General features: G+C 72.3%; 50 protein-coding genes and 5 pseudogenes (2 of these 55 cut by a window edge). 21 read left to right on the top strand and 34 right to left on the bottom strand.

The annotated features are described in order from the left end of the window. The 5 genes from ACYVMZ_RS10055 to ACYVMZ_RS10035 form a co-directional block, all read left to right on the top strand. Positions 1 to 85, top strand: the 3' end of a protein-coding gene (locus ACYVMZ_RS10055; protein WP_461077782.1) for a sodium/solute symporter. The gene continues 1,511 nt to the left of window position 1, outside the view; only the last 85 of its 1,596 coding nucleotides appear in the window; the start codon falls outside the window, past its left edge; the stop codon is at positions 83 to 85. Positions 86 to 155: 70 nt separating this feature from the next. Further along, complete coding sequence (locus ACYVMZ_RS10050; protein ID WP_461077780.1) at positions 156 to 563, top strand: (2Fe-2S) ferredoxin domain-containing protein; 408 nt, start codon at positions 156 to 158, stop codon at positions 561 to 563. A 79-nt stretch (positions 564 to 642) separates the two neighbouring features. Continuing rightward, a complete protein-coding gene (gene rpmF, locus ACYVMZ_RS10045) occupies positions 643 to 813 on the top strand; it encodes a 50S ribosomal protein L32 (RefSeq protein ID WP_095750490.1) in 171 nt (56 codons plus the stop codon). A 5-nt stretch (positions 814 to 818) separates the two neighbouring features. Then, a complete protein-coding gene (locus ACYVMZ_RS10040; protein ID WP_461077778.1) occupies positions 819 to 1,997 on the top strand; it encodes a GTP-binding protein in 1,179 nt (392 codons plus the stop codon). Positions 1,998 to 2,042: 45 nt separating this feature from the next. Continuing rightward, positions 2,043 to 3,053, top strand: coding sequence for an LLM class flavin-dependent oxidoreductase (locus tag ACYVMZ_RS10035; RefSeq protein WP_461077776.1), 1,011 nt, complete (start codon positions 2,043 to 2,045; stop codon positions 3,051 to 3,053). Between the two features lie 148 nt (positions 3,054 to 3,201). Here ACYVMZ_RS10035 and ACYVMZ_RS10030 read toward each other — a convergent pair whose 3' ends face one another. From ACYVMZ_RS10030 to ACYVMZ_RS10010, 5 genes are all read right to left on the bottom strand, one after another. After that, entirely contained in the window at positions 3,202 to 4,185 is a 984-nt protein-coding gene (locus ACYVMZ_RS10030) for a lysophospholipid acyltransferase family protein (RefSeq protein ID WP_461077774.1), read from the bottom strand. Next, the gene (locus tag ACYVMZ_RS10025; RefSeq protein WP_461077772.1) at positions 4,185 to 4,955 is read right to left on the bottom strand and encodes a GNAT family N-acetyltransferase; all 771 of its coding nucleotides are present in this window, start codon (positions 4,953 to 4,955) and stop codon (positions 4,185 to 4,187) included. Before ACYVMZ_RS10025 ends, ACYVMZ_RS10030 begins: the two co-directional genes overlap by 1 nt. A 283-nt stretch (positions 4,956 to 5,238) precedes the next feature. Then, positions 5,239 to 5,988 carry a succinate dehydrogenase/fumarate reductase iron-sulfur subunit gene (locus ACYVMZ_RS10020; protein ID WP_461077770.1) on the bottom strand — a complete coding sequence of 250 codons (750 nt, stop codon included), beginning with the start codon at positions 5,986 to 5,988 and terminating at the stop codon, positions 5,239 to 5,241. Further along, positions 5,985 to 7,937: a fumarate reductase/succinate dehydrogenase flavoprotein subunit gene (locus ACYVMZ_RS10015; protein WP_461077768.1), complete on the bottom strand. Its 1,953-nt coding sequence runs from the start codon at positions 7,935 to 7,937 to the stop codon at positions 5,985 to 5,987. Before ACYVMZ_RS10015 ends, ACYVMZ_RS10020 begins: the two co-directional genes overlap by 4 nt. A gap of 2 nt (positions 7,938 to 7,939) precedes the next feature. Beyond that, the gene (locus tag ACYVMZ_RS10010) at positions 7,940 to 8,608 is read right to left on the bottom strand and encodes a succinate dehydrogenase (RefSeq protein WP_461077855.1); all 669 of its coding nucleotides are present in this window, start codon (positions 8,606 to 8,608) and stop codon (positions 7,940 to 7,942) included. 120 nt (positions 8,609 to 8,728) lie between these two features. Here ACYVMZ_RS10010 and ACYVMZ_RS10005 point away from each other — a divergent pair, with 120 nt between their 5' ends. Continuing rightward, positions 8,729 to 9,613 (top strand): LysR family transcriptional regulator, encoded by an 885-nt coding sequence (locus ACYVMZ_RS10005; protein ID WP_461077766.1) that lies wholly within the window; start codon positions 8,729 to 8,731, stop codon positions 9,611 to 9,613. Between the two features lie 537 nt (positions 9,614 to 10,150). Here the strand turns inward: ACYVMZ_RS10005 and ACYVMZ_RS10000 are convergent. From ACYVMZ_RS10000 to ACYVMZ_RS09985, 4 genes are all read right to left on the bottom strand, one after another. After that, positions 10,151 to 10,639 carry an ester cyclase gene (locus ACYVMZ_RS10000; RefSeq protein WP_461077764.1) on the bottom strand — a complete coding sequence of 163 codons (489 nt, stop codon included), beginning with the start codon at positions 10,637 to 10,639 and terminating at the stop codon, positions 10,151 to 10,153. A gap of 126 nt (positions 10,640 to 10,765) precedes the next feature. Continuing rightward, positions 10,766 to 12,910: a putative bifunctional diguanylate cyclase/phosphodiesterase gene (locus ACYVMZ_RS09995; protein WP_461077762.1), complete on the bottom strand. Its 2,145-nt coding sequence runs from the start codon at positions 12,908 to 12,910 to the stop codon at positions 10,766 to 10,768. Further along, a complete protein-coding gene (locus ACYVMZ_RS09990) occupies positions 12,907 to 13,719 on the bottom strand; it encodes an SAM-dependent methyltransferase (RefSeq protein WP_461077760.1) in 813 nt (270 codons plus the stop codon). The genes ACYVMZ_RS09995 and ACYVMZ_RS09990 overlap by 4 nt, the downstream gene beginning before the upstream one ends. A 314-nt stretch (positions 13,720 to 14,033) precedes the next feature. Further along, positions 14,034 to 15,017 (bottom strand): SCO0930 family lipoprotein, encoded by a 984-nt coding sequence (locus ACYVMZ_RS09985; RefSeq protein ID WP_461077758.1) that lies wholly within the window; start codon positions 15,015 to 15,017, stop codon positions 14,034 to 14,036. 922 nt (positions 15,018 to 15,939) lie between these two features. Between ACYVMZ_RS09985 and ACYVMZ_RS09980 the strand changes: the two genes are divergently transcribed. Further along, entirely contained in the window at positions 15,940 to 16,704 is a 765-nt protein-coding gene (locus ACYVMZ_RS09980) for a bestrophin-like domain (RefSeq protein WP_461077756.1), read from the top strand. 184 nt (positions 16,705 to 16,888) lie between these two features. Here ACYVMZ_RS09980 and ACYVMZ_RS09975 read toward each other — a convergent pair. Beyond that, a pseudogene (locus ACYVMZ_RS09975) lies at positions 16,889 to 17,391 on the bottom strand (hypothetical protein). Positions 17,392 to 18,208: 817 nt separating this feature from the next. Between ACYVMZ_RS09975 and ACYVMZ_RS09970 the strand changes: the two are divergent. Next, the gene (locus tag ACYVMZ_RS09970; RefSeq protein WP_461077754.1) at positions 18,209 to 18,889 is read left to right on the top strand and encodes a class F sortase; all 681 of its coding nucleotides are present in this window, start codon (positions 18,209 to 18,211) and stop codon (positions 18,887 to 18,889) included. Positions 18,890 to 18,919: 30 nt separating this feature from the next. On the opposite strand, the gene ACYVMZ_RS09965 is transcribed toward ACYVMZ_RS09970, so the two are convergent. Together ACYVMZ_RS09965 and ACYVMZ_RS09960 are read right to left on the bottom strand one after the other, a co-directional pair. Further along, entirely contained in the window at positions 18,920 to 19,756 is an 837-nt protein-coding gene (locus tag ACYVMZ_RS09965) for a polysaccharide deacetylase family protein (protein WP_461077752.1), read from the bottom strand. 333 nt (positions 19,757 to 20,089) lie between these two features. Then, a pseudogene (locus ACYVMZ_RS09960) lies at positions 20,090 to 20,328 on the bottom strand (phosphatidylglycerol lysyltransferase domain-containing protein); the annotation flags it as partial. 51 nt (positions 20,329 to 20,379) lie between these two features. On the opposite strand from ACYVMZ_RS09960, the pseudogene ACYVMZ_RS09955 reads away from it, so the two are divergent. Then, positions 20,380 to 20,514 (top strand): annotated as a pseudogene (locus ACYVMZ_RS09955) (universal stress protein); the annotation flags it as partial. 6 nt (positions 20,515 to 20,520) lie between these two features. After that, positions 20,521 to 21,201: pseudogene (locus tag ACYVMZ_RS09950) on the top strand (APC family permease); the annotation flags it as partial. Here ACYVMZ_RS09950 and ACYVMZ_RS09945 read toward each other — a convergent pair. Further along, positions 21,198 to 22,013: an alpha/beta fold hydrolase gene (locus tag ACYVMZ_RS09945; protein WP_461077750.1), complete on the bottom strand. Its 816-nt coding sequence runs from the start codon at positions 22,011 to 22,013 to the stop codon at positions 21,198 to 21,200. The pseudogene ACYVMZ_RS09950 and the gene ACYVMZ_RS09945 sit on opposite strands and share 4 nt — an antisense overlap. A 57-nt stretch (positions 22,014 to 22,070) precedes the next feature. On the opposite strand from ACYVMZ_RS09945, the gene ACYVMZ_RS09940 reads away from it, so the two are divergent. Further along, a complete protein-coding gene (locus tag ACYVMZ_RS09940; RefSeq protein ID WP_461077748.1) occupies positions 22,071 to 22,544 on the top strand; it encodes a MarR family winged helix-turn-helix transcriptional regulator in 474 nt (157 codons plus the stop codon). Between the two features lie 48 nt (positions 22,545 to 22,592). Here the strand turns inward: ACYVMZ_RS09940 and ACYVMZ_RS09935 are convergent, their stop codons facing one another. Then, complete coding sequence (locus ACYVMZ_RS09935; RefSeq protein WP_461077746.1) at positions 22,593 to 23,747, bottom strand: CapA family protein; 1,155 nt, start codon at positions 23,745 to 23,747, stop codon at positions 22,593 to 22,595. A 230-nt stretch (positions 23,748 to 23,977) separates the two neighbouring features. Between ACYVMZ_RS09935 and ACYVMZ_RS09930 the strand changes: the two genes are divergently transcribed. The 3 genes from ACYVMZ_RS09930 (at position 23,978) to ACYVMZ_RS09920 (ending at position 26,013) form a co-directional block, all read left to right on the top strand. Then, a complete protein-coding gene (locus ACYVMZ_RS09930) occupies positions 23,978 to 24,523 on the top strand; it encodes a sigma-70 family RNA polymerase sigma factor (protein ID WP_461077744.1) in 546 nt (181 codons plus the stop codon). 144 nt (positions 24,524 to 24,667) lie between these two features. Further along, positions 24,668 to 25,183: a hypothetical protein gene (locus ACYVMZ_RS09925; RefSeq protein ID WP_461077742.1), complete on the top strand. Its 516-nt coding sequence runs from the start codon at positions 24,668 to 24,670 to the stop codon at positions 25,181 to 25,183. A 167-nt stretch (positions 25,184 to 25,350) separates the two neighbouring features. Next, a complete protein-coding gene (locus tag ACYVMZ_RS09920) occupies positions 25,351 to 26,013 on the top strand; it encodes a zf-HC2 domain-containing protein (protein ID WP_461077740.1) in 663 nt (220 codons plus the stop codon). A 38-nt stretch (positions 26,014 to 26,051) separates the two neighbouring features. Here the strand turns inward: ACYVMZ_RS09920 and ACYVMZ_RS09915 are convergent, their stop codons facing one another. The 3 genes from ACYVMZ_RS09915 to ACYVMZ_RS09905 all read right to left on the bottom strand — a co-directional run bounded on the left by ACYVMZ_RS09915 (position 26,052) and on the right by ACYVMZ_RS09905 (position 29,627). Beyond that, entirely contained in the window at positions 26,052 to 26,522 is a 471-nt protein-coding gene (locus ACYVMZ_RS09915) for a hypothetical protein (protein ID WP_461077738.1), read from the bottom strand. A 91-nt stretch (positions 26,523 to 26,613) separates the two neighbouring features. After that, positions 26,614 to 27,477 carry an Fpg/Nei family DNA glycosylase gene (locus tag ACYVMZ_RS09910; protein ID WP_461077736.1) on the bottom strand — a complete coding sequence of 288 codons (864 nt, stop codon included), beginning with the start codon at positions 27,475 to 27,477 and terminating at the stop codon, positions 26,614 to 26,616. Positions 27,478 to 27,539: 62 nt separating this feature from the next. Further along, on the bottom strand, positions 27,540 to 29,627 hold the full coding sequence (locus ACYVMZ_RS09905; RefSeq protein ID WP_461077734.1) for a SpoIIE family protein phosphatase: 2,088 nt from the start codon (positions 29,625 to 29,627) through the stop codon (positions 27,540 to 27,542). A 383-nt stretch (positions 29,628 to 30,010) separates the two neighbouring features. On the opposite strand from ACYVMZ_RS09905, the gene ACYVMZ_RS09900 reads away from it, so the two are divergent. After that, positions 30,011 to 31,432, top strand: a complete 1,422-nt coding sequence (locus ACYVMZ_RS09900) for a lipase maturation factor family protein (RefSeq protein WP_461077732.1) — start codon at positions 30,011 to 30,013, stop codon at positions 31,430 to 31,432. Here the strand turns inward: ACYVMZ_RS09900 and ACYVMZ_RS09895 are convergent. From ACYVMZ_RS09895 to ACYVMZ_RS09860, 8 genes are read right to left on the bottom strand one after another with little or no spacing between them, the layout of a single operon-like run. Further along, positions 31,420 to 32,277, bottom strand: coding sequence for an amidohydrolase family protein (locus ACYVMZ_RS09895; protein WP_461077730.1), 858 nt, complete (start codon positions 32,275 to 32,277; stop codon positions 31,420 to 31,422). The two genes, ACYVMZ_RS09900 and ACYVMZ_RS09895, sit on opposite strands and share 13 nt — an antisense overlap. Next, the gene (locus ACYVMZ_RS09890; protein ID WP_461077728.1) at positions 32,259 to 32,576 is read right to left on the bottom strand and encodes an L-rhamnose mutarotase; all 318 of its coding nucleotides are present in this window, start codon (positions 32,574 to 32,576) and stop codon (positions 32,259 to 32,261) included. The genes ACYVMZ_RS09895 and ACYVMZ_RS09890 overlap by 19 nt, the downstream gene beginning before the upstream one ends. 10 nt (positions 32,577 to 32,586) lie before the next feature. Then, positions 32,587 to 33,573, bottom strand: a complete 987-nt coding sequence (locus ACYVMZ_RS09885; protein ID WP_461077726.1) for an aldo/keto reductase — start codon at positions 33,571 to 33,573, stop codon at positions 32,587 to 32,589. Further along, entirely contained in the window at positions 33,570 to 34,328 is a 759-nt protein-coding gene (locus ACYVMZ_RS09880; protein WP_461077724.1) for an SDR family NAD(P)-dependent oxidoreductase, read from the bottom strand. Before ACYVMZ_RS09880 ends, ACYVMZ_RS09885 begins: the two co-directional genes overlap by 4 nt. After that, positions 34,325 to 35,665: an L-fuconate dehydratase gene (locus tag ACYVMZ_RS09875; RefSeq protein ID WP_461077722.1), complete on the bottom strand. Its 1,341-nt coding sequence runs from the start codon at positions 35,663 to 35,665 to the stop codon at positions 34,325 to 34,327. The genes ACYVMZ_RS09880 and ACYVMZ_RS09875 overlap by 4 nt, the downstream gene beginning before the upstream one ends. Before the next feature lie 37 nt (positions 35,666 to 35,702). Further along, a complete protein-coding gene (locus ACYVMZ_RS09870) occupies positions 35,703 to 36,731 on the bottom strand; it encodes an ABC transporter permease (protein WP_461077720.1) in 1,029 nt (342 codons plus the stop codon). Then, complete coding sequence (locus ACYVMZ_RS09865; RefSeq protein ID WP_461077718.1) at positions 36,724 to 38,214, bottom strand: sugar ABC transporter ATP-binding protein; 1,491 nt, start codon at positions 38,212 to 38,214, stop codon at positions 36,724 to 36,726. The genes ACYVMZ_RS09870 and ACYVMZ_RS09865 overlap by 8 nt, the downstream gene beginning before the upstream one ends. Positions 38,215 to 38,222: 8 nt before the next feature. Next, positions 38,223 to 39,293 carry a sugar ABC transporter substrate-binding protein gene (locus ACYVMZ_RS09860; RefSeq protein ID WP_461077716.1) on the bottom strand — a complete coding sequence of 357 codons (1,071 nt, stop codon included), beginning with the start codon at positions 39,291 to 39,293 and terminating at the stop codon, positions 38,223 to 38,225. A gap of 165 nt (positions 39,294 to 39,458) precedes the next feature. Between ACYVMZ_RS09860 and ACYVMZ_RS09855 the strand changes: the two genes are divergently transcribed. Next, the gene (locus ACYVMZ_RS09855) at positions 39,459 to 40,160 is read left to right on the top strand and encodes a FadR/GntR family transcriptional regulator (protein WP_461077714.1); all 702 of its coding nucleotides are present in this window, start codon (positions 39,459 to 39,461) and stop codon (positions 40,158 to 40,160) included. A 73-nt stretch (positions 40,161 to 40,233) separates the two neighbouring features. Here the strand turns inward: ACYVMZ_RS09855 and ACYVMZ_RS09850 are convergent. After that, positions 40,234 to 40,389: pseudogene (locus ACYVMZ_RS09850) on the bottom strand (flavin reductase family protein); the annotation flags it as partial. A gap of 202 nt (positions 40,390 to 40,591) precedes the next feature. Here ACYVMZ_RS09850 and ACYVMZ_RS09845 point away from each other — a divergent pair. Next, positions 40,592 to 41,623, top strand: a complete 1,032-nt coding sequence (locus tag ACYVMZ_RS09845) for an alpha/beta hydrolase family protein (RefSeq protein ID WP_461077712.1) — start codon at positions 40,592 to 40,594, stop codon at positions 41,621 to 41,623. A gap of 165 nt (positions 41,624 to 41,788) precedes the next feature. After that, positions 41,789 to 43,132, top strand: a complete 1,344-nt coding sequence (locus ACYVMZ_RS09840; RefSeq protein WP_461077710.1) for an amidase — start codon at positions 41,789 to 41,791, stop codon at positions 43,130 to 43,132. 53 nt (positions 43,133 to 43,185) lie between these two features. Here the strand turns inward: ACYVMZ_RS09840 and ACYVMZ_RS09835 are convergent, their stop codons facing one another. Both ACYVMZ_RS09835 and ACYVMZ_RS09830 read right to left on the bottom strand, forming a co-directional pair. Continuing rightward, on the bottom strand, positions 43,186 to 43,668 hold the full coding sequence (locus ACYVMZ_RS09835; protein WP_461077708.1) for a GNAT family N-acetyltransferase: 483 nt from the start codon (positions 43,666 to 43,668) through the stop codon (positions 43,186 to 43,188). Positions 43,669 to 43,722: 54 nt separating this feature from the next. Then, on the bottom strand, positions 43,723 to 43,896 hold the full coding sequence (locus tag ACYVMZ_RS09830; protein WP_184826938.1) for a hypothetical protein: 174 nt from the start codon (positions 43,894 to 43,896) through the stop codon (positions 43,723 to 43,725). 460 nt (positions 43,897 to 44,356) lie between these two features. Between ACYVMZ_RS09830 and ACYVMZ_RS09825 the strand changes: the two genes are divergently transcribed. Next, positions 44,357 to 44,803 (top strand): hypothetical protein, encoded by a 447-nt coding sequence (locus tag ACYVMZ_RS09825; protein ID WP_461077705.1) that lies wholly within the window; start codon positions 44,357 to 44,359, stop codon positions 44,801 to 44,803. 107 nt (positions 44,804 to 44,910) lie between these two features. Here ACYVMZ_RS09825 and ACYVMZ_RS09820 read toward each other — a convergent pair whose 3' ends face one another. The 5 genes from ACYVMZ_RS09820 to ACYVMZ_RS09800 all read right to left on the bottom strand — a co-directional run bounded on the left by ACYVMZ_RS09820 (position 44,911) and on the right by ACYVMZ_RS09800 (position 51,389). Then, the gene (locus ACYVMZ_RS09820; protein WP_461077703.1) at positions 44,911 to 46,395 is read right to left on the bottom strand and encodes an SDR family NAD(P)-dependent oxidoreductase; all 1,485 of its coding nucleotides are present in this window, start codon (positions 46,393 to 46,395) and stop codon (positions 44,911 to 44,913) included. A 105-nt stretch (positions 46,396 to 46,500) separates the two neighbouring features. Further along, positions 46,501 to 47,904: a wax ester/triacylglycerol synthase family O-acyltransferase gene (locus tag ACYVMZ_RS09815; protein ID WP_461077701.1), complete on the bottom strand. Its 1,404-nt coding sequence runs from the start codon at positions 47,902 to 47,904 to the stop codon at positions 46,501 to 46,503. Positions 47,905 to 48,152: 248 nt separating this feature from the next. Then, positions 48,153 to 49,373 carry a glucose-1-phosphate adenylyltransferase gene (gene glgC, locus ACYVMZ_RS09810; RefSeq protein ID WP_461077699.1) on the bottom strand — a complete coding sequence of 407 codons (1,221 nt, stop codon included), beginning with the start codon at positions 49,371 to 49,373 and terminating at the stop codon, positions 48,153 to 48,155. A gap of 51 nt (positions 49,374 to 49,424) precedes the next feature. Continuing rightward, positions 49,425 to 50,576, bottom strand: a complete 1,152-nt coding sequence (gene glgA, locus ACYVMZ_RS09805; RefSeq protein ID WP_461077697.1) for a glycogen synthase — start codon at positions 50,574 to 50,576, stop codon at positions 49,425 to 49,427. A gap of 39 nt (positions 50,577 to 50,615) precedes the next feature. After that, positions 50,616 to 51,389: a (2Fe-2S)-binding protein gene (locus tag ACYVMZ_RS09800; protein ID WP_461077695.1), complete on the bottom strand. Its 774-nt coding sequence runs from the start codon at positions 51,387 to 51,389 to the stop codon at positions 50,616 to 50,618. Positions 51,390 to 51,598: 209 nt separating this feature from the next. Between ACYVMZ_RS09800 and ACYVMZ_RS09795 the strand changes: the two genes are divergently transcribed. Next, positions 51,599 to 52,921 (top strand): DMT family transporter, encoded by a 1,323-nt coding sequence (locus tag ACYVMZ_RS09795; protein WP_461077693.1) that lies wholly within the window; start codon positions 51,599 to 51,601, stop codon positions 52,919 to 52,921. Here ACYVMZ_RS09795 and ACYVMZ_RS09790 read toward each other — a convergent pair. Then, complete coding sequence (locus tag ACYVMZ_RS09790; protein ID WP_461077691.1) at positions 52,911 to 54,176, bottom strand: transglycosylase family protein; 1,266 nt, start codon at positions 54,174 to 54,176, stop codon at positions 52,911 to 52,913. The genes ACYVMZ_RS09795 and ACYVMZ_RS09790 overlap by 11 nt on opposite strands. Before the next feature lie 348 nt (positions 54,177 to 54,524). On the opposite strand from ACYVMZ_RS09790, the gene gndA reads away from it, so the two are divergent. Continuing rightward, on the top strand, positions 54,525 to 54,700 hold the 5' end (the start) of the coding sequence (gndA, locus tag ACYVMZ_RS09785) for an NADP-dependent phosphogluconate dehydrogenase (protein ID WP_461077689.1). Its footprint extends 1,264 nt past the window's final position; only the first 176 of its 1,440 coding nucleotides appear in the window; it begins with the start codon at positions 54,525 to 54,527; the stop codon falls past the right edge of the window.

The raw sequence follows: 54,700 nt of genomic DNA, 5'->3' as shown, positions 1-54,700 counted from the left end.
GCTCGGCACGGTGCTGAGCGATCGTCAGGAGGAGCCGGGCCTCGAGGAGTTCGAGGTGCGGATGCTGGTGGGCGCCGAGGAGTAGACGAGGGGGCGAGCTCCGTACGCCGCACCCCGCCGCCCGGCCGTGATCCCGTACGCCTCATGCTTCTGTCATGTCTCCTCGTACGATCACGGTCGGCTCCGCCCGAGAACACCCCTGCACGCTCGTCGTCTGCCGGGGCTGCTGCTGCGGCGACTCCCGCAAGCACCCCGGCACGGACCACGCCGGCCAGGTGGCGAGGCTGCACGCCGCAGCGGCCGAGCACGGCTTCCGGGTCCGTACGACGGACTGTCTCGGCCCCTGCGACCAGGCCAACGTCATCGTCGTCACGCCCTCGACCGCGGGGCGCCGGGCCGGTGGGCGGGCCACCTGGATCGGCTTCGCCATGGACGAGGACTGCACGGAGGAGCTCGTGCGCTGGGCGGCCGCGGGCGGTCCGGGCCTCGCCGCACCGCCTCTCACGCTGGAACTTCAGTTCATCCGCCCGCCGCGCGGGACACGCGCCCGCTCCCGGCGCTGACGCCCCGAGCCGATCGAATTGCTCATGGGAACCATTTTCATATAGCGTCCTCGGTGCCGTCCGACCGAGGAGGAAGACCATGGCTGTCCCGAAGCGGAAGATGTCCCGCAGCAACACCCGTCACCGTCGCGCCCAGTGGAAGGCCGCCACGCCGACGCTGGTGCCGGTCACCATCGACGGCGTGCGTCACCTCGTACCGCAGAACCTGGTCAAGGCGTACGAGCGCGGGCTGCTGCGCCCCGAGGGCTGAGCCCGATGCCGTACGAGCGACTGCCCGTCACCGTGCTCTCCGGGTTCCTCGGGGCGGGCAAGACCACGCTGCTCAACCACGTGCTGTCGAACCGCGAGGGGCTGCGGGTCGCGGTCATCGTCAACGACATGAGCGAGGTCAACATCGACGCGACGCTGGTGCGCGGCGGCGAGGCCGCCCTGTCGCGGACCGAGGAACGCCTGGTCGAGATGACCAACGGCTGCATCTGCTGCACACTGCGCGACGACCTGCTGGAGGAGGTGGACCGGCTGGCCCGCGAGGGCCGCTTCGACCACCTGCTCATCGAGAGCTCGGGCATCTCCGAGCCCATGCCCGTCGCGGCCACCTTCGCCTTCGCCCGCGACGACGGCGCCACCCTCGGGGACGTCGCCCTCCTGGACACCATGGTCACGGTCGTCGACGCCGCCAACGTCCTGACCGAGCTGGACAGCGGCGACGACCTCGCCGAGCGGGGCCTCGCCCCGTACGAGGACGACGAACGCACCGTCAGCGATCTGCTGATCGACCAGATCGAGTTCGCCGACGTCCTCGTCCTGAACAAACTCGACCTCGTCGACGAGGAGTCGGCGGCCCGGCTGCGGGCGACGCTGACCCGTCTCAACCCCGTCGCCCGGATCGTGCCGGCCGTGCACGGCCGGGTGGATCTGCACCAGGTGCTCGGCACCCGCCTGTTCGACCTCGAGCGCGCGCAGCAGGCCCCGGGCTGGGTGCGGGAGCTCAACGGCGACCACGTCCCGGAGACCGAGGAGTACGGCATCTCCTCCACCGTCTTCCGTTCCGAACTCCCCTTCCATCCCGGCCGGTTGTGGACCTTCGTGACGGAGGGACTCGACGCCGGGGCGTACGGGCGGGTCCTTCGCTCGAAGGGGTTCTTCACCCTGGCGAGCCGCCCGCACGTGACCGGGCTGTGGTCACAGGCCGGGTCCGTCGCCCGGTTCGAGCCGTCCGCCGCGCGTGACCATGAGGCGTCCTACGCACAGGAGCTGGTGTTCATCGGAACGCAGCTGGACACCGAGGCCCTGCACGCGGCGCTCGGCGCCTGCCTCGTACGGCCCGGCGAGAGTCTGCCGCCCGAGGACCCGTTCCCCGCCTGGGACACCTACGGCATCGACGACGCCTGCGAACACGAGCACGCCACTCCGCTGCCGGTGTCCGCTCACTGACCGGGGGGCAAGGAATCCTTCGGGCTCCCAGGTGTTGAACCCTGTATGAGCTCCGTGATCGCGACGACCAGGTTCTCCGTCCTCGACCGCTCCCGCACCCGCGAGGGCCACACCCACGCCGAGGCACTGCGCGACACCGTACGGCTGGCACAGGAGCTGGAGGAGCTCGGCTACCACCGGTTCTGGGTCTCGGAGCACCACGGGGTGCCCGGGGTGGCGGGCTCGGCGCCGACCGTGCTGGCCGCCGCCGTGGCCGCCGCGACCCGCACGATCCGGGTCGGCACCGGCGGGGTGATGCTGCCCAACCACCGGCCGCTGGTGGTGGCCGAGCAGTTCGGCGTGCTGGAGTCCCTCTTCCCCGGGCGGATCGACATGGGGCTGGGCCGGTCGGTCGGCTTCACCGACGGGGTGCGCAAGGCGCTCGGGCGGGACAAGGACGACGCGGAGGACTTCGCGGCACAGCTTCAGGAGCTGCTCGGCTGGTTCCGGGGCACCTCGCCCACCGGGGTCCACGCGCGCCCCGCCGAGGGCCTGACCGTTCCGCCGTTCGTCCTGGCCATGGGCGAGGGCGCCGCGATCGCGGCCCGGGCGGGCCTGCCGATGGTCATCGGCGACCTGCGCGATCGGGAGCGGATGCTGCGCGGCATCGACCGGTACCGGGCGGAGTTCCGGCCCTCGGACTGGGCGAGCGAGCCGTACGTCGTGATCTCCGGGACGGTCGCGGTGGCCGCCACCCCCGAGGAGGCCCGGCGGCTGCTGGTCCCGGAGGCCTGGTCGATGGCGTACTCCCGCACGCACGGCACCTTCCCGCCCCTGCCGCCGGCCGAGCGGGTCGAGGCCCGCACGATGACCGCGAAGGAACGCGGCTTCTACCAGTCCGGACTCACCGGACACCTCGCCGGCACCGAGGAGCAGGTCGCGCACGAGCTGGAGACGGTGCTGAAGGAGACGGGCGCGCACGAGGTCCTGATCACCACCAGCACGTACGACCGTGGGGCGCTGCTGGACTCCTACCGGCGGCTGGCCCGGATCGTCTCGGCCCGGGGCGGCGCGTAGCCGGGCGGCGGCGACACGGGCCGCGGTGGAGGCGGCGCGGGCGGGGAGGACAGCGCGACGGCGCCGTACCCGGCCCGGGCCCTGGCCCCATAGGCGCAGCGGCGTTCCGGGCGGCGGCCGGATGGCTCGACGCGTACGCCGACTCCCTCTACCGCTCGGTGAAGAACGACCGCGACGGCGAGCCGCTCGCCGCCCGGCTCGACGCCGCCGACAGCGTGGGCCACCTCCTGGGCACGGGGCGGTGCTGGACGCCTGGGGTACGGACCTGGAGCTGGTGCGGGTGCGGTAGGACGGCGGCTCGTTCGGCGGCCCGGGCCAGGGAGCGGCGGTCCCGGTGGCGGCCCGCCGGGATCGGGCCGCGCACCTCGACCTCGGCCACCAGCCCGCGTGCCGACGCCACCCGCCACAGGGAGGCGAGCAGGGTGTCGTCGCCGACGAACGCGGGGGCGGTGCTGGGCGTTCCGTCGGCGCGGCGGTAGCGGATGCGGACGGGCTGGACGGGCACGCCCGCGTCGAGCGCGGCCTGGAAGACGGCCCGGCGGAAGGGGCCCTGGGCGCGGCCGCACCAGGTGCTGCCCTCGGGGAAGACCGAGACCGCCTGCCCGTCGCGCAGCGCCCGGGCGATGCGGGCGACCGTGTCGGGGAGGGCGCGCAGCCGGTCGCGGTCGATGAACAGGGCGCCGCGGGCGGCCAGCGGGCCGGCGACCGGCCACCGGCGGATCTCGGTCTTGGCGAGCGTCCGGGCCGGCCGTACGGCGGCCAGCAGCGGGATGTCCAGCCAGGAGATGTGGTTGGCGACCAGCAGGAGCCCGCCGGTGGGAGCGGCGGCGCCGGTGACGCGGACCCGGACCCCTGCGGCCCGCACGATCCACCGGCACCACCGCCGTATCAGGGCCGCGGGGATGCGGCCGCCGAGCGGTGACAGCGCGATCCCGGCGAGGAGGAGCACGACGACCGCCGCGAGCCGCAGCACGGCGCGCGGTACGGCGGTGAGCGCCGCGCCCGTCGCCGCCACGCACGCCTGCGGGGTGCAGGGCGCGGTGGGCAGCCAGGCACTGGCGGGCGCCGTCGGGCGGGCCTGCGGCACGGTCCGCGCGGCGCGGTGGACCGCGCCGATGCCGACGGTGCTCATCAGGCCGGGACGAGGGAGAGGAAGTGCCGCAGGTAGCGCGGGTTGACCCGGCGCATCGACAGCAGCACGTACAGGTCGGCGACCCCGAAGTCCGCGTCGTGCGCGGGCTCCCCGCACACCCAGGCGCCCAGGCGGAGGTAGCCGCGCAGGAGGGCGGGCAGTTCGGCGGGGGTGGCGGGGGCCGCGCCGCCCGGGACCCAGGGCAGCAGGGGCCGTACGCGGTACTCCTCGGGCGCCAGGTGTCCCTCCCGTACCCGGTTCCAGGTGGCGGAGGCGAGGGTGCCGCCGTCGGCGAGCGGAAGGGAGCAGCAGCCGGCGAGCCACTCGTGGCCGCGGTCGGCCATGTAGCGGGCGATGCCGGCCCAGATGAGGCCGATGACGGCGCCGTCGCGGTGGTCGGGGTGCACGCAGGACCGGCCGACCTCGACGAGGCCCGGCCGGATGGCGTCGAGGGGGCTCAGGTCGAACTCGCCCTCCGAGTACAGGCGTCCGGCGACCGCGGCGCGGTCCGGCGGCAGCAGCCGGTAGGTGCCGACGACCTGGCCGGTCATCTCCTCGCGCACCAGCAGATGGTCGCAGTACGCGTCGAAGGCGTCGACGTCGTGTCCCGGCTGCGGGGTGGACAGCAGGGCGCCCATCTCCCCGGCGAAGACGTCGTGCCGCAGCCGCTGCGCGGCACGTACGTCCTCCTCGTCACGGGCGAGACCGACGGTGTAGCGGGTGGGTGCCGAGGGCTGCGGGGGACGGTCGACGGTCAGTACGCCGGTCATGGCTTCTCCTGGTCACGGGCCGGGTCGGCGGGGCGACGGCAGAGCTGAGCGGTGCGATCTGCCGCCCCTGTTCTTCCGATGCCGGCTGACCTTCGCGTGACCGGAGGAGAGAGGCCGGGTGTGGGGTTGTTGAATGGAAGGGTCCTGGCGGGACCGGAGCTGAGCACCACGTCCGGTCCCGCCCGTCCGCACCCTGTCGGCGAACGTTCCTCGAGCTGCGGCTTCTAGGCCCTGTCATCAAACTCCCGCCGTCCGCCCGGAGGGGGGAGTTTGACGCCAGGGCCTAGCGCCTGGCCACCTTCCGCGTGGCCCGCAGCCACTCCTTGTTCATGCTCGTGATGGACGTCAGCGGAATGCCCTTGGGGCAGGCGGTCGCGCACTCCCCGGTCAGGGTGCAGCCGCCGAAGCCCTCCTCGTCCATCTGCGCCACCATGTCCAGCACGCGGGTCTCCCGCTCGGGCGCGCCCTGCGGCAGGACGTTGAGGTGGTTGACCTTGGCCGAGGTGAACAGCATCGCGGCGCCGTTGGGGCAGGCCGCCACGCACGCGCCGCAGCCGATGCACTCGGCGTGCTCGAAGGCGAAGTCCGCGTCCGGCTTCGGCACCGGCGTGGCATGGGCCTCCGGCGCGGAACCGGTCGGCGCGGTGATGTAGCCGCCGGCCTGGATGATCCGGTCGAAGGCCGACCGGTCCACCACCAGGTCCTTGATCACCGGGAAGGCGGACGCCCGCCACGGCTCGATGTCGATCGTGTCGCCGTCCTTGAAGGACCGCATGTGCAGTTGGCAGGTCGTGGTGCGCTCCGGGCCGTGCGCGTCACCGTTGATGACGAGCGAACACGCACCGCAGATGCCCTCGCGGCAGTCGTGGTCGAAGGCGACCGGGTCCTCGCCCTTGAGGATGAGCTCCTCGTTGAGGGTGTCGAGCATCTCCAGGAACGACATGTCGGGCGAGATGCCGTCCACCTCGTACGTGGACATGGTGCCTTCGGCGTCGGCGTTCTTCTGCCGCCAGACGCGCAGGGTGAGCTTCATGCGTAGCTCCGCTGGGTGGGGTGGACGTACTCGAAGACCAGGTCTTCCTTGTGCAGGACGGGCGCCTCGCCGGTGCCGGTGAACTCCCAGGCGGCGGCGTAGGAGAACTCGTCGTCCTTACGGGCCGCTTCACCGTCCGGTGTCTGGGACTCCTCGCGGAAGTGGCCGCCGCAGGACTCGGTGCGGTGCAGTGCGTCGAGGCACATCAGCTCGGCGAGCTCCAGGTAGTCGACGATGCGGTTGGCCTTCTCCAGCGACTGGTTGAACTCCTCGCCGTTGCCCGGGACCTTGATGCGCCGCCAGAACTCCTCGCGGATCTGCGGGATGCGCTCCAGGGCCTTGTGCAGCCCGCTGTCGGTGCGGGCCATGCCGCAGAACTCCCACATCAGCTCGCCGAGTTCGCGGTGGAAGGAGTCCGGGGTGCGGTCGCCGTCGACGGCCAGCAGGAGGTTGATGCGGTCCTCGGTCTCGGCCAGCACCGCCTCGACGACCGGATGGTCGGGGGTGACCTGGTCCTTGTGCGGGTTGCGGGCGAGGTAGTCGTTGATGGTGGCCGGGAGGACGAAGTAGCCGTCGGCCAGGCCCTGCATCAGCGCGGAGGCGCCGAGGCGGTTGGCGCCGTGGTCGGAGAAGTTGGCCTCGCCGATCGCGAACAGGCCGGGGATGGTGGTCTGGAGGTCGTAGTCGACCCACAGGCCGCCCATCGTGTAGTGCACGGCGGGGTAGATCCGCATCGGCACCCGGTACGGATCCTCGTCGGTGATCCGCTGGTACATGTCGAAGAGGTTGCCGTACTTGGCCTCGACGGCCCCCCTGCCCATCCGCTTGATGGCGTCGGCGAAGTCGAGGTACACGCCCTGCCCGCCGGGCCCGACGCCCCTGCCTTCGTCGCACACGTTCTTCGCGGCACGGGAGGCGATGTCACGGGGCACCAGGTTGCCGAAGGAGGGATAGATGCGCTCCAGGTAGTAGTCGCGCTCGTCCTCGGGGATCTCGTTCGGCGGCCGGGTCTCGCCCTTGGCCTTCGGCACCCAGATCCGGCCGTCGTTGCGCAGCGACTCACTCATCAGCGTCAGCTTCGACTGGTGGTCGCCGGTGCGCGGGATGCACGTCGGGTGGATCTGCGTGAAGCAGGGGTTGGCGAAGTAGGCGCCGCGCCGGTGTGCCCGCCAGATGGCGGTGGCGTTGGAGTTCATGGCGTTCGTCGACAGGTAGAAGACGTTGCCGTAGCCGCCGGAGGCCAGGACGACGGCGTCCGCGAAGTGCGTGGAGATCTTCCCGGTGATCAGGTCCCGGGCCACGATGCCACGTGCCCGCCCGTCCACGACGATCAGGTCGAGCATCTCGGTGCGCGGATGCATCTCGACGTTCCCGGCCGCGATCTGCCTCGACAGCGCCTGGTAGGCGCCGAGGAGGAGCTGCTGGCCCGTCTGGCCGCGGGCGTAGAACGTCCGCGACACCTGGACGCCGCCGAAGGAGCGCGTGTCGAGCAGGCCGCCGTACTCACGCGCGAACGGCACGCCCTGCGCCACGCACTGGTCGATGATCTCCACGGAGATCTGCGCGAGCCGGTGGACGTTCGACTCCCGCGCCCGGAAGTCGCCGCCCTTGACGGTGTCGTAGAACAGCCGGTGGATGGAGTCGCCGTCGTTGCGGTAGTTCTTCGCCGCGTTGATGCCGCCCTGCGCGGCGATCGAGTGGGCGCGGCGCGGGGAGTCCTGGTAGCAGAACTGGATGACCTTGTAGCCCTGTTCGGCGAGGGTGGCGCCCGCGGAGCCGCCGGCCAGGCCCGTGCCGACGACGATGACGGTGTGCTTGCGCCGGTTGGCGGGGTTGACCAGCTTCGCCTCGAAGCGGCGCTTGTCCCAGCGCTCGTGGATCGGCCCGGACGGTGCCTTCGTGTCGACAACCGGTTCGCCGACCGTGTAGTTGACGTATTCAGCGGTCATGTTCAGCTCACCACTCCGGTCATGACGCCCACGGGCACGGCGATGAAACCGGCCGTGAGCAGCAGCGCGAGGACGTTGGCGACGGTCTTCAGGGCACGGTCGCGGGTGCGGCTGCCGACGCCGAGGGTCTGGGCGGCGCTCCAGAAGCCGTGCCGGATGTGCAGGCCGAGCGCGAGCATCGCGACGATGTAGATGGCGTTGCCGTACCAGGTGGAGAAGGTGTCCACGACGTTCTGGTACGGGTGGCCGGGCTGGAAGCCGGGGTGCACGGTGCCGGTGGTCAGGTCCAGGATGTGCCAGACGATGAACAGGCCGAGGATGATCCCGCCCCAGCGCATGGTGCGCGTCGCGTAGCTGGCGCGCGGCTTCTTGTGCACGTACTTGCTGGGCCGCGCCCTGATGTCGCGGCGGCTGAGCTGGTACGCGGAGACGCCGTGGGCGACGACGGAGACGACGAGGACGATCCGGATCAGCCAGAGCGTCCACTCGTAGTGCATGAACGGCTCGCCGACGGTGCGCAGCCAGTGGCCGTACGCGTTGAACTCGCCCGCCCCGAAGTAGATCTTCAGGTTTCCGATCATGTGGGCGACCAGGTACAGCAGCATGATCAGACCGCTGACCGCCATCACTGTCTTCTTGCCGACGGTCGAGTCCCACACGGTGCGTGCCATGGACGGCCGCCGGTCCGTCCGCGTTGCCAGAGCCATGTAACAGCACGCTAGGCGTGAGACACCGCATCGGTCCAAGACATGGTCCGGTTTGATTCCATAGGCGGCGACTATCGTAGGGGTGTGCAGTTCCAGCAGCTCCAGTACTTCGTGGCGGTCGCCGAGACCCGGCACTTCACCCGGGCAGCCGACCTGGTGCATGTCGCCCAGCCGTCGCTGTCCCAGCAGATCAAGGCGCTGGAGCGGGAGCTCGGCGCGGACCTGTTCCTGCGGGCGCGCGGCAACATCACGCTGACGGACGCCGGAGAGGCCCTGCTCCCCCTGGCCCGGCGCATCCTGGCCGACGCGGACACGGCCCGGCACGAGGTGCAGGAGCTGGTGCAACTGCGCAGGGGCCGGGTACGGCTGGGCGCGACGCCGAGTCTGTGCACGGGCCTGCTGCCGGACGTGCTGCGCGCCTTCCACGACCGCTATCCCGGCATCCAGCTGCTCATCGAGGAGGGCGGCTCCCACGACCTGGTGCGGGAGCTGGCGCGCGGCGCCCTCGACCTGGCGCTCGTCGTGCTCCCACTGCCGTCCCCCTCCCCCGCGCTGACCACGGTGGAGCTGCTGCGCGAGGACCTGGTCGTGGTCTCCTCCCCGGACGCCCCGCGGCCCGGCCGGGGCCGGCGGACCGTGCGGATCGCCGACCTGGAGGGCGAGCGTCTTGTGATGTTCCGGCACGGCTACGACCTGCGGGAACTGACCGTGGCCGCGTGCCGCGCCGAGGGGTTCGAGCCGGACTTCGCGGTGGAGGGCGGCGAGATGGACGCGGTGCTGGGATTCGTCCGGGCCGGGCTGGGCGTCGCCGTCGTGCCCCGGATGGTGGCCGCGCGCTCCGGACGCGGCCTGCGGGTCACCCCACTGGCCCGGCCCGGGCTGCACCGGACCATCGCCCTCGCCCACCGCAGCGATGTGGCGCCGCCGCGGGCCGCCAGGGAGTTGCAGCGGATGCTGCTGGAGCGGTGAGCCCGCCCACTCCACGGAAGCGGGTGGCGTATGGCGCCAGGCGCGGCCGGATATTCGCTGCGTCCCCGGCATGCGCCGTGCGTACCCTCAAGCTGTGAGTGACGAGCGGGATGAGCAGTACGTCCGGTACCGGGACGACACGCGGGTGCTGGCGGCGATCGGGGACTGCGTCGCGGCGCAGACCGGCCGGATCACGGTGCGGCTGGCCAGAGCTCTGGCCGAGGCCGCCGTGGCCGCGTGGGACCGCGACGAGCACGACGCGCCGGGCGAGGAGACGCCCGGGCAGGCCGCGCTGCGCGACGGTGCCGCCGAGCTGGCACTGATCGGTCTCGCGATCAGGGAACGCGGCCGCTGGACCGGCGAGGAGGTCGCCGTGGACCTGGAGATCGCCTCGCGGGGGCGGCCGTACGGGCCTTGGAGGATGGGGCCGGCGCAGAGGACGGTGGGGTGGGGCGGGGTGCGCGGTAGCGTGCCGGGCACCGCGGAAGCCCATCGCCCCACGCAGTGGCAGGCAGTCGCACAGCACGCCGGCCACGCTCACGGGCCGACCGCGTCACCCCCTGGCGCCGCCGTGCCCGCGCGGCGCGCGGCCGCGGCGGCCCGTATCCGGTCCAGGGGGATGCCGGCCTGCTCGCACAGGGTGGCCAGGTCGAAGTAGATCGCCTCGCCCGCCATCAGACCGTCCTCGAAGGGGACGACGTTGGCGAAGGGCACCTCGAAGGCGCCCCCTCCGGGCGGGACCCCGAGCCACTCCCCTCGGCTGGTGCCGCGGAGCGTTCCCCATACGGCGATGACGTCGTCCCCGAAGGCGATGCCCTCGTCGACGGGGGCGAGGTCCGGGAACGCGGTGAAGTACTGCTGCTGGTAGGCGGCGCGCACCGCGTCCCTGCCCCGGCTGCGCAGCCCGAGCGCCTTCGTCTCCAGGAGGCAGTCGGGGACGAACGTCCTGAGGATGCCGTCGATGTCCCGCGCCGCCTCCGCCTCGCGGTGGGCCTCGAAGAGGCGGCGCATCTCGGTGGTGTCCATACCCGTGCTCCCTCTTCCGGGGCCCGGCAGGGTCGGCAGGGTCGGTCGGATCGGTCGCGGATTCTCTCTCGATCGTAGGAAGCGGGCGACGCGCCGACCACCGGGGCACGCGCCGCCGCCCGGGGCTCAGCGCGTCGCGTCCACCAGCGCCAGTTCGTGCAGCCGCTCCGGCGGGCCCGGGCGGGCGTAGTACCAGCCCTGGGCGGTGTCGCAGCCGAGTATGCGGAGCTGCGCGGCCTGCGCGCCCGTCTCCACGCCCTCCACCGTGACCGCGAGGTCGAGGCTGTGGGCCAGGGAAACGATCCCCTCGACGATCTTCAGGTCCACGGGGTCGGCCGGGAACTGCTGCATGCTCTGGGTGAAGGAACGGTCCAGCTTGAGGATGCTCACCGGGAGGCGGCGGAGGTTCGCCAGGTTCGAGTAGCCGGTGCCGAAGTCGTCCAGGGCGATGTCGACACCCATCTCGGCGAGCCGGCGCAGCGGCTTGAGCAGGTCGTCGTCCGCGCCGATCAGGGCCGACTCCGTCACCTCCAGGCACAGCGCGTCGGGTTCGACGCCCGCGCGTTCCAGGATGTCGACGGTGTCCTGGACCAGGCCGGGGTGGGTGAGCTGGCAGGGCGAGAGGTTGACGTTGATGCGCAGCGGGCCCACGGTCTGCGCACCGCCGTGCAGTTCGCGCCACTCGCGGGCCTGCCGCACGGACTGTTCGAGGACCCAGCGGCCCAGCGGAACGATCAGCCCCGTGTGCTCGGCGAGCGGGATGAAGCGGTCGGGGCTGAGTACGCCGTGCTGTGGGTGCAGCCAGCGGACCAGCGCCTCCGCGCCGCGCACACTGCCGTCGCCGAGGTGGACCAGCGGCTGGTACTCGATGAAGAACTCGCCGCGTTCCAGGGCCGTCGGCAGCGCGGTGGTCAGCCCGTGGCGGGTGATGGCGCGGGCGTCGGCCTCCGGGTCGGCGAGCTCGAAGCGGTTGCCGCCCGCCGACTTGGCCCGGTACATGGTGATGTCGGCGCTGCGCAGCACCTCCGCCGGGCTGCGTTCCCCGGCCGGGCCCTCGACGATGCCGATGCTGCCGCGCACGGTCAGCTCCCGGCCGTCGATGCTGATCGGGGCGAGCAGCGCGTTCATGATGCGGGTGGCCAGCTCGTCGACCGTGCGCTGGGTGTCGGGGCCGGTGGTCAGCGCCACGAACTCGTCGCCGCCGAGCCGCGCGACCATCTCGCCGGGCGCGGTGGCGCAGGACTGCAGGCGGTCGGCGACCTCGACGAGCAGCCGGTCGCCGGCCGCGTGACCGAGGCTGTCGTTGACGGTCTTGAAACCGTCCAGGTCGAGGTAGCACAGGCCGAAGCGCTGTCCCTCGCCGGCGCTGAGGGCCTTCTCCAGGCGCTCGAAGAAGAAGGTACGGTTCGGCAGACCGGTGAGCGCGTCGTGCGTGGCCTCGTAGCGCAGCCGCAGGTTGAGCAGCCGCCGCTCGGTGGTGTCCTCCATGAGGGCGAGCTGGTACTGCGGCACGCCGTCGGCGTCGCGCAGCAGGGAGACCGTCAGATTGGTCCACAGGACCGTTCCGTCGGGGCGGTAGAACGCCTTCTCCAGGTGGTAGTGCTCGCGCTCGCCGCGCACGAGTTCGTCGTAGAGCCGCCAGGTCTGGGGCGCGTCGTCGGGGTGGGTCCAGTCCCGCACGTTGCGGCCCAGCAGGTGCTGCTCGGACAGGCCGAACATGCGCCGCAGCGCGCCGTTGACCTGCAGGACGTTGCCGTCCAGGTCGGCGATGCCGATGCCTATGGCCGCGCCTTCGAAGACCGCGCGGAACCGGGCCTCGCTGGCGTGCAGCGCCTGGGCCACCACGCCCTGCGCCAGCAGCGCGGCCTGGGCGATGGACTCCTGCTCGGCCAGCGTCCTCTCCCGCAGCGCCTGGGCGAACCCGGCGGCCATGGCGTGCTGCAGCCGGGCGCAGCGCGCCCGCAGGTCCTCGTGGTCGCCGTCGCCGCCGCAGTAGAGCACGAGGTAGGCGTCGACGCAGTCCAGCGTGCGGCTGAGTGCCTCCGGGGCGGTGCAGTGCGCGGCCACGAGCCCGGCGCCCACCGCGTTCCCCTCGGCGGCGTCGAAGCTCCTGGCCCGCAGCGCCCGTCTCAACCGCCGGGCCAGCGGCAGCAGTTGCTCTTCGAACTCCGGCCGGGTCGACGACGTCGAGGTGACGGGATACACGTTCCGGCTCCAGATCGTCGCGAACCGGCGCAGTCTGTCCTCCGGCCCGTCCGGCACCGCGATCACGCCGTACGCCCCACGCCCGCGAAACCGGAGAACGCATACGGATCCTCGTCCTCCGGTGTGGTGTCGGGCCGCCAGTGCGGCATCGGCACCAGTCCGGGTTCCACCATGTCGTACCCCTCGAAGAACCGCGCGATCTCCTCGCGCGAGCGCATGATCAGCGGGTTGCGAATGTCCTTGTACACGTCCACCACACCCTCGGCCCGCTCCGGCGGCAGCGGGATTCCCTCGTACGAGGCATGCGTGAGGACGAGCAGGCTGCCGGGCGCGAGCGCGTCGCGCAGCTCGGCCACCGCCCCGTACGGGTCGTCCGCGTCTTCCACGAAGTGCAGTATGGCAACGAGAAGCAGCGCCACTGGCCGATTCAGGTCGATCAGCCGCTCCACCTGAGGGCTCTTCAGGATCTCGTGGGGCTTGCGGAGGTCGGCTGCGGCGATGTCCGCGGTGTCGTTGCCGGCCAGGACCGCCTGGCTGTGCGCCACGGCCACCGGGTCGTGGTCGACGTAGACGACGTGCGCGCCGGGGCTGGCGGCCTGGGCGACCTCGTGGACGTTGCCGAACGTCGGGATGCCGGAGCCGATGTCCAGGAACTGGGTGATGCCCTGGTCGACCGCGAAGCGCACCGCGCGGCGCATGAACGCCCGGTTCGCCTGCATGATCTTGGGGAGTCCCGGCATGAACTCCATGGCCTTGCAAGCCGCTTCCCGGTCGACCTCGAAGTTGTGCGAACCGCCCAGGTAGTAGTCGTACATCCGGGAAACGCTCGGCACCGAGATGTCGATGCTTCGTGGGGCCCAGGCGGGACGCTCCATCTATCTCTCCAAGGCGTAGGCGATCCGGTGTTCGAGCAGAGGCTACTGATCGCCCGCCAATGGAGCGACCCGAAACGGAAATTGACCATCCGTTCCCGGTCACTGCCTGCGGCACGTGCCGAATTGATACCCCTTCGCACCCCCCTCGAACGCACTACGAAACGTGTCCGCCGCACTGCGCGGAGTTCCCGCGACATGCCGGCCCCGTCCGCCCCCGCACGCGACAGCGGTCCGCCCCTCCGCGGGGGAGCGGAGGGGCGGACCGTGGCCGACGGCGCCGGGTGGACGAGATGATCAACCCTGGGGAGGTTTCTCTACTTCTCCGACGCGCCGACCGGCTTTCCGTCGGGGCGGATGGCGAACCAGGTGCCGCCGACGCCCTGACCGTTGGTGTCACCGGGCTGCTTGTCCCCGGCGAAGGTGTAGATCGGGATGCAGTCGATGGTCTGCTGCTTGATGCCGTCGGGGCGGTCGAAGACGACGTAGCCCCGGTTGGGGGTGGACCCCTGCAGATCGATGCCCTTGGTGTCCTTCGCGTCGACCGGCGCCACGACGGGCCACTTGTCCCGGCAGGCGCCGGTGCACGCGGTCTTCATCGGCCACTGCGAGTCCTTCATGAACCGGTAGACGGTGTGGCCGTTCTTGTCGATGACGATCTCGCCGAGCTTGGGATCGTTGCGGGTGGACAGGCCGGGCAGCTCTCCGGCCGCCTCCGCTCCGCCCTGCGCCTTCTTGCCGTCGGGTGCCAGCGCGTACCACTTGCCGCCCACGCCCTGGCCCTTGATGTCACCGGCGTTGACGTCCTTGGCATAGCGGTACGCCGGCCAGCCGCCGACGGTCAGCTGCTTGGTGCCGTCGGCCCGGGTGATCGAGCCGAGCAGCGCCTTGTCGATGCCCTCGCCGGCCGTGGCGTCGTCCGCGGGCACCGGCGGCCAGGTCTTGGCACAGTCGCCGTCGCAGTTCGACTTGGGCGGTTCCGCGGTGTCCTGGTCGAAGCGGTACAGGGTGAGACCGAGGCTGTCGGTCACCACCTTGCCGACCTCCGCGTTGGTGGACACGGCCAGCTTGCCCGCGGGAGCGGCCGGGCTGGAGGGGCTCGCGGAGCTCTGCTGGCCGCCCGCGCTGCCCGCCACACCGTTGGCTCCCGACCCGATACTTCCGTAGTCCCCGGGCGCGGCCGTGGCGCCCACGTTCTGGCTGCTCGCCGGGGGCGTGTTTTCCTGACCGCACGCCGTCGTCAGCGCCAGCAACGCCGCAGCGCTCGCCACGAGTGAGGCGCTCCGCCAGGAGGTCTTCATCGTAAACTCCCCATAATCGCAAGGGTGTTGCAGCGCCCTGCTGCGCCGCCGCACGACACTGGGTACGCACGCGGACCCGGGTTGTGTTCAACCACCGCGCACATTTCTTTCCGGATCCCTGTGCCGCGGAGCCAGCTCTGCCCGCACAGGCGTGCCCACGCGGCGGCCCGCGGGCGGGCCCTGGCCAAACCCCCGGCCTGCGGCTGTCCCTCCTTCGGGGCATTCACCCGCCACTCCCGCGTGCCCGGGTCGGCCAGAGCACATGATCGTCGTCGTGCATGGACCCCTACCGACCCAATCCGGCCGTGCCGTACGGGCGTTGGCCGTGATGACGCTGGCGTGGGCGCTCCTGGGTGCACCGGCCGACACGGCGTTGGCCGACGCCTGCGCGTACACCTCGACCGGGCCGGGCGGCACGGAGGCGGTGGCGGTCGCCGGCCGCCTCACCTGGCCGGCCCCTCCGGCGTGCCAGAAGCCCACGCCGACCCCCACGCCGACGCCGAGCCCTACGCCACCGCCACCACCCCCGCCGAAGCCGACGCCGGCACCGACGCCCAAACCGACCCCGCCGCCTCCGCCGCCTCCGCCGAAGCCGGAACCCACGGCGCAGCCCGAACCACCGCCTCCTGCGCCGCCACCGGCTCCGCGACCGGCGGCGCCCCCTCCCCGGCCGAGACTCGCACCGCCCCCGCCACCGCTACCGAAGCCGACGCCGACGCCGACACCGACGCCGTCGGCCAAGCCGAAGCCGCGTCCGTCCGTGACACCCGTGCACTATCCGCCCTACCGGCCCGCACCACGCCCACGGCCTGCGAACAGTGCTCCGTCACCGCTCGTCTTCGTCCTGCTCATCACGATGCCCGCGGTGGTCGCCGCCGCCGCGCTGCGCCCGCGCTGACCCCCGACGTTCTGGAGGCACCTCTTGCCGGAATGGCTTGTTCTCACCCTCGCGATGCTGGCCGCCTGTGCCGTGGTGGTCGTCATCACCCTCGTACGGCACCGCACGGCGGCCGACGACGAGGACCCCAGCGAGACCCCGGACGTCATCGAGTACATCACGATGTGGATCGGTGTCCTGTACGCCATCGTCCTGGGCCTGGCCATCGCCGGTGTCTGGGAGGCGCGCGGCGCGGCCCAGGAGCACGTACGCGCGGAGGCCGCCGCGCTGCACGAGATCTCGGAGCGGGTACGGGTCTACCCGGCCGATGTCCGTGACCGCATTCGTGAGGGTGTCAATGCCTATGTCGGACACGTCGTCACCACCGAGTGGCAGACCATGGCCGACGAGGGCCATGTCACCCGGCGCGGCACCGAACTGCTCGACCGCGTCCGCCAGGACGTCACCGACTACCGGCCCAGGACGGACTTCGAGGCCCAGGCCTACCAGCCGCTTGTCGACCAGGTGACCGCCGCGGACCAGGCGCGCACCGCCCGGGCGGAGTCGACCGCGCCGACCATGCCGGGCGTGGTGTGGTTCGGGCTGATCACCGGAGCCGTCGTCACCATCGGCATGCTCTTCGCGCTGCAGATCCGGCGCACGGCGCGCGAGCTGGTCCTCGCGGGGATCTTCTCCGCGCTGATCGCCTTCCTGCTCTTCCTGATCTGGGACTTCGACGCGCCCTACAGCCGTGGCATCACGGCGACGGCGGACCCGTTCCTGCGTCTCTTCCCGCACGTCAAGGGCTGACGCTCGGGCAACTCACGCAGTTCGGGCGGTGGGAACAAGAAGCGCGCAGGTCCTGGTCCCGGATCCGCAGGGATTCCGGGACCAGGACCTGGCCACGTGCGAGAGGGCCCGTGCACCTCCGATAGATACGGCTGTCCCAAGGGGCGATGGGCCCGACCCCCGCACCTGAGGGGGCCGGGACTCGTCAGATCCGCTTCTCGGCCCGGCGTCGCATCCAGAACACGCCACCGCCGATCACCGCCACGGCCACCAGGCTGCCACCGATGGCCATGTCGGTCGGGGTCGCCCCGCTGGAGCTGCTGCCGCCGAGGCCGCCGCGAACGCCACCGATGACGGTGAACGCGGCCGGGCGGGTCAGGGTCCGGCCCGAGCAGTTGACCGTGATGTCGTACGTCCCGGGGCGGGCGTCGGCGTGGATGGTGGCGGTGCCCTTCGCGGTGTCGTTGGCGCCGCGGATCGGCGTCAGAGTCGTCCTCGGGAAGGCGTTGGAGGTAGCGGTGCCTCCCTGCCGGCAGCCGTCGACCGTGATGGTCAGCTGGCCGCCGCGGGCGATGACGCTGGGCAGAGCGACGATGTTGCTCGGACCGACGGCGTGGTTCCCGTTCCCGCCGGCATTGCCGTTGGGGCCGCCGTTCCCGTTGCCGCCGAAGCCGCCGTTGTCGCCGCGGTTGCCGTTGCCGCCGTTATCACGCCCGTTGCCGTTGCCGCCGACACCGCCGTTATCACGCCCGTCGCCGTTACCGCCGACACCGCCGTTATCACGCCCGTCGCCGTTGCCGCCGAAGCCGCCTTCCCTGCCCCCGTTGCCGCCGCCGTTGCCGCCGACACCGCCGTTATCACGCCCGTTGCCGTTGCCGCCGAAGCCGCCTTCCTTGCCCCCGTTTCCATTGCCGCCGAAGCCGCCGTCGTTGCCCCCGTTTCCGTTACCGCCGAAGCCACCGTCGTTGCCGCCGTTGCCGTTGCCTCCGTTTCCATTGCCGCCGAAGCCGCCGTCGTCGCCGCCGTTTCCGTTTCCGCCGAAGCCGCCGTCGTTGTTCTGGCCGTTCCCGGGGCCGCCGTCGTTGGTGGTGCTGGTACCGGGAACGCCGTCCCACGCGACGGCCGTGGGGGCGGCGAGCCCGAGGACGGCGATCGCGGCGCCGGCGGCCGCCAGGGCACGAGAGTTGCGCATGTGATCCTCCGCGGAAGACGCCCCGGGACCCGTCCCCGGTCGATCGGCGAGAAAGCGCCTCCCAGAAAGACCCTCAGTTCCCCTGCGTCGGCCCGCATTTCGGGAATGGTCCGTCCTGGTGAGAGAACACGCCGCAGGAAAACCGCACAATCACATATCGCCGCAGGTCACGGACGGTCGGAAATTTCCTGCCGACGGCAACTCGGATGGCGCACCAAAAGCCGCCCCAGCCACCCGTTCGCCCCTGCCCCGTCGCCGCTTTCGCGCGCGGCACTTAGCGTTCTGGTATGCGCGTAACGACGTGGCGACGGCCGCGTCGAGAGGGGATGGCGAATGTCTGTGTCCGAGCTGGCCGGACTGCCCGCAGCCGAAGAGGAGGCGCGGCCGAAGAAGCGCGCCCCGTGGGGCGTGATAGCGCTTGTTCTGCTGACCGGTCTCGCGCTCATCCGGAATGGTTCGGGGGAGTTCGACGTGGGGCCTCCGCAGCCGGCGACCGCCGCCGCCGCGGACAGCCGGGTGCCGGGCGGCACCTTCGCTGCGGCCGGCCTGCAGCCGCTGCCGTACGCCGTCCCGGACCGAGTGAGGATCCCCGCGATCCAGGTCGACGCGCCGATCATCCCCGTGGGTCTGGACGCGGAGGGCTGGATCGGCGCGCCGCCCCCGGAGGACCCGAACCTGGCCGGGTGGTTCACGGGCGCCGTCTCCCCCGGCGAGAAGGGCACCGCGGTCGTCGTCGGCCATGTCGACAACCAGCAGGGCCCCGCCGTGTTCTACGGTCTCGGGGCCCTGAAGAAGGGAAACCGCGTCGAGGTCGCCCGCAAGGACGGACAGACCGCCGTGTTCGAGATCTACGGCATCGAGGTCTTCGAGAAGAACAACTTCCCCGGGGACCGGGTCTACGGCTCCAAGGGGGCGCCGGAACTCCGCGTCATCACGTGCGGAGGCGGCTACTCCGAACAGGGTGGCTACGCCGGAAACGTCGTCACCTTCGCCCGCCTGGTCGAGGTCCGCTGAGCGGTCCCCGGCCGGGCGGGCGGCCGACGCTCACACGTAGTGCCGCCTGGGGACGGTGATGTGGTAGCCGGAGTCCAGCAGCCGCGGGAGATAGCGGCGCAGGGCCCGGACGCTCTGGGAGCGGTCGCCCCCGGCGTCGTGCGAGAGCACCACGACGCCGGGGGCGGCGCCGTTCTCCACCCGGTGGACGATGGTGCTGGTGCCGGGTGTGGTCCAGTCGAGGGTGTCGACCGTCCAGGCGAGCGGTTCCATGCCGAGTTCGGCGCCGAGCTGGAACGCGGCCCGGTTCCAGGCCCCGTAGGGCGCGCGGAACCACTCGGGGCGTTCGCCGTACGCCTCCTCGATGACGTCGCAGGTGCGTTCCATCTCCGTGCGGATCCGGCTGCGCCCGAGGCGGGTGAGCAGGGGGTGGGACCAGGTGTGGTTGCCGACGACGTGGCCCTCGTCGGCCATCCGGGCCAGCAGGTCCCGGTTCTCGGCGGCCATCCCCCCGCACACGAAGAACATCGCGCGGACGTCGTACTCCGCCAGGGTATCGAGGATGTCCGGGGTGTAGCGGGGGTCGGGGCCGTCGTCGAAGGTCAGCACCATGGTGCGGCCGCGTCCGGACACCCGCAGCAGCGGTGCGCGCCGCACCGGGGTCCGGACGGGCGCGGCACGCGGCGGGCCGAATCCGGTCAGCGGCTGGAGGCGGTACGCGGAGGCACCGAGCGGGCGGCGCGCCGCCGCACCCGCGGCGGGGCCGGTCGGTCGCGCCGGTTCGTTCCCGGCGCCCACCGTGAACAGCCCGGCCGCGCCGGCCGCCCCGGTGACGGCGGCACCGGCGAGCAACACCCGGCGACGCGTGAGCATCTGATCCTTCTGCATGACTCATCAGTCGCCCGGCGAAAGGCCGACGCACCTGAGCAACACCGGAGCGGCGGCACGGATTCACGCGAACGGCCCACTCGTTCGGGTCAGCGGCGGCGCACCAGGGGGAACGGCAGGGTCTCGCGGATCGTCAGGCCGGTGAGGAACATGACCAGCCGGTCGACGCCGATTGCGGACCTGTTCGGGCAGGCCGGCGAGTGGATCGGCGGCCTCGGCCTCGTCCCCTCCGGCGAGGCCGAGCGCCGCCAGTCAGGGCAGGCCCTCGGTGGTCGCGGGGCACTGCCCGCCGTTCGGGTGCCCTTTTCGCCAGAGTTTGCGCATGGACGGTACGGCGGCCGTGAACTCCATGACCCCGTTGTGGGCGCCGCGGGTCACGGCGCGTCAGGTCCAGGGAGATGCCGTCCCTGCCCCAGGGCACGAAGGACAGCAGCGCGAGGAGCCGGCCGTCGTCGCTGTGCGCCTCCACGAGGAGGCAGTCGCGGTCGGCGGGGTCGCCGAGGCGGTCCAGGGCCATGGAGAAGCCGCGTTCGGTGTTCGGTGGCGCGCCAGGCGTCGGCCCTGCCGACGATCGAGCGGCCCGTGCGGCGGGCGCCGCGCCGCCCTCCGATAGCCTCACGAGCGTGACGGAACAGCACTCCCAGCAGTTCGAGCGGGGCACGGACGGGCCGAAGGTCATCGTCGTCGGAGTGGACGGCTCCGACTCCTCCCTCCGGGCGGCGGCCTACGCCAGTGGTCTGGCCCGGCGGCAGCGGGCGCTGCTCGCCGTGGTGACGGCCGCCGAGGAGTCGAAGGACGCGCAGCGGCACATGCCGAAGGCGATCCTCTACTCCCTGGCGATCTCGATGGTGCTGTACGTGGCGGCCTGCCTGGTGCTGACGGGCATGCAGGACTACAAGGACATCGACAAGGAGAGCGGGTTCTCCACGGCGTTCAAGTCGGTGGGGCTGAGCGGGCTCGCGGACGTGATCGCGGTCGGTGCCATCATCGGCATCCTCACGGTCATGTTCACGTTCATGCTGGGCGTCACTCGCGTGTGGTTCGCCATGTCGCGGGACGGGCTGCTGCCCGCCTGGTTCGCCAAGACGCACCCGACCCGGCACGTCCCGACCCGCGTCACCTGGATCGTCGGGGTCGCGTCGGCCGCCATCGCCGGATTCCTGCCGATCGGCGAGGCGGCCGAACTGACCAACATCGGCATCCTGCTGGCGTTCGTCGTGGTGTGCACGGCGGTGATCGTGCTGCGCTACCGGCAGCCGGAGCTGCCGCGGACGTTCCGGACGCCGTGGATGCCGTTCGTGTCGGCCGTGGGTGTCGTCTTCTCGATCTGGCTGACCACGTTCCTGCAGTGGCAGACCTGGGCGCGGTTCGCCGTGTGGTTCGCGCTCGGGCTGGTGATCTACTTCGGGTACTCCTACCGGCGGTCGGTGCTGGCGCGCCGCTAGAGGGTGCGGAGGAAGTCGAGCAGGGTCTCGTTGAAGACCTGCGGCTTCTCCAGGGCCGTGTAGTGCCCGGCTCCCTCGATGGTCATGGAGCGGCCGTCGCGGACGGTCCGGGCGAGCCGCTCCGCCTCGCCGAGCAGGTCGGCGGGTTCGAGGGTGCCGTTGACGGTGAGCACCGGTACGTCGATCTTCGGCACGCGGGCCCAGGTGCCGGTCAGGGGCACGTGCCAGTTCGTCTCGCCGGGCGTGTGCTTCGACATCGTGTGCAGGGCCATCTCGCGCAGCCGGCGCAGGATGTCCTGGTCGATGTCGTCGGCGCTCCGGTGCGGACCGGGTACGACGCTCAGGAAGGCCTTGAGCCAGCCTTCGAGGTCACCGGCGCCCAGGGTCCGGGCGTACTCGGCCTGGACCTCCCGGTACCAGGGGTCCGTGTACTGGAACTCGCTGGTCGCGGCGCCGCAGGCGACCACGGCACGGACGAGCTCCGGGTACTCCAGCACCGTGTCGGTGGCGATGGCCCCGCCCATCGACAGGCCGACGAGGACCGCGGGCCCCGCGTCGAGGTGGCGCAGCAGCTCGGCCAGGTCGTCGGCCCAGCGGAACGGTCTGGTGGCGGTGGCGGAGGATCCGTGGCCGCGTACGTCCGGGGCGATGACGCGGTACCGGGCGGCGAGGGCCGGGATCTGGGCGTCCCAGAGTCGGTGGTCGACGAACCCGGAGTGGAGCAGGACCACAAGATCCCCGGAGCCGGTGTCGAGGTAGGCGAGGTCGCCGTCGGCAGACGGGAAGAAGCGAACGTCCGAAGCGGGATTCATGACAACCAAGGTGTCATCTTCTGGAGCCTTTGACAACCAGAGTGTCATGATGGTCCGGTGAACGACATCGACAAGCCACTCCCCCCTGACGAACTCGGCCGCCGCCTCACCGAGGTCTTCGACCTGGTGGGCCCGCTCTACCGGCGCGTCCAGCGCGCGGTCGAGCAGGGGGAGGCCATCGAGGGACTGTCCGTCGGCGTGCGCGCCGTACTCGATCTGCTGCACAAGCACGGGCCCATGACCGTCCCGCAGATGGGGCGCGCGCAGGCGATCAGCCGGCAGTTCGTGCAGCGCATGGTCAACGACGCGGCGGCCCGCGCCCTGGTGGAGAGCATCCCCAACCCCGCCCATCAGCGGTCCTCGCTGATCCGGCTGACGGCCGACGGCCGCGAGGCGATCGCCGCCGTCCTCGCCCGCGAGCACTCGGTGCTGCGGCAGACCGGCGGCGATCTGACGGAGGCCGACGTGACGGCGTGCCTACGCGTGCTCGGCGAGATGCTCAAGCTCTTCGACCACGTCGACGTGAACTGACCTCCCTCCCCCTCCGCCCCCGCCCCGCTCCTCACCCCTCCCCCCGGCCTACTCCCCCATCACCAGCCCGTCCTTGCCCGCGCCCCGGCTCAGCACCACGTCCCGGATGCGGTCGCGTACGGCACGCACGTCGGCGCCCTGGGCGAGCGCCCGGTTGAGGTTCACCACCCGGCCGGCGTCGATGTCGAACCACTGCGGGACGAACTCGGCCTTCGTCACCTCCCAGCGGCCGCCCGGCCGCGCGGGCGGGGCGAAGGTGAAGCGGCCGAGCGTGGACTGGTTGCCGCGCGGGTCCTGGACGCCCTGGTGGTTGACCATCGCGCCGGCGACCTGGTCGCCCATCCCGTAGACCACCCAGGTGCCGTTGACCTTCTCGTAGGCCTGCGGGACATGGGCGTGGGTGCCGAGGATCAGGTCGATGTCGGGGCGGCCGCCGGTGCGGGCTGCGGTGAGCCGTCGCGCCAGGGTCAGCTGCTGCTGGTCGGGGGCGTCCTGCCATTCCGTGCCCCAGTGCAGGGACACGACGACCACGTCGGCACCCGCCCGCCGCGCGACCTGGGCGTCCGTGAGGATCCGGGCCTCCTCGACGAGGTTGACGGCCCACGGCTGGTCGGGCGGCAGCGGGATGCCGTTGGTGCCGTAGGTGTAGGCGAGGTGGGCGACCTTCGCGGGGCCGGCGTGCAGGAGCGTGACGGTGCGCGCCTCCTCCTCGGTGCGCGCCGAGCCGGCGTGCCGTACGCCCGCGCGGTCGAGGGCGTTCAGGGTGCGGTGGACGCCGTCGGCGCCGTCGTCCAGGGTGTGGTTGGAGGCGGTGGAGCAGCCGTCGTAGCCGGTGGCGGCGAGGGCCCGGGCCACCTCGGGCGGGGACTTGAAGGTGGGGTAGCCGGTGTAGTCGCCGTCCGCGCCGTACACCGTCTCCATGTGGCACAGGGCGACGTCGGCGCGGGAGACGACGGGACGGACGCCGGAGAGCATCTGGCGGAAGTCGTAGCCGGTGCCGCCCGCGTCGAAGCGGGCCCGGTCGATGATCGAGCTGTGCGGGAGGACGTCGCCGGAGGCGACCAGGGTGAAGCCGCCGGGGGCCACCGCGGACGGGGCAGGACGCCCGGGGCCGGGCGCTTGGTGGTTGCGGGCCTGGCAGGCGGCGCCCGCGGCCAGGACGACGGTCAGGGCCAGGGCCACCTGCCGACTGCGTGCGATCATCCGTTTCACCCCGTCGTGGTCGTATACACAAAAAGGCGTATTTACACACAAACAGGAAAGGAGTCGCAGGCGTCCCCATCCGGCTCCGACACGCTCATTAGCCCGTCCGGTGGGCAACGGGCGGTCCGCGCCGACCGTTCGTCGAACCGTTCGCCGACGCGATCGACCGTCCGTCGCAGACCCGTGTGCGTGCCCTGTGCCAGGGCGGCCCCCTGGGGTGCCATACGGCCATGACGGCCGGAACCACTCTCACGAACGGGACGACCGCCGAGCACGAGCTCGCCGCACTGCAGCGGGAGCACGGCCGGCCCCTCTTCGCGCTCCTGCTCCGGCTCTGCGACGGCGACCGGCAGCGCGCGGAGGATCTGGTCCAGGAAACGCTGGTGCGCGCCTGGCAGCATCCCGAGGCCCTGCGCGCCGACGACTTCGACTCCGTACGCCCCTGGCTCATGACCGTGGCGCGGCGGCTCGCGATCGACGCGCGCCGGGCCCGGCAGGCGCGGCCACCGGAGGTCGGGGACGCGGTGCTGGAGAACGCACGGGTGATCTCCGACCACGCCGAGCGGGCCGCGGCGATGCTGGATGTCCGCGAGGCTGTGAAGACACTCACTCCCGAACACCGTGAAGTCCTGGTGCTCGTGTACTTCCAGGGGGCGAGTGTGGCGGAAGCGGCGGCAACCCTGGGAATCCCGCCCGGTACGGTGAAGTCCCGCGCGTACTATGCGCTGCGCGCCCTGCGCCGGGTCCTGCCGGGCTACGCCGCCGACCTGCGGTGAAACCAATGGCTGAGTCAAACCTCCGTAAAGCGCCTTGCTGCGGACCCCGGTTGAGTAATCGGCTGTCCTCATCCGTGTTCCGGATGGGGCCCTCGCAGGGCTCGGGTCGGGCGACGCGCACGTACCGGAGGAAGGCAGGAAGGGATGCTGCACAGAGGTCACGAGGGCACGGACGGCACCGGTGACGGTGAACTGACCGTTCCCATGGCATGGTTGTACGCCGAGTACATCGCCGACGAGCTGTTGCGGAGCGGCGATCTGATGCCGCCGACGTCCTTCGAGTTCCGCGCGGGGCGTGATGCCCTGGCGCTGACCATCTTCCTGTCCGACACCGACGGCGAGCTGTCCGGCATCCGGGTCGTCACCCAGCTGGAGACCTGGCTGTCGCTGACGGCGTACGACCAGCCGTGGCAGGAGTGGGTGCGCGAGCGGCTGGCCGACCTCGCCGCCGACGCGGCGGCGTCCGGCCGGCCCGCGCCGGATCTGGCGCTGGCGGAGGCGGCCTGGCGCTGGCTGCAGGAGACCGAGCTGCTCGCGCCCGACCTGAACGCGGTGCCGGGCGGCGGTCCGGTGATCGGCGAGGACGAGGGGCCGAAGGTGTGGACCCCGGCCTGGCAGCTCGGGCTGCCGCTCGGCCATCTCGCCATCCATCTCTTCTAGATCCGGATCGCCAGGAGATTTTCTGGATCCGGACCAATCCGCGGGCCGAGCCGCTCCGAATCCTTTGGTTGCGATTCTGCGCATGCCTTGAGTGATTCGGCTGACTGGTACGTACCGGTGGGAGCAAGCAGTAACCACACCCGCACCCAACGGCACGAGGATTCGGCATGAGGTCCCTGGAAAGGCATCGCGACGTCGGCGCCTACGCGCTCGGCGTGCTGGACGAGGTGGAGGCATTCCGCTTCGAGGACCACCTCATGGAGTGCCCTCGCTGCGCGGCACAGGTGACCGAACTCGGTCCGGTGACACGGCAGTTGATGCTGTACCGGCGGGCCACGCCGCGGGTCGTGCATCCGGTGGCGAAGCCCGGCCCGCGGATGCTGGACAGGCTGCTGGCCGAGGTCGCGGACCGGAAGCGGGCCGGACGCCGGCGGCTGCTGTTCGCCGTGGCCGCGTCGGTGGTGTTCGCGGTGGCCGCGCCCGGGGTCGCGGTGATGGCGGGCGGCGACGACCAGCAGCCCGTGCGGATCACGGCGACCGACGAGCGGTCGGGGGTGTGGGCGCAGATCACGACGCAGGACGAGGTCTACGGCAGCCAGGTGGAGCTGAAGGTCAAGGACGGCGCGGGTCCCCGCGCCTGCCACCTCGTCGTCATCGGCCACGACGGCTCCGAGGAGACGGTGACCAGCTGGAGCCCGCCCCGGCACGACGCCCGCCCCAACACGATGGTGAGCGGCTCGTCGAAGCACACGGACGAGATCGCCCGCTACGAGCTCCGCACGGAGGACGGGGAGCACCTGGTGACGCTCGAGCCGCCGTCCGATCGGTAGGCGGCGGCCAGGAGGGGTCGGCGTTCCGGCCGCGACGGCTACGGCTTCCCGGCCCGGCGGTAGGTCACCTCGAAGTCGACCTCCCAGGCCGTGCCGTCGGCCGACCGTTCCCAGCGGCCCTCGATCGTGTCGCCGCCGTCGCCGAAGCCCGCGGTGAACCGCTGATGGAAGCCGGGCGCGGCGCGCCACTGCCGCCACACGCCGTCGCTCAGGCACGTGCGGTAGACGCGGGCGACGCCGCGGCCGTCGGCGTACAGCGTCGTGAAGTCGCCGGAGGTGTCGTCGTAGCCGGTCAGCGTGACGGTGGGAAACGGTGCGTGGGTGGCCCACTCGTCGGGGAGCGCCGTGTCGGGGCCGGTGTCCGCGCGCTGGACGAGGAAGGCTCCGGCCTCCAGCCACGCGATCTCGGTGCGGACCGGCCCGGCGCGGTGGCCGGCGGCCCACATGTCCCACGCGCCCACGAGCACGTCCAGCTGCCGCAGCGCCGGGTGAAAGGTCGGTTGCCGCATCAGGGTCTCCCTTCGGTCGGGCGGTATGTCGCCTCCGGAGATGACCGGGGGCGGCGGCCCGACTCATCGGTCCGCCCGAGGAGACCAGGTGTCACTTCAGCAGCCGGGACAGTCTGCGGTCCGCGAGCGGTTTGCCGCCCGTCTGGCAGGTCGGGCAGTACTGGAGGGAGGAGTCGCTGAAGGACACCTCGCGGATGGTGTCACCGCACACCGGGCAGGGCTCGCCGGTGCGGCCGTGGACGCGCAGCCCGGACTTCTTCTCGGCCTTCAGGCGGCCGGCGGCCTGGCCCCGGGAGCGTTCGACCGCCTCCGTCAGCGTGCTGCGCAGCGCCCCGTAGAGGCGGCCGGTCTCCTGGGGGGTCAGGGAGGCGGCCAGTTTGAAGGGGGACATCTTCGCCGCGTGCAGGATCTCGTCGCTGTAGGCGTTGCCGACGCCCGCGATCAGGCTCTGGTCGCGCAGCGCGCCCTTCAGCTGCCGCCGTTCGCCCGCCAGGAGCCCGGCGAAGCGCTGCTCGTCGAAGTCGTCGGCCAGCGGGTCGGGGCCGAGGCGTGCGATGCCCGGCACCTGCCGCGGGTCCGCCACGACGTACACCGCGAGCCGCTTCTGTGTGCCCGCCTCGGTCAGGTCGAAGCCCGCGCCCGTCTCCAGGGCCACGCGCAGGGCGAGGGGGCCCTTGCCGGGGCGGGGCGGGCCGTCGGGGAGGCGGTCCTTCCAGTGCAGCCAGCCCGCGCGGGCCAGGTGCGTGACGAAGTGCGGGCCCTGCGCCGTCTCGACGTCGAGGAACTTGCCGTGCCGGTGCACGGCGGCGACCTCGTGGCCCTCGACGGCGGAGAGCGGAGGGTCGTACGTCTTCAGGACGCTGATCGCCACGGGCAGCACCCGGACGATCTCGTAGCCGACGAGGTGCTCGGTGAGGAAGTCCTTGAGCGCCTCGACCTCGGGGAGTTCCGGCATACGTCCAGAGTGCCATCCGGGACCGACAGTGCCATGTGAGGCCGGTCGCGTCCCGTCGCTGCTCAGTCCCCGTTCGGCACCACGAACTCGCACCAGACGCACTTGCCGCCGCCGCGGGCCTCCACGCCCCACACGTCCGTGAGCAGCTCGACGAGGAGCAGGCCCCGGCCGGAGACGCCCGACTCGCCCGCCTCGCGGCGGCGCGGCAGGGCGCTGGAGGAGTCCTCGACCTCCACGCGCAGCCGGCGTTCGGAGCCGGTGAGGACCCTGAGGGTGACGACCGCGGAGCCCTCGGTGTGCATCAGGGCGTTGGTGATCAGCTCGTCGGCGGCGAGTTCGATCTCGTCGGCGCGGTCCCGGGCGCCCCAGGCGGAGACCGCGGCGCGGATCATGTGCCGGGCATCGGCGAGGGCCTCCGGGTCGCCGGGCACCACGTGCTGCTGGAGCCGGCCGCCGGGCTGCGCGGTGTCCGGGACCCGGCGGCGCAGCAGGAGCAGGGCCACGTCGTCGTCGCCGCCGCGCTCGGCGGCCACCTCGATGAGCAGGTCGGCGAGGTCCCGTGGGTCGTCGGGGCCGGCGGCGATGAGCGCCGTGAGGGTCTTCATGCCGTCGTCGAGGTCGGCGCCGGGCTGCTCGACCAGGCCGTCGGTGCACAGCAGCAGGGTGGTGCCCGGGTCGAGCTCGACGGTGCTCACCGGGTAGTCGAGGCGCCCGAACTCCGCGGACAGGCCGAGCGGCAGCCCGCCGGCGACGGACACACGGCGGCAGGAGCCGTCGGTCTGCCGCACCAGCGGGTCGATGTGCCCGGCCCGGACCACCTGGACCACTCCGGTCGACAGGTCGGCCTCGGCGTACAGGCAGGTCGCGAAGCGGTCGGTGTCGAGTTCGTGGAGGAAGACGGAGGCCCGTGCCATCACGGTGGCCGGAGGGTGCCCCTCGGCGGCGTAGGCGCGCAGCACGATGCGGAGCTGGCCCATGACGGCGGCGGCGTGCGTGTCGTGTCCCTGGACGTCGCCGATGACGGCGCCGACGCGGCCGCCCGGGAGCGGGATCAGGTCGTACCAGTCGCCGCCGATGTCCCGGCCGAGGGAGCCGCCGATGGTGGCGGAGCGGTAGCGGACGGCCACGTCGGCACCGGGCACGCTGGGGATGGTGCGCGGCAGCATGGCCTGCTGCAGGCTCTGCGCGAGGTCGATCTCCTGTTCGTAGAGCATGGCCCGTTGCAGGCTCTGCGCGATGCTGCTGCCGAGGGCGAGGAGGACGTTGCGGTCCTCGGGCGAGAAGCCGCGCCGGTCGCTGTAGAGCAGGCCGATCGCGCCGATGGGCCGGGCCTGGGCGATCAGCGGCATGTAGGCGGCCGAGTTGATGTTGAGGTCGGTGATGTGCGGCCACAGGATCGGGTAGCACCGCGCGAACTCCTCGGGCGACTCGATGAACCGCGGCCTGAGGGTCCGTACGACCTCGCTCATCGGGTAGGGCTCGTCGATCCGGGTGACCCGCGTGCCGGGGACGAAGCTGCCCGCGGGGCCCTCGGCGACCAGCCGGATGCGGCCCGCCTCGACCAGGCCCATGACGAGGCTGGTGGCGCCCAGGTGGGTGAGGCCGTGGGTGTCCTTGAGGACGTCGATGACGTCGTCCACGGTGCGGGCGTGGGCGAGGGCGGCGGTGGTGAGCTGTACGACGTTGGTCTGCCGGCGGCGGGCCTCGTCCTGCGCGGCCTGTTCGCGGCGGCCCTCGCTCTCGGCGAGTTCCTGGGTGGCGTCCCGGACGATGCCGATGATGCGGCGGGGCCGGCCGGTCTCGTCGCGCCGGATGTAGCCCTGGGTGTGGGTCCAGCGCAGGGTGCCGTCGCGGCAGCGGATGCGGAAGTAGGCGCCGTAGTTCTCGCTGCCGTCCTTCAGGGCCTGGGAGACCGCCGCGTCCAGGCGCCGGGCCTCGCCCGGCGGGACCCGCATCGCCAGGGTCTCGGGGTGCTCGTCGTACTCGTCGGGGCGCACGTCGAAGACCTCGTGGGCCTGGGCGTCCATCTGCATGAGGCCGGTGTCCAGGTCCCAGTCGAAGCTGCCCATGCGGTTGAGCGCCAGAACCGGGTCCGGGTGGGCGGGCCAGTCGTCCGGGAGAGACAGGGCGCTCGCTCCCCGATCAGCCATGGGCCCACCTTGCCAGGATTCGTCCGATTCTTCGACTGGTATGCAGGGACGTTATCTTCCCTCAGTTGTCAAAGACGCCGGTGGGGCTGCCGAAGATGCCCCCGGCGGCCGGGGCGTCGCGTTCGGGTGGCGGGGGACGGGGTAGCCGTGGAGTCCGTGAAGGGGTCCGCCCCTGGGCCGCGTCCGGCGGGAGGAAGAGCTCTCCGCCGGAGCCCGTGGCGTCGCCGGCGGCCTCGGCGCCGCAGCCGGTGACGAGGAGCGCCGCCGGCTGCGCGTAGGCCGGTACGAGGGTTCCGGTAGGGGTCCGCGTCTCTCCCTCCCACCCCGCATCGGGCGATCAGCCCCTGTTGTCTGCTTCACTCAGGAGGGAGGAGCGCCGGCCCGTGGACTGGTTCACCGCGTCCGACTACTGGCTGACCCGGCTGGTCTTCCAGCGGGGTCTCGCCGTCCTGTACCTGGTCGCGTTCCTGACGGCGGCGCTGCAGTTCCGCGCGCTGATCGGGGAGCGCGGCATGCTGCCGGTGCCCCGGTTCGTCGAGCGGGTGCCGTTCAAGCAGGCGCCGAGCCTGTTCCAGCTGCACTACTCGGACCGCTTCTTCGCGGCCTGCGCCTGGGCGGGCTGCGCGGTGTCGGCGGCGCTGGTCGCGGGGCTCGACTCGCTCCTGCCGCTGTGGGGGGCCATGCTGCTGTGGCTGGTGCCGTGGGTGCTGTACCTGTCGATCGTCAACGTCGGGCAGACCTGGTACTCGTTCGGCTGGGAGTCCCTGCTGCTGGAGGTCGGTTTCCTCGCCGTCTTCCTCGGCAACGACGAGGTGGCCCCGCCAGTCGTGGTGCTCTTCCTCCTGCGGTGGATCCTGTTCCGCGTCGAGTTCGGCGCGGGCCTGATCAAGATGCGCGGCGACGAGTGCTGGCGGAAGCTGACCTGCCTGGACCACCACCACGAGACCCAGCCGATGCCGGGCCCGCTGAGCTGGTTCTTCCACCATCTGCCCAAGCCGCTGCACCGCGTCGAGGTGGCCGCGAACCACTTCACCCAACTCGTGGTGCCGTTCCTGCTCTTCGCCCCGCAGCCCGTCGCCACGGCCGCCGCCTCGCTGATGATCGCCACCCAGCTCTGGCTGGTGCTCTCGGGCAACTTCTCCTGGCTGAACTGGATCACGATCGTGCTGGCCCTGTCGGCGGTGCGATTCCCGGCGGATCCGCCGAGCCTGCCCGACGCCCCGCTGTGGTACGTGGTCGTGGTCCTCGCGGTCGCCGCGCTGCTCGTGGCCCTGAGCTACCACCCGGTCCGCAACATGCTCTCCCGCCGCCAGGTCATGAACCGCTCCTTCGACCCGCTGCACCTGGTCAACACCTACGGCGCGTTCGGCAGCGTCAGCCGGATCCGCTACGAGGTGGTCATCGAGGGCACCGCGGACGACGTGCCGCGCGAGGACTCCGACTGGCGGGAGTACGAGTTCAAGGGCAAGCCGGGCGATCCGCGCCGCTGGCCGCGCCAGTACGCGCCGTACCATCTGCGGCTGGACTGGCTGATGTGGTTCGCCGCGCTCTCCCCCGCCTACGCCGGGGCGTGGTTCGGCGCCCTGGTGGAACGCCTCCTGGAGAACGACCGCGACACGCTGAAGCTGCTGCGCCGCTCCCCGTTCCCGCCGGACGAGCCTCCGCGCTACATCCGCGCCCGCCTGTTCCGCTACCGCTACACGACCTGGCGGGAGCTGCGGGAGACGGGCGCGTGCTGGGAGCGGACGTACGTACGGGAGTACCTGCCGCCGACCCGGCTGGCCGGGGTCGTTCAGAGGTCGTAGACGCGGGTGGCGGTGGCGGCGCGGACCTGGGTGCGCTCGGAGTCGCTGAGCGAGCCGGTCAGTTCCTCCGCCGTCACGAGCACGTCACCGTACGTCGCCGCCAGGGTGCACACCGGCCAGTCCGAGCCGAACATCAGCCGGGCGGGACCGAAGGCGTCCAGCACGACGTCCGCGTACGGGCGCAGGTCGTCGACGGTCCAGGAGGCGGGGTCGGCCTCGGTGACCAGGCCGGAGAGCTTGCAGACAGTGTTGGGCAGGGCGGCGAGGGCGCGCAGGTCCGAGGCCCAGGGTTCGAGCTCGCCCGAGGAGATGGGCGGCTTGCCCGCGTGGTCGAGGACGAAGGTGAGGCCGGGCAGGGAGGCCGCCGCCTCGGCACAGGCGGGCAGTTGGTGCGGCAGGACGACCAGGTCGTAGACCAGTCCGGCGTCGGCGACGGCGCTCAGGCCCCGGCGTACGTCGGGCCGCAGCAGCCACTCGGGGTCCTTCTCGCCCTGGACCTGGTGGCGGATGCCCTTGAGGTACCGGCCGCCGGGGAGTTCCCGCAGCCGGGCGAGCTCGTCGGCGACGTCCGGGCGGGTGAGGTCGGTCCAGCCGACCACGCCCGCGACCAGCTCGTGTGCGTCGGCCAGGGCCAGGAACTCCGGGGTCTCCTCGGGCACGGTGATCGTCTGGACCAGGACGGTGCGGTCGACCCCGGCCGCGCGTGCCTCGGGTTCGAGGTCGGTGAGCGTGAAGGTGCGCCTGAGCGGCCGGAGTTCGGGGCCCCTGATCCAGTCCTGGTCGCGGACGGTGAGGTCCCACACGTGGTGGTGCGCGTCGACGACGGTCACGACGGCAGCTCCCATACGACGGGCAGGCCCGCGTCGGCTCCCGCGCCGGAGTAGTCGTGCACGACGTCCAGCAGCTCGGCCATGCGGGCTTGCCAGGCGACGTTGACCGGCAGTTTCTCCAGCTCGGCGAGGAGACGGCCGTAGTCCTCGCACTCCAGGACGTGGAACAGGTCGCTGCCGCTGCGCCAGATCGTCCACGACGTGGCCCCGGCGGCGCGGATCGCGCGGGTGAGCTCCTTCGGCACCTCGCGGTGGGCGGCCTCGTACTCGGCGATCCGGTCGGGCCGGACCTTGGTGTGCAGGGCGACTCTCATGACGACTCCATTACGACGGCTCCTCGGCGGGCACGGGGGCGTCGGCGGGCAGCAGGCCCTTGTCCCGCAGTTCCTGCCAGAGGGCGGCGGGCACCGGTGCCGCGAACTGGTGCGCGCAGTCGCGGACTTCGTGCGCCGAACGCGCGCCGACGAGGACGCTCGCGACGGCCGGGTGGGCGGCGCAGAAGGCCAGGGCGGCGGCGCGCAGGGTGGTGCCGTGCCGGTCGGCGACCGACTTCAGCCGCAGGGCGCGGTGGAGCAACTCGGTCGGGGCGGCGGTGTAGTTGTACGTCGCCCCGGGTCTGGGGTCGGCGAGCAGGCCGGAGTTGAAGGCGCCGCCGATGACGACCGACACCCCGCGTTCATCCGCTGCGGGCAGCAGTTCGGTCAGCGCGCTCTGGTCGAGCAGGGTGTAGCGGCCGGCGCACAGCACCACGTCGACGTCGGTGTCGCGGACGAAGCGGGTGAGCATCTCCGCCTGGTTCATGCCGGCGCCGATCGCGCCGACCACGCCCTCGGAGCGCAGCTTCTCCAGGGCCGGATAGCCCTCGCGGAAGGCCTGCTCCGGGTGGTCGTCGGGGTCGTGCAGGTAGACGACGTCGACGCGGTCGAGGCCGAGCCGCTCCAGGCTGGCCTCCAGGGTGCGTCGTACGCCGTCGGCGCTGAAGTCCCACACCCGGCGGTGGGTGGCCCGTACGGCGAAGCCGTTGGCGAGGTCGTCGCCCGTGCCGTCGGAGGGTTCCAGGCGGCGGCCCACCTTGGTGGAGATCGTGTACGCCGTACGAGGGTGCCGGCGCAGGGCCGCGCCGAGGCGGCGTTCGGACAGGCCGAGGCCGTAGTGCGGCGCGGTGTCGAAGTAGCGGATGCCCCGCTGCCAGGCGGCGTCCACGGCCGCGTGCGCCTGTTCCTCGCCGACCTCGGTGTACAGGTTGCCGATCCCGGCGGCGCCGAAGGAGAGGGCGCTGACCTCGACGCCGCTGCGGCCGAGCCGGTTCACGGCCGGGCCGCCGGGCGCAGTCGCAGGCCCTGCATGCCGCCGTCGACGGCCAGGGCCGTGCCGGTGGTGGCGCCGGACAGGGGACTGGCGAGGTACGCGATCGCACCCGCGACCTCGGCGGCGCTCACGAGGCGGCCGGTGGGCTGGCGGGCCTCCAAGGCGGCGCGTTCGGCGGCGGGGTCGGGGGCCGCGTCGAGCAGGCGGCCGACCCAGGGGGTGTCCGCGGTGCCGGGGTTGACGCAGTTGACGCGGATGCCCTCGCGGACGTGGTCGGCGGCCATGGCGAGGGTGAGGGAGTACACGGCGCCCTTGGTCGCGCTGTACAGGGCGCGCTGCGGCAGGCCCGCGGTGGCCGCGACGGAGCAGGTGTTGACGATCGCGGCGTGGGCGGAGGCGCGCAGGTGCGGCAGGCAGGCGCGGGCCGTGCGCACCATGCCGAGGACGTTGACGTCGAAGACACGGTGCCACTCGTCGTCGGGGTTGTCCTCGACGGTGCCCTGGGCGCCGATGCCCGCGTTGTTGACCAGGATGTCGAGTCCGCCGAGACCGGCGACCGCGGCCGCCACGGCCTCGCGTACGGACGTGTCGTCGGTGACGTCGGCGCGGTACGCCAGGAGCGGCTTGTCGACATCCGACGGGTCGAGGTCGAGGACGGCGACCTGGGCGCCGCGCTCGGCCAGGAGGTCCGCGGTGGCCCGGCCGATGCCGGAGGCGCCGCCTGTCACCAGGGCCCTGAGGCCCTCGAAGTCGCTCATACCGCCTGCTCTCCCTTCCGGTCGAGGTCGGCGGCCCAGAAGGTGCCGCCGGGGTAGGTGTACCGCGCGATCGACTCGGGCCGCATGGCCGCCGAGAAGCCCGGCGCGGTGGGTGCCGTGTAGTGACCTTCGCGGATGACCACCGGGTCGAGGAAGTGGTCGTGCAGATGGTCGACGTACTCGATGACGCGGTCCTCGGTGGTGCCGGAGAGGGCCACGTAGTCGAACATCGACAGGTGCTGGACGAGTTCGCACAGGCCGACGCCGCCGGCGTGCGGGCAGACCGGGACGCCGAACTTGGCCGCCAGCAGCAGGATCGCCAGGTTCTCGGGGACACCGCCGACGCGGGCCGCGTCGATCTGGACGACGTCGACGGCGCCGGCCTGGAGGAGCTGCTTGAAGACGATCCGGTTGTGCACGTGCTCGCCGGTGGCGACCTTCACCGGGGCGACGGCCCGGCGGATCGCGGCGTGGCCGAGCACGTCGTCGGGGCTGGTGGGCTCCTCGATCCAGTACGGGTCGAACTCGGCGAGCGCCTTCGTCCAGCGGATCGCCTCGTCGACGTCCCAGCGCTGGTTGGCGTCGATGGCCAGGCGCACGCCGGGGCCGACGACCGCGCGGGCGACCCGGCAGCGGCGCAGGTCGTCGTCGAGGTCCGCGCCGACCTTGAGCTTGATCTGCGTGAAGCCGTCGGCGACGGCCCGGGCGGCGAGCCGGGTCAGCTTGTCGTCGCCGTAACCGAGCCAGCCGGGCGAGGTGGTGTAGGCGGGGTAGCCGCGTGCCAGCAGCCGGGCGGTGCGCTCCTTCGCGCTTTCCCGGCCCCGGCGCAGGAGGGTCAGCGCCTCCTCGGGGGTGAGGGCGTCCGTGAGGTAGCGGAAGTCGACCTGGCGTACGAGCCATTCGGGTTCGGCCTCGGCGAGCAGCCGCCACAGTGGCTTGTCGGCGCGCTTGGCGGCCAAGTCCCACACGGCGTTGACGACCGCGCCGACCGCCATGTGCATCACGCCCTTCTCCGGGCCGAGCCAGCGCAACTGGCTGTCGCCGATCAGGTCGCGGTTCAGGGTGGACGGGTCGGCGCACAGCTCGTCCACGGACCGCCCCACCACGTGTCCCCGCAGTGCCTCGATCGCGGCGACCTGCACCTCGTTCCCGCGCCCGATGGTGAAGGCGAACCCGTGCCCCTCGTGGCCGTCGGCGGCGTCGGTGCGCAGGACGACGTACGCGGCCGAGTAGTCGGGGTCCGGGTTCATCGCGTCGGAGCCGTCGAGCTCGCGCGAGGTCGGGAAGCGGATGTCGTAGGTGTCGACCGCGGTGATGCGGACGGGCGTCGGGGACACGGAGGGCCTTTCGGTCGGTTGCGGGGACGGGGCGGGGTCAGTCCTGGGCGCGGCCCGTGGTGACACGGGCGATCATGAGGGCGACCAGGATGATCCCGCCATAGATGGCCTGGATCCAGAAGGAGGGCACCTGGGCGAGGGTGAGCAGGTTCTGCACGACTCCCAGGAGCAGGACGCCGGTCAGGGCGCCGAACATGCTGCCCTTGCCACCGTCGAGGCTGATGCCGCCGATGACGGCCGCCGCGAACACGGTGAAGATCATGTTCTGGCCCTGGTTGGCGCTGATCGCCCCGACGTATCCGGTCTGCATGATCCCGCCCACCGCGGCGAGCATGCCCGCGACGACGAACACGCCGAGCATGACGCGTTCGACGCGGATGCCCGCCGCCCGGGCCGCCTCCGCGTTGCCGCCGATGGCGTACAGCGCGCGCCCGACGCGGTGGTACTTCAGCACCAGTCCGGCGACGGCGAAGGCGACGGCCGCGAGCCACACGGACAGCGGGACGGTCAGGAAGGTGGTGGTCGCCAGGGAGTAGAAGCTGTCGGGCATGCCGAACAGCGTCTTGCCCTTGGTCGCGCCGACCAGCAGGCCGCGCAGCACGATCAGCATCGCGAGCGTCACGATGAACGCGTTGAGCCGGAACTTCACGACGAGGACGCCGTTGAAGGCGCCGACGGCCGCGCCCGCCACGACGATGGCCGACAGGGCCAGTGCCGCGGGGAGTTCGGTGCCCCAGCCGGACTGGGCGACGGGCAGCACGAGGAGCGCTCCGACGGCGGGCGAGATGCCGACGACCGACTCCAGGGACAGGTCGAACCTGCCGGTGATCAGCACCAGCGACTCGGCGAGCACGACCATCGCGAGGGCCGCGGAGGCGCCGAGGATGGAGATCAGGTTGCGCTCGGTGAGGAACGAGTCGTTGACCACCGTGCCGAGCACCATGAGCAGCAACAGGGCGGGCAGGAGGGCCAGTTCGCGGGCGCGGCGCAGGATGACGGCTTTGGCGGCGCGCTGGTCGGGGGCCCGGAGGGGCGCGAGCGGCCGGGCCGTCTTGGTGTCAGCCATGGTCCACTCCTTCGATGGAGGCGATCAGCTCGTGGTCGCGCCAGCCCGCCGCGTGCTCGGCGACGACCCGGCCGTGGAAGAGGACGAGGACGCGGTCGCAGCGCCTGAGGTCGTCGAGTTCGTCGGAGACGACGAGCACGGCGGTGCCGTCCTCGCGGGCCCGGTCCACGCGGGCCAGCAGGGACTCCTTGGACTTCACGTCCACGCCCGCGGTGGGGTTGATGAGGACGAGCAGGTGGGGGTCGGAGGCGAGGGCGCGGGCCATGACGACCTTCTGCGCGTTGCCGCCGGACAGGTCGGAGACGGGCTGCTCGGGGCCCTCGGTGTGGATGTCGAGGCGTTCGATCAGCTCGGTGGCGAAGCCGCGTCTGCGGTCGGTGGCGACGAAGCCGAAGCGTCCGAGCCGGTCGAGGACGCTCAAGGTGGCGTTGTCGCCGACGGTCATGCCGGCGACCAGGCCCTGGTCGTGCCGGTCGCGGGGCACACAGGCGACCCCGGCCTCGAGCGCGGCCCGCACGTCGCCGAACGGGAGCCCGGCGCCGTCGAGTCGGGCCGTGCCCCGCGTCGGTGTGTGCAGCCCGGCGAGGGATTCGGCGAGCTCGGTCTTCCCGCTGGCACTGGATCCGGCGAGCCCGACGACCTCACCCCGACGGACGGTCAGGTCGATGTCCTCGTACGCCTGGGAGGTCAGGCCCCGCACGTCGAGGACGACCGGGGCGGCGGCGTCAACAGCCCCGCCGTGCCGGTCCCGTTCGGCGATCGCCTCCCCGGCCATGGCCTCCACCAGCGCCTGACGGGGCAGTTCGGCGACCGGCGCCGTGGTGATCCAGCGGGCGTCCCTGAGGACCGTGACGGTCTGGCAGACCTCGTACACCTCCTGGAGGTGGTGCGAGATGAACAGGAAGGTGACGCCCGACTCCTGCAGCGCGCGCATCCGCGTGAACAGCCGCTCGATCCCGCGGCTGTCGAGCTGGGCGGTGGGTTCGTCGAGGACGATGAAGCGGGCGCCGAAGCTGAGCGCCCGGGCGATCTCCACCATCTGCCGGTCCTCGACCTTGAGGTCGGCGGTGCGTGCCTCGGGGTCGACGCGCACGTCCCAGGTGGCGAGGAGGTCGGCCGCCTGCGACCTCAGCCTGCGCCAGCTGATGAACCCGCGGTGCAGCGGCTGCCGGTTGATGAACAGGTTCTCGGCGACCGTCAACTCCGGGACCACCGTGGGGTGCTGGTAGACGCAGGCCACCTTGCGGCGCCAGGCGTCCCGGTCGGCGAGCGGCGGCGCGGGGTCGCCGTCGAAGCGGACGGTGCCCTCGTCGGGTGCCTGGAGGCCGGTGAGGATGGTCACCAGGGTGGACTTGCCGGCACCGTTGCGGCCGACCAGGGCGTGGGACTCGCCCGGCAGCACGGCGAGCCGGCCGTCGGCGAGGGCGGTGGTGGGGCCGTAGCGTTTGACGATGCCCCGCGCTTCGACGAGTGGTGTGCTCATGGCCGTCGTCATCCGACCGTGTTGCCCCAGAGCTTGGGGTCGTCGACGTTGTCCTTCGTCACCAGCGGCGCGGGCAGCTGGTCCTCGAGGATGCCGCTGGGCAGCTTCACGATGGTCGAGTCGTGGTCGGTGGGGCCGGGCTCGAACGTCTTCCCCTCCATCGCGGCCTTGATGTAGTACATGCCGTACCTGGCGTAGGCGTCGGCGGGCTGCGAGACGGTCGCGTCGATCTCGCCCCTGCGGATGGCGTCGAACTCCTGCGGAATGCCGTCGTTGGAGACGATGGTGATGTGGCCGGGCTGACCGGCCTTCTTCAACATCCCCTTCGACTTGAGGGTCTGGAGCGTCGGAGCGAGGTAGACGCCCCCCGCCTGCAGGTAGATGCCCTTGATGTCGGGGTTGGCGTTGAGGAGGGTGTCCAGCTTGGCGGCCGCGGTGTCGGACTCCCACTTGGCGGGGATCTCCAGGACCTTCAGCTTCGGGAAGTTCTTCGTCACGCAGGAGCGGAACGCCTCGGAGCGGTCGCGGCCGTTGACCGAGGCGAGGTCGCCCATGATCTGCACGACCTTGCCGGAGGAGATGCGCTCGCCGAGGTACTGGCACGCCTTCTCGCCGTACGCCACGTTGTTCGCGCGGACCACCATCGCGACCTTGCCCTTGTCGGGGGCCACGTCCACGGCGACGACCGGCACACCCTTGCGTTCGGCCTGGTCGAGGCCGGCCTCGATGGCGGCGCTGTCCAGCGGGGCGACGACCAGGCCCTTCACGCCCTGGTTGAGCTGGTTGTTGATGTCGGTGATCTGCTGCGAGGGATCGCTGTTGGAGTTGACCGTCTTCAGCGCGTCGACGCCTTCGGCCTTCGCCATCTTCGGCACGTAGTCGTTGTACGACTGCCAGAACGGCGAGGTCAGCAGGGGCAGGATCACCCCGACCTTGCCGGTGCCACCGCCGCCGGCGCTGGAGGCGCCGGTGTCCTTGGTGCTGCCGCACGCGGCGAGCAGCAGCGAGGCACCGGCGGCCACGGCCGCCACGCCCACGATCCGGGACCTGTTCCGCTTCCTCAACGTTCTGCCGGGCATCGGGTGGCTCCTCATTGAGCTGGGTTCGAGCAGATGCCCGCATACTTATCAGACCACTCCCGGGAGAGAACACCCTTCGGAGGCACATTTTCCCGCCTCTGGCTCATAGTGGTCGGACCACTTGACTGGCTAGACTGCGGCGCACCTGGTGACTGGAGGAGTGGCGTGGACGAGACAGCCCCGCAGAAGGGCACCGTGACGCAGCGCGCCATCGAGCGGATCAAGGCGATGATCGCCGAGGGCCGGCTGGAGCCGGGCCAGCGGCTGCCGACCGAGCGGGACCTGGCCGTGCAGCTCGGCATCTCGCGCAGTTCGATGCGGGAGGCGATCCGGGCGCTCACGGTGCTCGGCGTGCTGGAGGCGCGGCACGGCTCGGGCATCTACGTCACGCAGCTGGAGGCCGGCGATCTGCTGGAGACGTTCGGGGTCGTGGCCGACCTGTCCCGGGGCCCGCGCCTGGTCGAACTGCTGGAGGTGCGGCGCGTCCTGGAGTCGACGGCGACCGCGCTGGCCGCCGCCCGCATCACCCCGGACCAGCTGGCCGAGGTCGAGAAACACCTGGCGGCGATGAACGCCACCGACGACCCCGAGGAGATCCTCGCCCACGACCTGGCCTTCCACCGCGAGATCGCGGTCGCCGCCGGGAACGACACCATGGCCGCGATCCTGGAGGGCCTGTCCTCCCGCACGTTCCGCGCCCGCGTCTGGCGTGGCTACCAGGAGGAGGGCGCCTTCGCCCGTACCCGCCGCGAACACGCCGCGATCCACCGCGCCCTGGCCGCCCGCGACCCGGAGGCGGCCCGGGCGGCGGCGGCCGCGCACGTGGGAGAGGTGGAGGAGTGGCTGCGGGCGCAGCTCGGGGAATGAGCGGGGGCCGGGCGGCGGGCCGGTCGTGTGTGTCGGGGCGTGAGAGGTACCTAGCGTGCCCCGCCGCACTCCTCGCCGTCTCGGAACGGAAGCCGTGCCCGGCCTCGGGAGCCAGACCGTGACAGTGGCGGAAGGTGCAGATGAGTGGACTCCACAGCGCCGGGTCGACGTGATCCGTGCCCGGCACGACGATGCGTTCGTCGGCGTGGACGCGGAGCACCTCGCACTCACGCAGTCCTGGCTGGTCGCCCGTGGGGGGAATGGGGAGAACACCCGCGTCGTCAGGGTGACGGACCAGGGCCGCGACGCCCTGCGTCTGCACCTGCGCCTCCCCGACGACGCGCTGACCGCCGGCTGACGGCCGACCACCGGCCCTTGCACCGGCCCCGGCCCGGCCCGGCCCAGCCCGGCCCCGGACGATAATGGATCGCATGCGCCTTCGGGGCACCGCCTGTGCCGTCGCCGGACTGCTGCTGATCGCCGCGATCGGCTGCACCGGCGGCGCGAACGACGCCGCGCCGGCACCGTCCTCACCCTCGGCCCGGGCCGAGGACAGGAGCCCCGGCGTGACCCCTTCCCCCGCCCCTTCGCCAGTCGACCCCGTGTCGATCCCGGCCCTCATCCAGCGCGAGCACAGCGGCTCCGGCCTGCGCCTCGGCGCGGTACTCGACCGCACGTCCGCCTACACCCGATACGCGGTGACGTACGAGGCCAATGGCCTGACGATCTCGGGGATCATGAACATCCCCCAGGGCAGGGGACCGTTCCCGGCCCTCGTGCTGGCCCACGGGTACATCGACCCGGACGTCTACCGGTCCGGTCAGGGCATGCCCCGGGAACAGGATCTCCTGGCCCGTGCGGGGTACGCCGTCCTGCACACCGACTACCGCAACCACGCCGGCTCCGACAAGGACCCGGACAACGACGTGAACCTGCGCCTCGGCTACACCGAGGACGTCATCGGTGCCGTGCTGGCCCTGCGCTCCTCCGGGCGTCCGGAGATCGACGGTGACCGGATCGGCCTGCTGGGCCGGTCGATGGGGGGCGGTGTCGTGTACAACACGCTGGTCGTGGCGCCCGGTCTGGTCGACGCCGCAGTGGTGTTCGCGCCGGTCAGCGCGCGCCCGCACGAGAACGTCGACCACTTCCAGCGCCGCGAGGGCGACCCGGTGGCCGCCGAGATCGACGCCGAGCACGGCACCCCCGAGGAGAACCCGGACTTCTGGCGGGAGGTCTCCCCACTCACCTACGTCGACCGGGTGACCGAGCCCCTGCTGATCCACCACGGCACCGCCGACGACACGTGCCCGCTGGCCTGGTCGCGGCGGACCGCCGCCGCGTTCGAGGCCGCGGGCAAGGACGTCGACCTGCGCACGTACGACGGTGAGGGGCACACCTTCGGCCCGCGCTGGCGGGACTCCATGGCGGCCACGACGGCGTTCTTCGAGCGGCACCTGCGCTGAGGCCCCGGGCCCGGCCGGGATGCACCGGGGACGCGCCCGTACCGCCGCGGGCGATCTCGACGCCGGGCTCCGGGAGGTGCACAGTTCTCCCTACGTACTCGCCGGTACGCCGTATACCTACTCGCCGGGGCCCCGTCCCGTGCATCGCACCCCGAGGAGTCTGCCGTGACCAAGTGGGTCGGCCGCCCCGCCGCCGAAACAGCCGTCGCCGTGCGCGAGAAGCAGGTCTCGCCGCGGGAGGTGGTCGCCGAGCACCTCGCCCGGATCGAGCGACTGGACGGCCGGGTCGGGGCCTTCCGCACGGTACGGGCCGAGGCCGCGCTGGCCGAGGCCGACGCGGTGGCCGCCCGCAGCGATCTCGCCGAACTGCCCCTGGCCGGGGTGCCCGTGGCGGTCAAGGACAACCTCGCCGTGCGCGGAGAGTCCGTCCGCCTCGGCACGGCCGCGACCCCGGACACACCGGCCGAGGCGGACCACGTCACCGTGGCCCGGCTGCGGGCGGCGGGCGCGGTGGTCGTCGGCCTGACGAACGTTCCGGAGCTGTGCGTCTTCGGCACCACGGAGGGCGTCCTCGGCACCGCCCGCAACCCGTGGGACCTGACCCGCACGGCGGGAGGTTCGTCGGGCGGCAGCGCGGCCGCGGTCGCCGCCGGGATGGTGCCGATCGCCGTGGGCAACGACGGCATGGGCTCCCTGCGCATCCCTGCCGCCAACTGCGGCCTGGTCACCATCAAGCCGGGCCACGGGGTGATACCGGCGGGCATCAGCGACGGCGACTGGTTCGGCATGTCCGAGAACGGGCCGCTGGCCACGACGGTCGAGGACGCACGCCTGGTGTTCTCGGTCCTCGCCGGACCCGAGCCCGTGCGCACCCCCGAGCCGGGGCCGCGCCGGATCGCCGTCTCCCTGCGCAGCCCGCTGGCCGGTGTCACCGTCAGCAGACCGTACGCGGCGGCCGTCCGTGCGGCGGCCGGGGCGCTGATGAAGGCGGGTCACCTGGTGCGCCGCGCCGACCCGCCGTACCCGGCGTCGCTGGGCATGACCGCGCTGGCCCACTGGACGGCGGGCACGGCCGTGGACGCCGAGGGCCTCGACCCGCGCCGGCTGACGCGCCGCACCCGGACGCATGCTGCCGTGGGCCGGCGCTTCGTACGCGGGGTGCGCACCGGCCGGAGCCGCGAGCAGTTGCGCCGGCGGCTGGAGCCGTTCTTCGCCGAGTACGACGTGCTGCTGACACCGGCGCTGGCCCGCCGCTCCCCCCAGGCGGCGCCCTGGCACGAGCGGGGCTGGCTGCGCAACGTGGCGGCCAACTCCGCCTACTCGCCGTTCACACCGCCGTGGAACCTGACCGGCTGGCCCGCGATGTCGGTCCCCTGCGGCACGCTCCCCTCCGGCGCGCCCTGCGCCGTACAACTCGTGGGGCGCCCGGGGACGGAGGCGGAACTGCTGGAACTGGCGGCGCAGTTGGAGCGGCGCAACCCGTGGCGGCGGACGGCACCCCTGGAGTAGTCCGGACGCAGGCCGCCGCTGCGCCGCGCCTCCGGCCCGGCTCCTGAACGTGGCTACAGCGCCCGGTACATGATGTGCAGCCCCACCCGCCCGTGCCGGGGGTGCTCGTACGCCTCCGGCACGGTGCCGAGGATCGTGAAGCCGAGGGAGAGCCACAGCCGCACGGCCGGGTTGGTCTCGACGACGGCGTTGAACACCATCCCCCGGTATCCCGCGGCGCGGGCCTCGCGCAGGACGTGTTCGGCCAGGGCGCGGCCGATGCCGCGGCCGCCCCGGTCGGGGTCGACCATGAAGCCCGCGTTGGCGGTGCGGGCGGCGGGGCCGCCGTAGTTCGGGGTGAGGTAGGCGGAGGCGACGACCGCTCCGGTGTCGTCCTCGACGACGTACACACGTTTCGCCGGGTTCATCCACAGGACCCGGGCCTCCTCCTCGGAGGTGCCCGGGTCCCAGGTGTAGGTTTCGCCCGCGGCGACGATGCGGTGCCAGATGGGCCAGATGCGCGGCCAGTCGTCAGCCGCAGCTTCCCTGATCAGCATGGGCGTGAGTCTCGCACGCCCGTACGTCCGACGATCGCGAAGGGGGTCTGCGGGTCAGTCGACGCTGGGCAGGATGTGGGGCTCGGCGAGGTCGTCCTCGTAGCCCGCCAGGCGGATCGGGGCCGACCTGGCCCACACGTCGAGGCTGCCCAGTTCCCCGGGCCGGCGGCCCGCGCGCTCCGGGCGTTCCTTGGGGCGCTGTTCGCGATTCGTCTTCTCCGGTGTCACCGCGCACTCCTTATGTGTCGGTCACCCTCGGGACAGTTCGGCCCAGTGTCCGGCTGGTGCCTGGCGTCCGCTCGGGTCTGCTTCAAAGGCGGTTCGGACGCGGTGGCGCCGGCAACTCGTGTGAGATCAGGCCGTGGTGAACCGGCGTGTCCCATGACGGACCGTGGGTGTGGGTTGGACCCCGTGTGCTGTCCGTCCGCTCCAGATTAACCAAATGAGCGCGGGTCCGCTCGATGGGGCTGAAAACAAGGGGTAACGATCGCGCGTCAGCCCGTAGACCCCCTGTCATACTGTGTACTCACTTGTCACACGATTGGCGATTTGAGGAACGCTCGCTCGGACCGCCGGGGCACGGCACCTCGATGAGGTGGTTGCGCAGTTCAAGTGCCGTTGGCCGAGCCGCAAGCTCGCCATGATCTGCTGCCGTACCGCAACGGCTGTCTCGCGGGAGGACTGACGCATGGAGCTGCGCAGCGTCGAGGAGCTGATGGACCTGCTGTACGCCTGCCGGGGCACGCGGGACCTGACGGACCGCGGCATCCCGGTCGACCTGTACGACCACGCCCTGCGCACGGCCGCGCTGCTGCGCCGCCGCCGTCCCGCCGACAAGGAGCTCCAGGTGGCGGGCCTGGTGCGACCCGTCGGGCGGCTGTTGTGGCCCGGCGACCCGGCCGAACGCGCCGACCACGCCGCCGACGCGGTACGGGCCCTGCTCGGCGAACGGGTCTCCCGCCTCGTCCGCCGGCTCCCCCGGCACGACACCCCGGCCGACGACGACCTGCTCACCCTGCGCCAGGCGGACGAGGAGGCCCGCACGGCCGGGTTCGACGCCGGGGTCCTGGAGGACTGGCGCACGGTGCTGGAACTCCTGGCCGCCCGCAACTCGCACCTCGGCGCTGTCGACTGACGATCCGTCATGGGACCGCGTGAGGGCCGGACGAGCACCGGATGGCCGCCGGGCTGCCGCTCCGCCGCGACGCCGTCCCTGCTACGGACCCGACAGGCCCCGGGCCCTCACCACTTGCCCGGCGCGTAGTCCTTCAGGAAGACGCCGTACAGGTCCTCGCCCGCCTCGCCGCGCACGATCGGGTCGTATACGCGGGCCGCGCCGTCCACCAGGTCGAGCGGGGCGTGGAAGCCGGCCTCGGCGAGGCGGACCTTGTCGGGGTGGGGGCGTTCGTCGGTGATCCAGCCGGTGTCGACGGCCGTCATCAGGATGCGGTCCTTCTCGAACATCTCCTGGGCGCTGGTGCGCGTGAGCATGTTCAGGGCGGCCTTGGCCATGTTGGTGTGCGGGTGACCGGCGCCCTTGTAGCCGCGGGCGAAGACGCCCTCCATGGCGGAGACGTTCACGATGTACGTACGGCGGGCCGGGGAGGCCGCCATCGCCGCGCGCAGGCGGCTGATCAGGAGGAACGGCGCCGTCGAGTTGCACAGCTGGACCTCCAGCAGCTCGACCGGCGTGACCTCCTCGACCGTCTGCACCCAGCTGTTGGTGTCGTGCAGGTCGGGGACCAGCCCGCCCGCGTCGATCGCCGTACCGGCGGCGATGCGTTCCAGGGAGGCCGAGCCGGAGACCAGGGCGAGGTCGGTGACGTCCTGCGCGGTGAGCGCGCCGCCTCCGGCGACGGGGAGTGCGGCGACCGCGCCCGAGCCGAAGGTGCCGATCACCTCGGCGGCGGGCAGTTCACCGGCGGGCAGCGGGGCGGACTCGGCGGCCAGCAGCTCGCTGTAGGCCTGCGGGGAGCGCCGTACGGTCTGGGCCGCGTTGTTGATCAGGATGTCGAGCGGGCCCGCGGCGGCCACCGAGTCGGCGAGGGCGACGACCTGGGCCGGGTCGCGCAGGTCGATGCCGACGATCTTCAGGCGGTCGATCCACTCGTCGCTGTCCGGCTGGGCCTTGAAGCGGCGGATGGCGTCGTTCGGGAAGCGGGTCGTGATGGTGGTGTGCGCGCCGTCGCGCAGCAGCCGCAGCGCGATGTACATGCCGATCTTGGCGCGGCCGCCGGTGAGCAGCGCCCGCTTGCCGGTGAGGTCGGTCCGGGCGTCGCGCCTGGCCCGGTTCTCGGCGGCGCACTTCTGGCAGAGCTGGTGGTAGAAGTAGTCGACCTCGACGTAGCGGGTCTTGCAGATGTAGCAGGAGCGCGGGCGCTGGAGTACCCCCGCGATCGTGCCGGGCTCGACGCGGGACGAGGGCAGGACGCCCTCGGTCTCGTCGTCGATGCGCTGGGCGGAGCCGGTCGCGGTGGCCTCCGTGACCGCCCGGTCGTGGGCGGTCTTGGCGGCCCGGCGCTCCTGGCGGCGGCGCTGCTTGACGGTGCGGTAGATGTGCGAGGTGGCCCGCCGCACCTTGATCGCGTCGGGGTGGTCGACGTCCAGCTTGTCGAGTTCCTCGAGCACGCTGAGGCAGACGGCCAGGCGCTCCGGGTCGATGCCGGGTCCGTACGAAGGCGCAACCACCTCGTCCGTGGCCTGCGGGCCGTCCTCTGTCACCGTCATCGCCGCTGTCGTTCCCTGCTCTGCTGTCGCGGCGCTCCTTGTCGCGCCCGCTTTCGAACGGGGCATTCTACGGAGCGCCGGGCCGCACCGCCAAAACGGCGACGATCACGGTCCGCAGGCGGTGATCAGCGTCTCCACCTCCTCGGACAGCGCGGCGGCGAGCCGGTCGAGGTCCGGTACGGCCTTCCCGTCGGCGACGAGCCCGTAGTGGACGTGCCCGCGGTACGTCGAGACCGCCACCGCCAGGGACTGGCCGCGGGCCAGCGGGGCGAACGGGAACACCGCGGTGAGCGGGTGCCCGCCGAGCTTCATGCCGAAGCTGGGCAGCGGCACGCTGGTGACCAGGATGTCGAACCAGAGGCGGGCGGCCTGCCCGACCAGGGGCCCGCCGAGCCGGTGGCCGAGCGCCGGGACGTGGTCGGCGAGCAGGGCGACGGCGCCCGCGCCCCGGCCCGGGCCCGCGTCCTTGTTGCGGTCCATGGCCGTGCGGACCGTGTTCAGGCGCCCCAGCGGGTCCGGGTCGTCGACGGGGAGCCGTATCAAGTAGCCGGAGAGCCGGTTGCCCTGCGGGTGCGCGGTGCGCGGGCGGCGCTTGGAGACGGGGATGAGGGCGCGGGGCGCGACGCCCTCGCTGCTCTCGCCGCGCTCGTCGAGCCAGCGGCGCAGGGCGCCCGCGACGACCGCGATCAGGACGTCGTTGACGGTGCCGCCCTCGCTCTTGCGGACGCGGTGCACGTCGTCGAGGTCGAGGGCGACGCCGGCGGTACGGCGGGTGCCGCTGGGCTCGCAGCTGAGCGCCGGCGTGGAGCGCACGTCCAGGGAGGAGCGGGCGACGGAGGCGCCGATGTCCAGGGCGCGGCCCACGTCGGACAGGGCACCGCGGACCAACCCGGGCAGTCTGCGCACGTCCGGCAGCAGGCCGCGCGGCGGCTCGGCGGGGCGGGGCCGGGGCGCGGGCATGTCCATCGGGTCCAGGACGGCGGCGGCCAGCGTCAGCGCCCGCAGGCCGTCGGCCAGCGCGTGGTGGAACTTGAACAGCACGGCGAAGGAGACGCCGTCCTCCCCCGGCAGCACGTGGGCCTCCCACGGCGGCCGGCCGCGCTCCAGCGGGCGGCCCATGAGCCGGCCCGCCACCGCGTGGAAGTCGGCGGTCGGGGCGTGCAGCCGGACGTGGTTGAGGGGATCGAAGTCCGGGTCGGGCTCGCGGGCCGCGCCGCCGAAGGCGAGCGGCTGCCGCAGGGCGGCGGCCAGCGGCTCCCGCAGGGCCGAGAGGGGCCGCTTGAGGGCCGTCAGCGGCTGCTGGACGTCGAGCGGCTGCCAGACGTCCCGGATGCGCATGCGCAGTCCGGGTACGGCGGCGGCGCGGGCCGCGAGAAGGTCCGCCGCGTGGGCACCCGCGGTGGGCGAGTGGGTCGAGAAGACCCCGAGCGCGCCGAGGTGCATGGGGTGTTCGGCGGACTCGATGTTCCAGAACGCCAGGTCGAGTGGAGCGAGCAGGTCAGAAGTCAATGGCTTGCCTCGCGTCGACGACGGGTGGGCCAGCAGTCAATCGCCCAAGGCCGATTACGGTCAAGTACGATCAGGCTACGCACAGTTAATAGCAGATTAAGTCCCGCCCCTGCGAAAGGGGCGGGACTCATGGTGCATATGAGGTCACTTCAGCACAGGTTGCGTCGCCGGGCCTCCCGTGCGAGTCACCCGGGAGGCGTCACATCGTCAGACGCGGGATCGCGCGACGGTCACGAGACCTGCGTCGGTCACGGGACCCGCTGTCCCTTTCCCAGCGCGATCACGCCGCCCTTGGACACCGTGTACAGCTCCGCGTCCCGCTCCGGGTTGACGCCGATCGCCGCGCCCGGCGGCACCTCGACGTTCTTGTCGAGGATGGCGCCGCGCACCACCGCGCCCCGGCCGATGTGCACGTTGTCGTGCAGCACCGAGCCCTGGACCACGGCTCCCGGGTCGACCACGACACCGGGCGACAGCACGGACCGCGTGACCTGCCCGCGGATGAGGCAGCCCGCGCTGATGATGGACTCGCTGGCGATGCCTCCGGCGTTGAAGCGGGCCGGCGAGAGTTGGTAGGAGTGCGTGTAGATGGGCCAGCTGCGGTTGTAGAGGTTGAAGGCGGGGCGCTCGGCGATGAGGTCCATGTGGGCGTCGTAGTAGGCGTCGAGGGTGCCGACGTCCCGCCAGTAGCCCTGGTCGCGGGTGGTCTCGCCGGGCACGTGGTTGGAGCTGAAGTCGTACAGGGCGGCCTCGCCCCGGTCGGTGAGCTGGGGCAGGATCGAGCCGCCCATGTCGTGCACGGAGTGCTCGTCCTCGGCGTCCCGCTGGAGCGCCTCGATCAGGGCCTTGGTGGTGAAGATGTAGTTCCCCATGGAGGCGAACACGCACTCGGGGTCGTCGGCCAGGCCCGGCGGGTCCGCGGGCTTCTCCAGGAAGCGCTCCACCGTCTGGCCGTCCGAGCCGGGGGTGATCACGCCGAAGGCCGAGGACTCCGTGCGCGGGACCCGGATCCCGGCCACCGTCACGCCCGCCCCGCTGTCGATGTGCTGGGCGAGCATCTGTCGCGGGTCCATGCGGTAGACGTGGTCGGCGCCGAACACCGCCACGTACTCGGGCCGTTCGTCGTAGATCAGGTTCAGCGACTGCAGGATCGCGTCCGCGCTGCCCAGGTACCAGCGGGGGCCGAGGCGCTGCTGGGCGGGGACCGGCGTGACGTAGTTGCCGAGCAGGCTGGACATCCGCCAGGTGGTGGTGATGTGCCGGTCCAGCGAGTGCGACTTGTACTGCGTCAGGACGCAGATGCGCAGGATGTCGCCGTTGACGAGGTTGGACAACACGAAGTCGACGAGGCGGTACGTGCCGCCGAAGGTGACCGCGGGTTTGGCGCGGTCCGCGGTCAGGGGCATCAGACGTTTGCCCTCTCCGCCGGCCAGCACGATTCCCAGGACCGAAGGACCACCACGCCGCATGGCCGCTCCCCTCACGCCGATTTCCCCATGCCTGCCCGTGAGCTGGGCGGACTAAGCCTGTTTGAGGATCTCCTCGTACAGCCGGACCGTGCGGCGGGCCACCGCGTCCCAGCCGAACTCGCCGACCGCCCGCTCCCGCCCGGCCTCACCCATCTCCCGCGCGCCCTGCGGGTCGCCGAGGACGGCGTCCAGGGCCCGCGCGAGGCCCGCCTCGAAGTCGTCGTCCACGGGCACGAGCACCCCTGTCCTTCCGTCGTCCACGACCTCCGGGATGCCGCCGACCTTCGACGCCACGACGGGGGTGCCGCAGGCCATCGCCTCCAGGTTGACGATGCCGAGCGGCTCGTACACCGACGGGCAGACGAACACGGCGGCGTGGGTGAGCAGCTGGATCACCTCCGGGCGCGGCAGCATCTGCGGGATCCAGTGCACCCCCTCGCGGACACGGCTCAGCTCCTGGTAGAGCTCGCGGAACTCCTGGTCGATCTCGGGCGTGTCCGGGGCGCCCGCGCACAGCACGACCTGCGCGGCCGGGTCGATGTCCCGCACGGCACGCAGCAGGTGCGGCACGCCCTTCTGACGGGTGATGCGGCCGACGAACAGCACGTACGGGCGGGAGCGGTCGAGGCCGATCCGGTCCAGGGCGTCGGTGCCGTGGTCGGGCCGGTAGAGGGTGGTGTCGATGCCGTTGTGGATGACGTGGACACGCTCCGGGTCCAGCGCCGGGTAGCAGGCGAGGATGTCCTCGCGCATGGCGCCGGAGACCGCGATCACCCCGTCGGCGGCCTCGATCGCGGTGCGCTCCGCCCAGCCGGACAGGGCGTAGCCGCCGCCGAGCTGCTCGGCCTTCCAGGGGCGCAGGGGCTCCAGGGAGTGGGCGGTCATCACATGCGGGATGCCGTACAGCAGCTTGGCGAGGTGGCCGCCGAGGTTGGCGTACCACGTGTGGGAGTGGACCAGTTCGCGGCCCTCCAGGGCGGCGGCCATGGCGAGGTCCACGGAGAAGGTGCGCAGCGCGTCGTTGGAGCCGTCGAGCGCGGACCAGGGCCGGTGGCGCAGCACCCCGTCGGTGCGGCCCTCACCCCAGCAGTGCACGTCCAGGTCCACGAGCGGCCTCAGCTCGCGGGCGAGGAACTCGACATGGACACCCGCGCCGCCGTAAACGTCCGGGGGGAACTCCCGGGTCAGCAGTCCCACTCGCACCCGGAACCCCCTGACTGAAGTGGCTGGTTCCCTTCATGGTCACCCAGATGTGGCTCTTGGGGAAGAGCGCGGGGGTCGTGGGAAGCAACAGTCACCGCAGACACCGCCGCCGGGCACGCGGTAGTAGAGGCAGCAGCTGCGGCGCCGGAAGGCGGTGCCGGTCAGGGTTCCCGTCCCGTCCAGCAAGGGATGGCCGAGGAGTTCCGCGGTCAGCGAGCGGGCCCGGGCGGCGACGTCCGTACGGCCGTTGCGCCGCGCCCAGCGGTCCAGCTCCCGGGCCGCGCCCGCCAGCGCGGAGGCCGCGTTGCCCCGCAGCAGGCCGGGCGCGAGGCGGTGGCGGGCGCGCAGGGCGGCGGCAAGGGGTTCCAGGTGGCCGTGCAGGACGGTGGCCATCAGGGTGTCCGCGTCTCCGGGCAGCGGACGGACCTCGGACAGCCACAGGTCGTCGGGGGCGCTGCCGTCCGGGTCCCAGCGCAGCAGCCGCGGGTCGAGGTCGGGCAGGCGGCCGTAGAGGACGGCGCAGCCCAGCCCCACCGACCACAGCCGGGCCGCGAGCCCCTGGTGGGCCACGGACGCCGCGACGCGCGCCTCGGGAGCGCGCAGGGCGGCCGCGACCTTCTCGACTCGGAACGTCAGGGGATCCCCGTGAACATCCGGTGCCGCCGCGCCGTACACCCGGGTGAGCGTGGGGAGGTGGCCGCGGCCGTGCGGTCCTCCCGCCGTACGGACGGCCGTGCGCAGGACGAAGAAGCCGCCGAGCGGGCGAAGGGCGGCGAGATCGGGGTCGAGGTCCACGAACAGCAGTAGTACCAAGCCCCCTAGGGGATGCGACCCGGGGGTCTGCGCCGGGTGTGCCCACCCAGGGGATGACGGGGCTGCCGTCGTACTCCATCGGCAGTAGGACCTATTGCGTGCTCAGGGACGACGACGGGAAGCGCTCGGCACGGGATCGTGTTGGTTATGAAAGCCGACCGTTCGCCGCGCCGGGTCCAGCGCCCCCGCCTCCCGCAGAGGAGCAGCCGATGAGCGCCCTCGCGTTTTCCGTGCTGCTGTCGCTCGTCTCCGCGGTCGCCTACGCGGGCGGGGCGATCGTGCAGGAGCGGGTCGCGGTGTCCTCCCCCGGCGGGCAGTACGCCCCGCTGCGCCGGCCGGCCTGGTGGGTCGCGCTCGCGCTCAACGGCCTCGGCGGACTGCTGCACGTGGTGGCGCTCGCCTACGGTCCGCTGAGCGTGGTCCAGCCGCTGGGCGCGCTGACCATCGTGTTCGCCCTGCCCATGGCGGCCCTGTTCGTCGGCCGCAAGGCGGGCAACACGGCCTGGCGAGGCGCGATCATGGCGACGGTGGGCCTCGCGGGGCTGCTGTCCCTGGTCGGCACGACCGAGACGCAGTCGCTGGACACCGCCCAGCGGGTGGTGGTCGGCCTGGTCACGGCCGGTGTGGTCGTGACGTTGATGATCGCGGGCCGGGCCGCGCACCGGCACCCGGCGGTGCGCAGCATCCTGCTGGCGACGGCGTCCGGCATCGCCTTCGGCATGTCCTCGGTGTTCACCAAGACGGTGACGGTCGACTGGATCGGCGGGATGTCGGCGGCGGACCTGCCGTCCCTGGCCGCGATCGGCGTGTTCGCCATCGCGGGCGTGCTGCTGTCGCAGGCCTCCTACCAGGGCGCCGGCCTCGCGGCTCCGCTGGCCACGCTGACGGTCGTGAACCCGGTGGTGGCGGCGGTGGTCGGCATCACGATGTTCGGGGAGACCTTCCGCTACGGCACCACGGGCACCGCGCTCGCCCTGAGCTGCGGTGTGGTGGCGGCCGGCGGACTGATCCTGCTGACGACGGAGCGGCTGGCGCAGGAGCAGCCGGAGGGTGTGCCGACCCGGGCGGCGGCTGCCCGGACGGCCGTGGCGGGTCCCACCCCCGACGGCTCGGACGCCCTGCCGGAGATCGAGGTCACCGCTCCCGTGGCGGCGCGCACCCGGCCGGATACGGTCGGCGCCGCCCCGACGGGGGCGCGCGCCCTGCCGGACACCCTCGGCGTCGCCACCGTGGCGGCGACGCGCACCCTGCTGCCGGAGTCCGTGCCGGCGCCACGGTCCGCTGCGGCCGTCGAGTCCGTGCCGGCGGCGGAGTTGCCGGCCGAGGAGGTGCTCGCCGAGGATGCGCTCGCCGAGCTGCACGAGGACGTCCTCGTACCGGCGGCCGCGGTGCTGCCGGTCGCGCAGAGCCCGTACGAGGACGGGGGGCCGCCGGTTCCGGACGAACCCCCGTTCTCCTACGCCCCCTTCTACGGCGGCCCGTTCGTGCCGATGCCCGTCCTGGACCGGCGCCGCGTGCGCATCAAATCCTGACGCCGCCGGCCCGCAGGTATGCCACCGGGTCGATGTCCGTGCCGAAGCCGGGCCCCGTCCGCACCTCGAAGTGCAGATGCGGGCCCGAGCTGTTGCCGGTGGAGCCGGAGCGGCCGATGCGTTGCCCGGCGCCGACCGTCTGCCCGGTCTTCACGGAGATCGCCGACAGATGGGCGTACTGGCTGTAGCGGCCGTCCTGGTGCCGGATCACCACCTGGTAACCGAACGAGCCCTCCCAGCCGGCGCTGACCACGCTGCCCGCCGCGACCGACTTCACCGACGTGCCGGTGGGCACGGGGAAGTCGACGCCGGTGTGGTAGCCCTTCGACCAGGCGGAGCCCGCCTTGTGATAGGGCGTGCCCAGGGGGCCGCTGACGGGAGAGACGAGGGAGTGCCGGGGCGTCGTGTACCGGTCGGCGCGGTCCTTCTCACGGTTCGGGGAGGTCTTCCTCTCCCGCTCCGGAGACGTCTTCTTCTCCCGCTCCGGAGACGTCTTCTTCTCGCGCTCCGGAGCGGTCTTCTTCGACTTCGACGACGGCTTGGGCTTGGTGGCCGGCGGCTGGGGCGCCGGGCGCGTCGCCGTCGTCTCCTCGCCGCCCAGCTTCAGCCGCTGGCCGGGCAGGATCAGGTCGGGGTCGGACCCGATGGTCGTGCGGTTCGCGACGTACAGACCCCGCCATCCGCCGCGGACCCGCTGGTCGTCCGCGATGCCGGACAGGGTGTCGCCCCGGACCACCGTGTACATCTCGGTGCTGCCCGCCCGGGACTGCGGTGTGGTCTGCGGCTGCACGTCCGGGGCGGAGGTCCGGCCGGTCCTGGCCGCCTTGCCGCCGGTCTTCCTCTCCGTGCTCGCGGGCTGGATGTCGGGCGTGGCGCCGTCCCGCGTCAGCCCGGCCCGTACCGAGCACACCGGCCAGGCGCCGGGCCCCTGCCCGTCGAGCACCTTCTCCGCGACGGCGATCTGTTCGTCCTTGGTGGCCAGATCCGCGCGCGGCGCGTACCCCGTGCCGCCGTACGCCTCCCAGGTGGACTGGGTGAACTGCAGTCCGCCGTAGAACCCGTTGCCGGTGTTGATGCTCCAGTTGTTGCTCGACTCACAGGCGGCGACCTTGTCCCAGGTGTCCACGTCGGCCGCGTGCGCGGCGCCGGTGCCGATGAACGGGAGGGCCATTCCCGCACCGCCCGCCGTGACCGTGAGCGAGGCGCGGTTGATCCTGTTCGGCTGGTACCGGCGATGCCGGCCTCGTACGGCCATGAAGCCCCCCTCGGCATGCGTCAGGAGGGGCCAAAGTAAGCGCTGCGAACCGGCCAGGACAAGACGGCAATCAGCCGTACGGTCGCGCCAAGTGGCCGTGGCGCGGCGCTCGTTGCGCGTCGCGTGCGACGGCCGGACACCGCGTGCGCGGGCGGGCGTGGGCAACCTCACCGGCCGGACAGGACACGTCGGCTGAGTGCGGCCGGGGCCTGCGTGCGTATCTGCCTGCGCGGTGTCGCCCGACCCGCGCGTGCGCAGGCAGGGGCGGCACGTCAGGATGGGCGATGCGCCCCTACTGGCGGGCACCACCGGCAGCACCGATACCGAGGGCACTTAGGAGCCAACCCCATGAGCAGTTCAGCACAGATCGGCGTCACGGGTCTCGCGGTCATGGGCCGCAACCTCGCCCGCAACTTCGCGCGCAACGGCTACACGGTCGCGGTGCACAACCGGACGGCGTCGCGTACGCACGCCCTGGTGGAGGAGTTCGGGCACGAGGGCGACTTCGTCGCGGCCGAGACCGC

The sequence above is a fragment of the Streptomyces deserti genome (assembly GCF_054782695.1).
The sequence above is the reverse complement of the archived record's forward strand: the minus strand, read 5'-3'. Positions and strand labels throughout refer to the sequence as shown.

Excerpts from the sequence above, each read along its gene's own strand:
- ACYVMZ_RS09910 (WP_461077736.1), bottom strand. The coding sequence starts at position 27,477 with ATGCCGGAACTCCCCGAGGTCGAGGCGCTCAAGGACTTCCTCACCGAG.
- ACYVMZ_RS09925 (WP_461077742.1), top strand. The coding sequence starts at position 24,668 with ATGCTGCACAGAGGTCACGAGGGCACGGACGGCACCGGTGACGGTGAA.
- ACYVMZ_RS09865 (WP_461077718.1), bottom strand. The coding sequence starts at position 38,214 with ATGAGCACACCACTCGTCGAAGCGCGGGGCATCGTCAAACGCTACGGC.
- ACYVMZ_RS09895 (WP_461077730.1), bottom strand. The coding sequence starts at position 32,277 with ATGGGAGCTGCCGTCGTGACCGTCGTCGACGCGCACCACCACGTGTGG.
- ACYVMZ_RS09860 (WP_461077716.1), bottom strand. The coding sequence starts at position 39,293 with ATGCCCGGCAGAACGTTGAGGAAGCGGAACAGGTCCCGGATCGTGGGC.
- ACYVMZ_RS09970 (WP_461077754.1), top strand. The coding sequence starts at position 18,209 with ATGTCTGTGTCCGAGCTGGCCGGACTGCCCGCAGCCGAAGAGGAGGCG.
- ACYVMZ_RS09985 (WP_461077758.1), bottom strand. The coding sequence starts at position 15,017 with ATGAAGACCTCCTGGCGGAGCGCCTCACTCGTGGCGAGCGCTGCGGCG.
- ACYVMZ_RS10015 (WP_461077768.1), bottom strand. The coding sequence starts at position 7,937 with ATGACCGCTGAATACGTCAACTACACGGTCGGCGAACCGGTTGTCGAC.
- ACYVMZ_RS09835 (WP_461077708.1), bottom strand. The coding sequence starts at position 43,668 with ATGCTGATCAGGGAAGCTGCGGCTGACGACTGGCCGCGCATCTGGCCC.
- ACYVMZ_RS10000 (WP_461077764.1), bottom strand. The coding sequence starts at position 10,639 with ATGGACACCACCGAGATGCGCCGCCTCTTCGAGGCCCACCGCGAGGCG.
- ACYVMZ_RS10030 (WP_461077774.1), bottom strand. The coding sequence starts at position 4,185 with ATGAGCACCGTCGGCATCGGCGCGGTCCACCGCGCCGCGCGGACCGTG.
- ACYVMZ_RS10040 (WP_461077778.1), top strand. The coding sequence starts at position 819 with ATGCCGTACGAGCGACTGCCCGTCACCGTGCTCTCCGGGTTCCTCGGG.
- ACYVMZ_RS09790 (WP_461077691.1), bottom strand. The coding sequence starts at position 54,176 with ATGGCCGTACGAGGCCGGCATCGCCGGTACCAGCCGAACAGGATCAAC.
- ACYVMZ_RS09890 (WP_461077728.1), bottom strand. The coding sequence starts at position 32,576 with ATGAGAGTCGCCCTGCACACCAAGGTCCGGCCCGACCGGATCGCCGAG.
- ACYVMZ_RS09930 (WP_461077744.1), top strand. The coding sequence starts at position 23,978 with ATGACGGCCGGAACCACTCTCACGAACGGGACGACCGCCGAGCACGAG.
- glgC (WP_461077699.1), bottom strand. The coding sequence starts at position 49,373 with ATGCGGCGTGGTGGTCCTTCGGTCCTGGGAATCGTGCTGGCCGGCGGA.
- ACYVMZ_RS10010 (WP_461077855.1), bottom strand. The coding sequence starts at position 8,608 with ATGGCACGCACCGTGTGGGACTCGACCGTCGGCAAGAAGACAGTGATG.
- ACYVMZ_RS09915 (WP_461077738.1), bottom strand. The coding sequence starts at position 26,522 with ATGCGGCAACCGACCTTTCACCCGGCGCTGCGGCAGCTGGACGTGCTC.
- ACYVMZ_RS09880 (WP_461077724.1), bottom strand. The coding sequence starts at position 34,328 with ATGAGCGACTTCGAGGGCCTCAGGGCCCTGGTGACAGGCGGCGCCTCC.
- ACYVMZ_RS09990 (WP_461077760.1), bottom strand. The coding sequence starts at position 13,719 with ATGGAGCGTCCCGCCTGGGCCCCACGAAGCATCGACATCTCGGTGCCG.
- ACYVMZ_RS10035 (WP_461077776.1), top strand. The coding sequence starts at position 2,043 with ATGAGCTCCGTGATCGCGACGACCAGGTTCTCCGTCCTCGACCGCTCC.
- ACYVMZ_RS09945 (WP_461077750.1), bottom strand. The coding sequence starts at position 22,013 with ATGAATCCCGCTTCGGACGTTCGCTTCTTCCCGTCTGCCGACGGCGAC.
- ACYVMZ_RS09965 (WP_461077752.1), bottom strand. The coding sequence starts at position 19,756 with ATGCAGAAGGATCAGATGCTCACGCGTCGCCGGGTGTTGCTCGCCGGT.
- ACYVMZ_RS10050 (WP_461077780.1), top strand. The coding sequence starts at position 156 with ATGTCTCCTCGTACGATCACGGTCGGCTCCGCCCGAGAACACCCCTGC.
- ACYVMZ_RS09820 (WP_461077703.1), bottom strand. The coding sequence starts at position 46,395 with ATGACGGTGACAGAGGACGGCCCGCAGGCCACGGACGAGGTGGTTGCG.
- ACYVMZ_RS09795 (WP_461077693.1), top strand. The coding sequence starts at position 51,599 with ATGAGCGCCCTCGCGTTTTCCGTGCTGCTGTCGCTCGTCTCCGCGGTC.
- ACYVMZ_RS10025 (WP_461077772.1), bottom strand. The coding sequence starts at position 4,955 with ATGACCGGCGTACTGACCGTCGACCGTCCCCCGCAGCCCTCGGCACCC.
- ACYVMZ_RS09935 (WP_461077746.1), bottom strand. The coding sequence starts at position 23,747 with ATGATCGCACGCAGTCGGCAGGTGGCCCTGGCCCTGACCGTCGTCCTG.
- ACYVMZ_RS09905 (WP_461077734.1), bottom strand. The coding sequence starts at position 29,627 with ATGGCTGATCGGGGAGCGAGCGCCCTGTCTCTCCCGGACGACTGGCCC.
- ACYVMZ_RS09845 (WP_461077712.1), top strand. The coding sequence starts at position 40,592 with ATGCGCCTTCGGGGCACCGCCTGTGCCGTCGCCGGACTGCTGCTGATC.
- ACYVMZ_RS09870 (WP_461077720.1), bottom strand. The coding sequence starts at position 36,731 with ATGGCTGACACCAAGACGGCCCGGCCGCTCGCGCCCCTCCGGGCCCCC.
- ACYVMZ_RS09920 (WP_461077740.1), top strand. The coding sequence starts at position 25,351 with ATGAGGTCCCTGGAAAGGCATCGCGACGTCGGCGCCTACGCGCTCGGC.
- ACYVMZ_RS10020 (WP_461077770.1), bottom strand. The coding sequence starts at position 5,988 with ATGAAGCTCACCCTGCGCGTCTGGCGGCAGAAGAACGCCGACGCCGAA.
- rpmF (WP_095750490.1), top strand. The coding sequence starts at position 643 with ATGGCTGTCCCGAAGCGGAAGATGTCCCGCAGCAACACCCGTCACCGT.
- ACYVMZ_RS09825 (WP_461077705.1), top strand. The coding sequence starts at position 44,357 with ATGGAGCTGCGCAGCGTCGAGGAGCTGATGGACCTGCTGTACGCCTGC.